Origin of the sequence: Ciceribacter sp. RN22 (assembly GCF_024054295.1) — a bacterium.
In the GTDB taxonomy this organism is placed as follows: Bacteria; Pseudomonadota; Alphaproteobacteria; order Rhizobiales; family Rhizobiaceae; genus Allorhizobium; species Allorhizobium lividum.
Window position 1 is genome coordinate 1,656,443 of sequence record NZ_JAMXLD010000001.1, and the last position, 55,838, is coordinate 1,712,280.

Genomic DNA, 55,838 nt, shown 5'->3' on the forward strand with positions numbered 1-55,838 from the left:
GCGTTGTATGGCTGCGGCGGGCGAGGGAATGTGGCAAATCGGCAACATTTTCCCTATCGTTGCGGAGACCCCGCATATCCGGGGATTTTGTCCATTTCCCGCCACAAACGGAGCGCAGCGATGCAGCGACGAATGCTTGAGTTGGGTGTTGCGTAGTTCGTCGGTTGAGTAAGACATGAGCCTTGTAGCCGCAGAAAACCTTCTGAATTCCGCAGACGCGCCGAGAAGATCGGTGTTTCGGGGTTGCGCCGCGAGTTTTTTGGCGCCTGCGACGTCCGCAGCCGCAGTCTTGCCCGAAATACAAACTACCTTGAAGAAGGTCGCCGATGACCTCTCGTTGCCTGACAAAGCAACGCATGCCGGAGGAGGCGTGACGGTGAACGGTATGTTCACCAGTGTCGCGGACAATAGTTTCACGGACATGGCAAGTCGAGCCGAACGAGGCCTCGAAGGCTGCCGTCGTCTGTGGTGATGTGGAAGAAATACGCAATCATGCAAACGCCAGACTGGAAATATCCGGGTAAGCTGCTGTTCTCCTCGCTGCTCTTCGTCCTCGCCGGGACGGCGGCGGGGCATGCCTTCGACATCAATGCTGGCGTGAGCAAGGAGTCAGGACCCTTCGACCTCTTCAAGTTCGGCTTCAAGGCCTACAAGAACGGCCAGAAGCAGGAGGCTGTCGAAGCCTACCGCTATGCCGCCGAGAAGGGTCACACCGGCTCGCGTTGGGCGCTCGCGAACATGTATGCGGATGGCGACGGCGTCGTCGAGGACGATTTCGAGGCGTTCAAGATTTACTCGGAGATCGCAAGCCAGGGTGTCGAGCCGGGTTCGGAAGATACCGGTTTCTTCGTCAACGCGCTGCTGGCGCTGGCCGGTTATTATCGCAAGGGCATTCCGGGCAGTCCCATCAAGATCGATCTCGCGCAGGCGCGTCAACTCTATTTCCAGGTCGCTTCGACCTTCGGCATTCCGGAGGCGCAGTTCCAGCTTGCCCGAATGATGCTGACGGGCGAGGGTGGCAAGGTCAGCACCCAGCAGGCCAAGAAATGGCTCAATCTGGCGCGCAAGAGCGGCCACCCCGGGGCCATGGCGGTATTCGGGAACCTGATTTTCCAGGAAGGCCAGAGTGTCCGTGGACTCGCCTTCATGACCGCCGCACTGGACAAGTGCAGCCCGTCCGAGTGTCTGTGGATGCAGGACCTGCAGGAGCAGGCTTTCTCGCTCGCCAGTGAAAACGATCGTCGCGTGGCGATCGCGCTCGCTCCGGAGATCTACCGCCAGCCCGAATGACGGCGGCCGTCAGGCAGCCTCGAAATCGAACCAGCCCGCGACGGGCACGTGATCGGAGGGCTTTTCCCACGTCCGCACGTGCTTTTCGATCTGCGCGGCCCGGAAACGGTCCGTTGCCTCCGGCGAGAGCAGAAGGTGGTCGATGCGGATGCCGTTGTTCTTCTGCCAGGCGCCGCCCTGGTAATCCCAGAAGGAATAGAGCTTCGTCTCGTCGGTTGTCGCGCGCACTGCGTCGACGAGGCCGAGATGTTCGAGCCGGCGGAACGCTTCGCGTGTCTGCGGCAGGAAGAGCGCGTCGCCCGCCCAGGCCAGCGGATCGTGGCAGTCGTAGGGCTCCGGGATGACGTTGTAGTCGCCGGCGAGGATCAGCGGTTCCTCCAGCGCGAGACGGTCTTCGGCGAACGCCTTCAGCCGCTCCATCCAGGCGAGCTTGTAGGGATACTTTACCGGATCGTCCGGTGGGTTGCCGTTCGGCAGGTAGAGCGAGCAGACGCGCAGCGCGCCACCCTTGACTGAAAACACGCCTTCGATGAAGCGCGCCTGCTCGTCCCCGTCATCGCCGGGCAGACCGCGATTGACCTCGTCCGGCTTCATCTTCGAGAGCAAGGCCACCCCGTTGAACCCCTTCTGGCCATGCGTCTCGACGTGGTAGCCGAGCGCCTCGATCTCCAGTCTCGGAAAGCCGGCGTCTTCGGACTTGATTTCCTGGAGACAGACGATGTCCGGCGCGGAGCTTTTCAGCCATTCGCAGAGATTTGCGATGCGCGCCTTCACCCCGTTGATGTTCCAAGTGGCGATCTTCATGGATTGCTTCCCTTCGTCTTCCCTTCTTCATAGACGACAGGGCGAATTTTGCCACCGGCTTTTGTGCGTTGTCGGCCGCCGCCCCTTTGACATTCGATGACAACACTCCATTCTTCCCTGGCCGGCTCATGGGGGAGGTAGAGCCGGCGGCCGCTCCTTTTGGGGCAAGCAGCGCCGGGCGACAAACGCCCGCAAGAAAAAGGGGACACTACTCATGTCAAACGTCAGTACCAAGACGCATCCGGTCGATGAGGTGCTGCCGATATCGCGGCTCGCGACACTCGGCCTGCAGCACGTTCTCGTCATGTACGCCGGTGCCATTGCCGTACCGCTGATCATCGGCCGCGCGTTGAAACTGCCGCCGGAAGACGTCGCTTTTCTGATCTCCGCAGACCTGTTCGCCTGCGGCATCGTCACGCTGATCCAGTCGTTCGGCGTCACCCAATGGTTCGGCATCCGCCTGCCGGTGATGATGGGCGTCACGTTCGCGTCCGTCGGTCCCATGGTTTCCATGGCCAATATCTCGGGCGGCGCCGATGGCGCGCGCCTCATATTCGGCTCGATCATCGGTGCCGGCATAGTCGCCATGCTGATTGCGCCGCTGGTCAGCCGCCTGCTGCGCTTCTTTCCGCCGGTCGTAACCGGTACGATCATCCTTATCATCGGCGTTTCGCTGATGCGGATCGGCATCAACTGGATCTTCGGAAATCCGTTCGGGCCGACGGCGCCGAGCATTCTCGATCCGGCCCATGCCAAATGGCTGGAGGATGTGAAGGTGCTGGCCGCGACCGGGGCAGGAGCCATCCCGGAGATACCGGTCAAGCTTGCGCTGGCCCCGAGCGTGCCGAACGCCGCCTACGCGCCGCTTTCCGGCATCGCGGTCTCGGCCGTCGTTCTCCTGTCGATCCTGCTGATTGCGCGTTTCGCCAAGGGCTTCGTCGCCAACATTTCCGTCCTCCTCGGCATCGTCATCGGCGGGATCCTTGCCGCAGCCACGGGCATGATGACTTTCGACAAGGTGGCGAATGCCGCCTGGTTCGCGCCGGTCCTGCCCTTTCATTTCGGAGTACCGATCTTCGACCCGGTCCTCATCGTCACCATGATCATCGTCATGCTTGTCGTCATGATCGAGTCGACGGGCATGTTTCTGGCCCTCGGCGAGATGACCGGCAAGCCGGTAACCCAGCCGATGCTGGCGGCGGGCCTTCGCACCGACGGCCTCGGCACGCTGATCGGCGGTATCTTCAATACCTTCCCGTATACGAGCTTCTCGCAGAATGTCGGCCTCGTTGGCGTCACCGGCGTCAAGTCGCGTTTCGTCTGCGTCGCGGGCGGGTTGATTCTGATCATCCTCGGCCTGCTTCCGAAAATGGCGGCCCTGGTGGAATCTCTGCCGACCGTCGTGCTCGGCGGCGCCGGTTTGGTGATGTTCGGCATGGTCGCCGCGACCGGGATCCGGATTCTGTCGGGCGTGGATTTTAAGACCAGCCGCAACAATCTGTTCGTCGTCGCGATATCCATCGGGTTCGGCATGATCCCGCTGGTCGCGCCGAACTTCAAGCAGTGGATGCCGCATAGCATTCATTCGCTGATCGATTCCGGCATCCTTTTGGCCTCGATCTCTGCCGTGGTGCTGAACGTCTTCTTCAACGGCACCTCTTCCGCAAGCGATGCGGAACTGCGCGAGGCTGCCCTGGCCGGCGATGGCGGTCACTGACAGGAACAAACCGGCTGGGTCCGAGCCCGGCCGGCTTTCACAGCAGTATTGGCGACATTAGACCGAAAAACTGGTCCCGCAGCCGCAACTGGCGACCGCGTTCGGATTCTTGATCTGGAAGGACTGGCCGAGCAGGTTGTCGACGAAGTCGATCTCCGATCCGCTCATGTAGACGAGCGAAACCGGATCGATGACGACCGTCGCGCCATCCTTGGTGATGACGAGGTCGTCGGACTGCGGCGCGCCTTCGAGGTCGAACTTGTAGGAGAAGCCGGAGCAGCCTCCGCCTTCGACGGAGACGCGCAGGGCGTGCTTGTCCTGCTCCGCGGCAACCACAGCCGCGATCCTCTTGGCCGCGGCGTCCGAAAGGGTGATGGTCGATTCGCTCATTTGTCCTCCTGACGGGTTCAAGGCCCGTGGAAAATCGATGGTTGATCCCGGCAGCCGGCCTGAAGCGGCCCCTGTTTGCTCGCTTTTGCCGTCAAATCGGCTCCCGGCACGCTCTCTTGCTTGCGGGATCGTCTGCTATAGGTATGAAGGCGGGCAACGGGCGTCAATGGGGACGAGACGGAACGGACAATGACGATCGACAGGGCTGCGTTGGGTTTCGGTACCGGTGAACGGGCGGTCTATGCTGCAGACCCGTGGTCGTCTCGCGGGCGCCTGTTTGCTGAAGTGAGCAGTCCGACGCGCTCAGACTTCCAGCGCGACCGCGACCGCATCGTCCACACGACGGCCTTTCGGCGGCTGAAGCACAAGACGCAGGTCTTCATCGGCACGGACAGTGATCACTACAGGACGCGGCTCACCCACACGATCGAGGTCGCCCAGATCGCCCGTGCGCTCGCCAGAGCCCTCAAGCTGGACGAAGATCTCGCCGAAGGTGTGGCGCTGGTGCACGACTTCGGCCATACACCCTTCGGCCACACGGGCGAGGACGCCCTGCACGACGTTCTGAAGCCCTACGGCGGCTTCGACCACAATGCCCAATCGCTGAGGATCGTGACGAAGCTCGAGCGTCGCTACGCCGAATTCGACGGGCTGAACCTCACCTGGGAGACGCTCGAAGGTCTGGTGAAGCACAATGGGCCGCTGTTGACGTCGACGGGCGAGGGCACGCGCGGACCTGTCCCGAAGCCGATCCGCGACTACTGTGAGCTCCACGATCTCGAACTCGACACCTATGCGAGCTTGGAGGCGCAGGTAGCGGCGATCGCCGACGACATCGCCTACAACACCCATGACATCGACGACGGCCTGCGCTCCGGCTACCTGACCTTCGAGATGCTGGAGGAGGTTCCGTTCCTCGCAGGGTTGATGGCGGAAGTGCACGGGCTCTATCCGGGACTCGAGGCGAGCCGCTTCACCCACGAGATTACCCGCCGCCAGATCACCCGCATGGTCGAGGACGTGATCTCGGTGGCGCAGGAACGTCTGCGGGAGATCACGCCCGGATGTGCGGCGGACGTCCGCCACGCCGACTGCACGATCGCCACCTTCTCCGCGGGGATGGCCGAGACCGACCGGCAGATCAAACGCCTGCTGTTCAGCCGCATCTACCGCCATCCGGAGATCATGCGGATCCGCGCCGGCGCCGCGCAGATCGTCACCGATCTCTTCCAGGCCTACATGCGAGACCCATCGCTGATGAGCAGCCACTACTGGGTCGACCACATCGCAGGCCTCGACGAACCCGCCAAGGCCCGGCACGTCGGCGACTATCTGGCGGGGATGACCGACACCTATGCGGTTAATGCCCACCGTCGTCTGTTTGACCGGACTCCCGATTTACGCTAGGCAGCGGCCAGCAAATTCCCCTGTACATAACCGGAGCTTGAGAGTTCCGGCGTGGAAAACGAAGATGAATCTTTTCGCCGACTTCGAAACAAGAATTAAGAACGCGCTCGAAACCTTGGAAATCGTGAAGGAAAAGCGTTCCGCGCTTGATTTCGGGCGAATTGTCGTCGAGCCGCCGCGCGATGCGAGCCACGGCGACGCAGCGACCAATGCCGCGATGGTGCTTTCCAAGCCGCTGGCGATGAATCCCCGCGCTCTTGCCGATGTCATCTGCGAGAAGCTGAAGGAAGACGAAGACATTTCCGACGTCTCCGTCGCTGGTCCCGGCTTCATCAATATCCGCCTGTCGACGGCGTACTGGCAGCGACTGCTCTCGGCGGTGATCGCCGAGGGGACCGACTTCGGTCGCTCCGTTCTCGGCTCCGGTCGCAAGGTGAACGTCGAATACGTCTCGGCAAATCCGACCGGTCCGATGCATGTCGGCCATTGCCGCGGCGCCGTCGTCGGCGATGCGCTCGCCAATCTCCTGCAGTTCGCGGGCTACGAGGTCGCCAAGGAATACTACATCAACGACGCAGGCGCCCAGATCGACGTCTTGGCTCGATCCGTGTTCCTGCGCTATCGCGAAGCCTTGGGCGAGGATGTCGGCGAAATCCCGGCCGGCCTCTATCCGGGCGACTACCTCGTCCCTGTCGGCAAGGCTCTGGCGGAGGAATACGGCGTCCGGCTCCACAACATGCCGGAAGAGGAATGGCTGCAGATCGTCAAGGACAAGGCGATCGACGCCATGATGGCGATGATCCGCGAGGATCTCGCCGAACTCAACGTCCACCACGACGTCTTCTTTTCCGAGCGCGCGCTGCACGCCAACGGCGCGGCGGCGATCCGCACCGCGATCAACGACCTCACCTTCAAGGGACACGTCTATCGCGGCACCCTGCCGCCGCCGAAGGGCCAGCTCCCCGAGGATTGGGAGGATCGCGAGCAGACGCTCTTCCGCTCGACCGAGGTCGGCGACGACATCGACCGGCCGTTGATGAAGTCGGACGGCAGCTATACTTACTTCGCCGCCGACGTCGCCTACTTCAAGGACAAGTTCGATCGCGGCTACGACGAGATGATCTATGTGCTCGGCGCCGACCATGGCGGCTACGTCAAGCGCCTGGAGGCGGTGGCGCGGGCGATCTCCGGCGGCAAGACGAAGCTCACAGTTCTTCTTTGCCAGCTCGTCAAGCTCTATCGCGACGGCGAGCCGGTGAAGATGTCCAAGCGGTCGGGGGATTTCGTGACGTTGCGCGACGTCGTCGACGAGGTCGGCCGCGACTCCGTCCGCTTCATGATGCTCTACCGCAAGAATAGCGAGCCGCTGGACTTCGACTTTGCCAAGGTGACGGAACAGTCGAAGGATAATCCGGTCTTCTACGTGCAGTATGCGCATGCCCGCTGCATGTCGGTCTTCCGTCAGGCGAAGGAAGCATTTCCAGACCTCGACTTCGATGGGCTCGACCTGTCGTCGGCGGTGATGGGAGTGATCGAGGATCCGACAGAGCTGCAACTGGTGGCGAAGCTTGCCGAGTATCCGCGCGTGATCGAAGCTGCGGCACAGTCGCAGGAGCCTCATCGCGTGGCGTTTTACCTTTATGATCTCGCCAGTTCCTTCCACGCGCACTGGAACAAAGGCAAGGATCAACCGGAATTACGATTTGTTAACGATAAAAACCGAGAATTGAGCATCGCCAGGCTTGGGCTGGTGCGTGCTGTCGCCTCTGTTCTGAAGTCCGGACTGACCATTACGGGCACTGATGCTCCGGTTGAAATGCGATAGTATTGTCACCATTTCCCCACAAAGCACTGGCATGGCGTGTAGTCGCGTTAGTGAGTGGAACTAGGTAATGGTACAGAAACAAGCCGCATACAACAGTCGCCTGGGCGGCGAAGACTTCGCTGACGACGATCCGTTGGCGGAGCTGGCCCGGATTGTCGGCTTCGAGCCGCCCGCCGCTCGCGACGTACTGCGTGAACCGCAGATGGTCGAAAGCCCGGTCGCTCCGGTTCTGCCAGTCGCGCAGCCGAGCAGTCTGGAAGACGAGCTGCTGCGAGAGTTCGAGAACTACGAACGTGGCCAGCCAGTCGCGGCCCCCGAGATCGAGCCCGCCTATGTCGCGCCGGAGATCGTGGAAACCGTCCCAGTCCTCGACGCGATCGATGAGCGCGAGGAGCTGGAGCTGAACACGGCCGGCGCCAACGAGGCCGTGCTGGCGGAAGCCGAAGAAACCTTCCTCAATGCCGAGCAGGCCATCGTGCCCGAAGTGGCGGAGACGATTGCCTCCGATCTTGCCGATGAACTCGAAATGGCGGTTTCCGCCGGACCTGTCGAGCCGGTTTGGCCGAGGGCTGACGCCGAGCCTCGCCTGAAGCTGCCGCTTGCCAACTTCCATGTTGCGCAACGGCCTGCCCCTCGCATGGAGCCGGCCTTCACGGCCGAGCGCGAGGAGCCGACTGCGGTAGAGGTGGAAGAGGCGCCGCGTCTCAGCCCGGTCGAAACGTCGAGCTGGATGTCCGGACCCGGATCGCAGTCGATCGAGCGCGTGACAGTCGAGGGCGAGGCCCAGCGTCCGTCCGATCCCGTCTTCGAGGTGTTTTCCGCAGGCGCAGAGAGCTACAGCACGCCTGCTGTGACAATGCCGGAGAGTACGCCGGTATCCGCAGGGCCGGCAACCAGGACTGAGCCCGACTTCTCTTTCTCCTTCGCGGACGAACTCGCCGCCGACGAGGATCGGTTCGAGCCTGCCTCCGATGCCGCAGCCGAACCGGCCGTCCCGCCTGCGGAGCCTGCTCGCGCCCAATCGGCTGCGATCGACGAGGATGCCTTCGACCCCTTCGCGGACGGCGCTTTCGAACTCGATCTCGATGACATCGAACTCGACTTCTCTGACCTAGAGATTGATCCGGAACCGGCGCAGGTCGCCAAGGCGGAAAGCCTCCGCGACGAGCCCGTGGCTGCGAAGGCGCCATCCGTGCCGGTCGAAGTCGCAAGATCTGTGGCGACTGCGGCGCCGGCTGCTGCGCCCCTGCCGGTATCAGTCGCGGCTCCTGCCTCGGCCTCGCCGGTGATCCACGAGGATGAGGACTTGCCCTTCGACCTCTCGGAAATTTCCGAGCAGGACGAAAGTCCCGAGTCGATTGCGGCCCTGGACGTGCCGGAAATCCCGGTTCACGAACCCAGGGAGCAGGTGGTTGCTCGCCAAGATTACGATCTCGACATAGACACCGAACTGGCGTCGCTTCTGAGCGACGCCGTGGTTCCCGCCGCGGCAGCCTTGGCTGCGGCACCGCCGGCTCCGGTCGCTGCTGCCCCGGCCGCGACAGCAGCTGCTCCCGCCGCGATTGCCGATGATTTCGAAGCGTTCGAAAAGGCGCTCGAACAGGACTTGAAGCGCTCCTATGAGGGCGACAAGGGTTTTGCCGGCGCGGTCAATCGCATTCCGCTTCAGCCATCCCCGGAGGAAGTCGACTACGACGAACCTCGGCCTTCCCGTGGCAGGCTTCTCGCGGCCTCTGCCGCCGGCGTTCTGGTGCTTCTGGCGGGCGGTGGCCTCTATGCCTGGATGACCGGTTCGGATTCGGTGGTTCTCGGCTCGGGCGAGCCGGTGGTGATCGCCGCCGACAAGCAGCCGGTCAAGGTCGTGCCCGAGGACAAGGGCGGCAAGACGGTGCCGAACCAGGACAAGGCGGTCTACGACCGTGTCGCCGGCGCGGCCGTCGAAGATCCCAAGCAGCCGAGCCTGATTTCATCCAGCGAGGAGCCGGTCGACGTCGTCCAGAAGACGCTGATACCCGAGACCTTGCCGCTCGAAGGCGAGAACGAGCCCGACGCTATGCCGACGCCGGTTGGCGAGACGGAGGATCCGCGACTGCTGCCGAGCGACCAGCCCGCGAACCAGCAGGCCGCAGGCAGCACCAGCGATCCCGTGACGATCGCACCGCGCAAGGTGCGCACGATGATCGTCCGTCCGGATGGAACGCTGGTGGCGCAGGAAGTCGAGCCGCCGACGACGGAAGCTGCGGCTCCGTCGGCACCGGTTGCTCCGGCGCTTGCTCCGCCGACCACGGCACCGGCAGAACAGGCATCGGCCGCGCCGGCCACGCCCACGGACGCGGCAAGCCCGCAGACGGTTGCCGAACCCGCGACGCCGACCACCGCGCAGCCGGCAAGCGCCGGCGCCACCACGCCAGCGGCCGAAACCGCGGCGGTCCCCGCCGAGCCGGCACGTGTGGAAACGGCTGCCGCTCCGGCGGTATCCGCGCCGGTGCCGACGGCACGCCCGGCCGAACAGCCGGTCAATATCGTCAGCACGGTCACCGAACGGGGCAATGTCAAGCCGGTTGAGACGGAGACGACTTCTTCCTCGGTGCCGGCCGGAAGCTATGTGATCCAGATCGCCTCGCTGCCTTCGGAAGCGGATGCGCAGAAATCCTACAAGAATCTCTCGGCGAAGTTCGGGAACGTGATCGGTGGACGCGCATACGAGATCAAGAAGGCGGAGATTGCCGGCAAGGGAACCTATTATCGGCTCCGGATCGTCGGTGGCAGCAAGGACGAAGCCGTCGCCCTTTGCGAACGCTATCGGGCAGCCGGCGGCACCTGCCTCGTCGCGAAGTAAGGTCGAAAGCTGCGAAATCCATCATGGGATGGCGGAAACCCCGTGTTTCCGCCATTTTTCCTGTGCATGACCTAGCTCGGCGCTTCGGCTTTTCACTTGCGCCTCTTATGATTCGGCCATGAGCACGATGAAAGCGATGATCCTGGGCTGCAGCGGCCTCAAGCTGACGGTCGACGAGAAGGCCTTCTACCGGGACGAACAGCCCTGGGGCTTCATCGTCTTCGCCCGCAACCTCTCTGAACCGTCGCAGATTCGTGATCTCGTCGCCGAGATGCGTGAGACCGTCGGCGGGCGCAATGCGCCCGTGCTGATCGACCAGGAGGGGGGACGCGTCCAGCGCATCCGCGAACCGATCGCGCCGCGTTATCCTTCCGCAGCCGTGCTCGGCGACATCTACCGCCGCGACCGCGGCCAGGGGCTGCGTGCCGCCTGGCTGATGTCGCGCCTCCACGCTTTCGACCTCCTGAAGCTCGGCATCAACGTCGACTGTCTCCCGGTGCTCGACGTGCCGGTCGAGGGCGCAAGCAACGTCATCGGCGATCGCGCTTACGGCACCGATCCGGTCACTGTCGGGGAAATGGGCGAGGCGGCCGCGGCAGGGCTCAAGTCCGGCGGCGTCCTGCCGGTGATGAAGCATGTTCCCGGCCATGGTCGCGGTATGGCGGACTCCCACCATGAACTGCCGGTGGTGACGACGCCTCTTTCGGAGCTGGAAGCCCATGATTTCGCGCCGTTCAAGCGGCTCCGCAACGAACTGATGGCGATGAGCGCCCATGTGGTCTACACGGCGGTCGATCCCGATCGTCCGGCCTCGACGTCGAGGAAGGTGATCGACGAGATCATCCGCGGGACGATCGGCTTCGATGGCCTGCTGATCTCCGACGACTCCTCCATGAATGCGCTGAAGGGAACGCTCGGCGAACGCGCGGCGGCGATCGTCGCAGGTGGCGGAGACATCGTGCTTCATTGCAACGGCGTCATGGAAGAGATGCGTGCGGTGGCCGCGCAGGTGCCGCCGCTTGCCGGCCGGTCCCGCGAACGGGCGGCGGCTGTCGAAGCAGCGCTGAAATCCGTGGGAGAGGCGGACGAGTTCGCACTTCGTGAAGAATTTGAGAGCCTGAGGGCGTCGGCATGAATGGCCGCCCCGGACAGGCCCCGGCCGACCGCCAGAGGACCGGAGGGCAGGGGGTGTCCGCCGCCACGCCGATGGACAAGCTTTGGCAGGAAACCGACGCCGAAAGGTTAACCGGCGAACCTGCGCTCGTCATCGACGTGCAGGGCTTCGAAGGACCGCTCGACCTGTTGCTCTATCTCGCCCGCAACCAGAAGGTCGACCTGTCGCGGATCTCCGTGCTGGCGCTCGCCGAACAATATCTGGAGTTCATCGAGACCGCCCGGCGCATCCGCATCGAGCTCGCGGCCGATTATCTGGTGATGGCGGCCTGGCTCGCCTATCTCAAATCCCGCCTCCTGATCCCGCAGCAGGCGAAGGACGACGGCCCTTCGGGCGAGGAGATGGCCGCAACCCTTGCCTTCCGCCTCAAGAGGCTGGAGGCGATGCGCGAAGCGGCGACGCGCCTCATCAACCGCAATCGCCTCGGCCGCGACGTCTATGCCCGCGGTGCGCCCGAACACGTGCCGACGCGCGTCGAATCCGCTTATGAAGCGACGCTCTACGATCTGCTGACCGCCTATGCGGCGTTGCGCCAGCGCCAGTCGATCACCCAGGTGACGATCGAACGGCGGCGCGTCTGGTCGCTCGCCGATGCCCGGGCCATATTGACGCGAATGATCGGCGAGATCGGCGACTGGACGACACTTGACCAATACCTCTTGCGCTATGCGACGACACCCGAGGAGCGGGTGACGGCGATTGCGAGCGCCTTTGCGGCCTCGCTGGAGCTCGTGCGCGAAGGGCGCCTCGAAATCCGCCAGGAGGGCGCCTTCGCGCCGATCTACATGCGCGGCGGCCCGCGGGCCGCCGAACTCGCATCCTCGGAGTGAGCGCGATGGTGGAGGTCTTGCAGGAGGAGCGGTTGGATCTCGGCGACGACGAGGAGTTCACGCCCGAACGCGACCGCGCCGAACGGGAGGCCCTGAGGATCGCCGAAGCGCTTGTCTTCGCCTCCGCAGAACCCGTCTCGGAGAAGTTTCTGGCGGAGCGTCTGCCGCGCGGCATCGACGTGACGGTGCTGATGCAGACGCTGAAGGTCGAATATGCCGGCCGTGGCGTGAACCTCGTGCAGATCGGCGACCACTGGGCTTTCCGTACCGCTGCTGACATCTCCTTCGTCATCCGCAAAGAGGAGAGCGAGGCGAAGAAACTTTCCCGCGCGGCACTCGAAGTCCTTGCAATCATCGCCTATCACCAGCCGGTGACGCGCGCCGAGATCGAGGAAATCCGTGGCGTCCAGACCTCGAAGGGGACCCTCGACGTGCTGATGGAGGCCGGCTGGGTGCGCTTCCGTGGCCGGCGGCGTTCGCCGGGGCGGCCGGTGACGCTCGGTACCACGCGTGATTTCCTCGATCATTTCGGTCTGGAAGAGCTGCGCGACCTGCCCGGTCTCGAGGAGCTGAAGGGGGCGGGCCTCCTTTCCGGTCGCATACCGGCCAACTTCAATATCGCCATTCCGACGATCGGCGACGACCTGACCGAGGACGAAGATCCGATCACCCAGCTCGATCTCGAGGAACTCGGCCTCTTGACTCCGGGTGGTGAACCGGACGAATAGGTTCATGTTTTGAACTGCAACAGGTTGCGTCCGGGTCTGCGGGTCGCCGCAAGGCCGCCGTACCCCAAGAGAGCGCAGCCGCTCGGACGGTGGAATGAATTCGAGTACGGCAATCGCACCGCGAGGAAACGCCAGGCGCACCGCCGGTGTGACCTTTGCGGCCCGCCTGAGCTTCGAGGACATCCGTCACAGCTATCACGGCAAGGAAACCATTCGTGGCGTCACGCTGACCGCCGAGGCGGGCGAGGTGCTCTGTCTGCTTGGTCCGTCCGGATCGGGCAAGACGACCTTGCTGCGGATCGCCGCAGGCATCGAGGTCCAGACCTCCGGCCGGTTGCTCCTCAACGAGCGCGAGGTGGCGGGGCCGTCCGGTTTCGTGCCGCCGGAGCAGCGCGGCATTGGTCTCATGTTCCAGGACTTCGCGCTCTTTCCCCACATGAGCGTGATCGACAACGTCCGCTTCGGCCTCACTGCGCTTCCCGCCGGCGAGGCGAGGGCCGAGGCCATGCTCGCGCTCGAGCGCGTCGGCCTCGCCCATTACGCGGACAAGTATCCGCACATCCTTTCCGGCGGGGAGCAGCAGCGCGTGGCGCTCGCCCGGGCTCTGGCGCCACGGCCGGGCGTGCTCCTGATGGACGAGCCGTTTTCCGGGCTCGATTCCCGCCTGAAGGACACGATCCGTGCCGACACGCTGGCGATCCTGCGGGAGACGAGGGCGACCGCCGTCGTTGTCACCCACGACGCCGAGGAGGCGATGCGCATGGCCGACCGGATTGCGCTTCTGCGCGACGGGAAGCTGGTCCAGGTCGGCACGTCGGACGACCTCTACCGCCGGCCGAAGGACCTGTTTGCCGCCGCCTTCTTTTCGGAGATCAACGAGTTCTCGGGCGTCGTCAGGGGCGGCGGGGTGGAAACGCCGCTCGGCGTCGCTTCTGCGGGCACGATCCCGGAGGGGCGCGAAGTGTCCGTCGCGGTGCGTCTTTCTGGCGTGCATGTGCTGCTGGAAGGCGGTCCGATCCCGGCCCGCATCGTGTCGCGCAGGTTTTTGGGCGTGGTCGAGATGCTGACGCTTGCTATTCCCGGACGGGAGCAGCCGGTACGCGCGCGCGTCCGGGCCGATCTTCTGGCACCTGACCTCAAGGACGTGACCCTCAGGGTCGACGCGCAAGACATTTTGGTGTTTGAAAAAGACGCGTAAACGTCTTACATCGATGGTACGCAAAACCGAGGGAGTTTGTAATGGGTTCTTTTAGCATGTGGCATTGGCTGATCGTTCTGGCGATCGTGCTGCTCTTGTTTGGTCGCGGCAAGATTCCGGAACTGATGGGCGATGTCGCCAAGGGCATAAAGAGCTTCAAGAAGGGCATGTCCGACGACGATACCCCGGAACCGCCGAGCAAGACCGTGGAGCACAAGGCCGACGAAACGAAGTAAGGCCGGTTCCCGGCCGGGTGCATGCGGTCCTTCCAAGGGTCGGTGGCTTCAGGAGCCTGATTTATGCTGGATATTGGCTGGACCGAACTGTTGGTCATTGCCGTGATCCTGATTGTCGTGGTCGGTCCGAAGGACCTGCCGCCGATGATCAGGGCGTTTGGGAAAATGACTGCCCGGTTGCGCAAGACCGCAGGCGAGTTCCGGGCGCAGTTCGACGAGGCATTGCGTGAGGCCGAACTCGACGAGTTGCGGCAAACGGTGAACGATGTCCGAAGCCTCAACCCGGCAAATGCGCTCCGCGATGCCGTCAACCCGCTACGGCAGGCCGGCAACGAAATCAGGAGCGAGTTGCAGAAGGCGACCACACCAGATGTGAAGCCGGCGGAAGCGTCGTCAGAGGCTACCGCAAGCGAAGGTACCGTCGCGCCTGTGGCGCCGCCAATGGCCGCGCCGTTGACCGGTGTCCCGCCGGAGCTTTCCGCACCGGTGGCTGCTGCCGCCGAACCGGAGAAGGCAAAGCCGGCCGCGAAGAGGGTCGCCAAGCCCAAGGCCGAGCAAGCGGCTGCCGCTCCTGCCGCAAAGGCGGCGCCCAAGCGGGCCGCACCGGCGAAGAAAGCCGAAACGGCGGCGAAGCCCGCCGCTCGCAAGCCGCGCACAGCCAAGAAAGAGGATAGCCAATGAGCGGCGATCTCAAGGACAAGCCGCAGCCGCTCGTCGAACACCTCATTGAACTGCGCACACGCCTGATCTGGTCGCTCGTCGCGTTCTTCGCCGCCTTCATCGGCTGCTTCGCCTTCGCCAAGGACCTCTTCAATCTTCTGGTGGTTCCTTACAAATGGGCGGTGATCTGGGCTGGCCTCGATGTCTCGAAGGCGGAGCTCATCTATACGGCGCCTCAGGAGTTCTTCTTCACGCAGGTGAAGGTCTCCATGTTCGGCGCGCTGGTCATCGCCTTTCCGGTGATCGCCGCGCAGCTCTACAAGTTCGTCGCGCCCGGTCTCTACAAGAACGAGCGTCAGGCCTTCCTGCCGTTCCTGATCGCCTCGCCGATCCTCTTTCTTGTCGGCGGCGCGCTCGTCTATTTCTTTTTCACGCCGATGGTGATGTGGTTCTTCCTTGCGATGCAGCAGGCGCCGGACCAGAACGGCATCGCGATCTCGCTGATGCCGAAGGTGTCGGAGTATCTGAGCCTCATCATGACGCTCGTCTTCTCCTTCGGACTGGTTTTCCAGCTGCCGGTGGTAACGACCCTGCTTGCCCGGGTCGGCCTGCTCGAAAGCGCATGGCTTGCCGGAAAGCGCAAGTATTTCATCGTCGTCGCCTTCGTGATCGCCGCGGTTCTGACCCCACCTGACCCGGTCTCCCAGATCGGTCTTGCACTGCCCACGATCCTTCTCTACGAGGTAGCGATCTATGCAGCGCGACTCGTGGAACGCAAGCGCGCCGCTGCGGCTTTGGTCGAGGCGGACGAATCCGCGGGCGCCGGCGAGGCTTGAGCCCGGGCCCGGGCGCGGCTGCGTTCGGCCTGCGACTGGCGGCGTCCGGCTTCGGCGTCGCACTGTTTCCGTCCGACGACCACGACAACACGATCTGGAACGACAATGCTTGATATCAAATGGATACGTGAAAACGCCGAGGCTCTCGACGTGGCGCTGGCAAAGCGCAGTGCGGAGCCGCAGGCGGCCAGCCTGATTGCGCTCGACGAGAAGCGTCGCGCGGTCATCCAGAGCCTGCAGGACATGCAGTCGCGCCGCAACGCCGCCTCCAAGGAGATCGGCGCCGCGATGGCACAGAAGAACATGGAGCTTGCAGACAAGCTGAAGGCGGAAGTGGCGCATCTGAAGGACGCCATGCCGGCTGCCGAGGAGGCGGAGCGGCAGGTTTCGGCCGAGCTCAACGACGCCCTGTCGCGCATCCCGAACATTCCGCTGGAAGACGTGCCCGTCGGCAAGGACGAACACGACAACGTGGTGAAGCGTGTCGTCGGCGAGAAGCCCGGCTGGAACCATGCCGCGAAAGAGCATTACGAGATTGGCGAAGCGCTTGGCTACATGGACTTCGAGCGCGCCGCCAAGCTGTCGGGCGCGCGCTTCACGGTTCTGACCGGCCAGCTTGCGAAGCTCGAGCGAGCGCTCGGTCAGTTCATGCTCGATCTCCACACCACCGAGCACGGCTATACGGAGGTCTCCTCGCCGCTGATGGTGCGCGACGAGGCGATGTACGGTACGGGCCAGCTTCCGAAGTTCGCCGAAGACCTTTTCAAGACCACCGACGGCCGCTGGCTGATCCCGACTGCCGAGGTTACGCTCACAAACCTGGTTTCGGGCGAAATCCTCGAGCAGGAAAAGCTGCCGCTGCGCTTCACCGCGCTCACCCCGTCCTTCCGCTCGGAGGCAGGCTCCGCCGGGCGCGACACGCGCGGCATGCTGCGCCAGCACCAGTTCTGGAAGTGCGAGCTCGTCTCGATCACCGATGCGGATAGCTCGATTGCCGAGCATGAGCGCATGACGGCGTGCGCCGAAGAGGTGCTGAAGCGGCTGGGGCTGCACTTCCGCACAATGACGCTCTGCACCGGCGACATGGGCTTCGGCGCACGCAAGACCTACGACATCGAAGTCTGGCTGCCCGGCCAGAACACCTATCGCGAAATCTCGTCCTGCTCGGTCTGCGGCGACTTCCAGGGCCGCCGGATGAACGCCCGCTACCGCGGCAAGGACGACAAGGGGACGACCTTCGTCCACACGTTGAATGGCTCCGGGGTCGCCGTCGGGCGTTGCCTGATCGCGGTGATGGAGAACTATCTGAACGAGGACGGTTCGATCACGATCCCGGATGCCCTGCTGCCCTACATGGGCGGGCTGAAGCGGATCGAGAAGGCCGCCTGACCGGAACGAGGCACGGATGCGTATTCTGCTCACCAATGACGACGGCATCCACGCCGAAGGGCTGGCGGTTCTGGAGCGTATCGCTCGCGCGCTTTCCGACGATGTCTGGATCGTCGCGCCGGAGACCGACCAGAGCGGCCTTGCGCATTCGCTGACGCTCTCCGAACCGCTGCGCCTGCGCAAGGTCTCCGAAAAGCATTACGCGCTGCGCGGCACGCCGACCGACTGCGTGATCATGGGCATCCGCGAGATACTTGATCGCAAGCCGGATCTGGTGCTCTCTGGCGTCAATGCCGGGTCGAACCTTGCCGACGATGTGACCTACTCCGGCACCGTTGCCGGGGCCATCGAGGGGACCTTGCAGGGCGTACGTTCGATCGCACTCAGCCAGAGCTACACCTATACGGCCGAAGGGCCGCGCTACATTCCCTGGGAAACCGCTGAAACGCTCGCGCCCGATCTCATTCGCAGGCTGATGACGGTGGAGATGACCGCGGACACGCTGATCAACGTCAACTTCCCGAACTGCGCGCCGAAGGATGTGCAAGGGATTGCCGTCACGTCGCAGGGAAAGCTGGATTTCGGCCTGACGGTCGAACAGCGGTCGGATGGTCGTGGCTTTCCGTATTACTGGCTGCGCTTCGGCGAGCGCCAGGGGCACTTCCGTGAAGGCACGGACATCCATGCGGTCAAGAGCAACAAGATTTCGGTCACGCCGCTCAAGCTCGACCTCACCGACTATAGTGCCCAGGATCGTCTGGCACAGGCTCTTGGATACGGGGTGAACGATTGAAGTCGGCGATGGTCGAAAAGGAAGGCTTTGCCGCGCTGGTTCTGCGCCTGCGCGCCGAAGGAATTTCCGATCTCGACCTTCTGACCGCTGTCGAACAGACCCCGCGTTCGGCGTTCGTGCCGCCGCAGTTTGCCGATCAGGCCTATTCGAGCCGCACCATTCCGATCGAGTGCGGGGCGTTCATGGAAGGGGCAGATCTCGCTTTGCGCCTCCTCGATCGTCTCAACGTGAAGCCGGGACAGCGGGTGTTGGACATCGGCACCGGTAGCGGCTTCATGGCGGCGGTGCTCGGCAGGCTCACCGAGCGTGTTGTCTCGATCGACCGCTACAAGACGTTGGTCGGCGACGCGCAACGCCGGCTCGAAAAGCTTGGTATCCGCAACGTCGTCCTGCGTCAGGCCGACGGCAGCAACGGGCTTCCGGGCGAGGGAACCTTCGATCGTATCCTTTCCACTGCAGCGTTTCCCGCCATGCCGCGCTTCTACGCGGAGCAACTGGTTTCGGGCGGCATCTTCCTGGCCCCGCTGATGGTGTCGGAGGACACCTGCATGATGGTGCGGCTCACGAAGACCGGCAGTCGCTTCGAGCGCGAGGACCTCTTCCAGGTGCCCTACCTGCCGCTCATGCCGAAGGTCGCCTCCTATCTCTGAGCGCCGCGCGCGCGCTCGACAACGTGCCGTTGCCAAATAGTTCACTGCGATTCTCGCCAGTTAACCGGGCGGTAACACTAACGCGCTTTAATCATCCCACATCCAGTTGAGTATTTTGTGGGTCGAGTTATGCGTGAGAATTCGTCGCTGAAAGCCGAACTGCCTATCGTCCGGATCGCAGGTGCGATGCTGTTGGCGAGTGTCGCTGCCGGATGCAGTTCCGACGCGACCCGCTTCAGTTCCGACGCGACCCGCTTCAGTTCCATCTTTTCCCAGGACACGATGACCACCGCGTCAATCCCGCAGAGGGGCGACGGCGGTGTCGGAATTGATAGCCATCCGACGCCGAGCGCCGACATTGCCGGCGCGCAGCCGTCCTATTCGCAGGACTACAGCACCCGTCAGCAGGCGCTGAGCCAGCCCTATCCGGCGCAGCCTGCCGCCTCCGGCTCGGTCGCCCGCATGGCAAGTTCGCCCGTCGCGGTGCAGAGAGCCGAGCTCGCGGCCCCGACGGCGGACGCCGGCCGGCAGCAGGCGATGGCGCAGCCGTTCCCCTCCGCGCAAAAGACGGCGCAGAAAGCGGTGAATGACGATCTGACCACCGGTAGTAATCCGCCGGCAGGCAACTGGGCGACGGCAAGCGAGTCCCGCGTCACCCTTCGGCCTGGGGAAACGGTCGCTACGCTCTCGAAACGCTTCGGCGTATCCGAAGCGGCGATCCTGAAGGCGAACGGCCTCAGTCAGGCCTCCGATGCTGCCCCCGGGCAGCTGATGATCATCCCTCGTCTTGGTGGCAATGCCGCTCGTGCTGCTGCGGACGTCGCCGCATTGCCGGAAAAGGGCAATATTCCGACCCGACTGCCTCAGCAGGAGCAGAAGGTCGCGGTGCTGCCGAACACGCAGGGCAACCGCGACAAATCGCAGGCCCAATCCGCAGGTGCCACCGGCAAGAGCGTCGCTGGCGCCGGCGAGGGCGGAACCTACGTCGTGAAGCCGGGCGACACGCTGACCAAGATCGCCAAGGCGACCGGCACGCCGATCGACGCCCTCAAGGCTGCGAACGGTCTCTCCTCGACCAATATCCGCATCGGCCAGGCGCTGAAGATCCCGACGGCGGGAAGCGCGCCGGCTTCGACGAAGGTCGCCGCCGCCAAGCCGTCCGATGCGACGCTGAAGACGGCCTCGATCCCGTCGACCGCTGGGAAGAAGGCGACGCCGGCCGCCTACCAGCCGCCCGCAGCCAGCCAGACGGTTGGCGACGTCGCGTCGGCGACGACCAAGGAGAACGCTCCGGAAACCACCGGCATCGGCAAATATCGCTGGCCGGTGACGGGCGCGGTCGTCGCAGGCTACGGCGCGAACGTCGAAGGCAAGCGCAATGACGGCATCGATATCTCCGTTCCCGCCGGCACGCCGGTCAAGGCCGCAGAAAACGGCGTGGTCATCTATGCCGGCAATGGCCTCAAGGAACTCGGTAACACGGTTCTCGTCCGTCACGATGACGGCACGGTTACCGTCTACGGCCATGCCGATACGTTGAAGGTCCAGCGCGGCCAGAAGGTTCAGCGCGGCCAGCAGCTTGCCACGTCCGGGATGAGCGGCAGCGCCAAGCGCCCGTTGCTCCACTTCGAGGTCCGCAAAGATGCAACCCCGGTCAACCCGATGACTTTCCTGGAATAGGTATTGCGCACCAGGAGAGCTTAGAAAAGGTCCGGCCTCCCGGACCTTTTTTCGTTTTTGTCAGCCGCGGTCCATGGTGATGCGCAGGCGCCCCGCGAGGTCCTGGATGTATTGCCAGGCCACGCGGCCGGAGCGGCCGCCGCGGGTGGTTGCCCATTCGAGCGCCTCGGCATGCAGCGTTTCGCGGTCGAGCGGCAGGCGGAAATGTTCTGCGTATCCGTCGATCATCGTCAGATAGTCGTCCTGGCTGCATTTGTGGAAGCCGAGCCAGAGGCCGAAGCGGTCGGAGAGCGAAACCTTTTCCTCAACCGCTTCCGAGGGATTGATCGCGGTCGACTGCTCGTTCTCCGTCATGTGACGCGGTAGCAGGTGGCGACGGTTGGATGTGGCGTAGAAGAGTACGTTGTCGGGGCGGCCTTCGATACCGCCATCGAGCGCCGCCTTCAGCGACTTGTAGGCGGTGTCGTCATGATCGAAGGAGAGGTCGTCGCAGAAAACGATCACCCGGTGGGGCGACGCCTTCATCATGTCGAGGAGGACGGGCAGCGAGGAAATATCCTCACGGTGCACCTCGACGAGCTTCAGCGAAATACCGGTCGTCTCCTTTACATCGGCGTGGACGGCCTTGACCAGCGACGACTTGCCCATGCCGCGCGCGCCCCAGAGCAGGACGTTGTTGGCCGGAAAACCTTCCGCGAAGCGCAGCGTGTTCTCATGCAGGATGTCGCGGACGTGATCGACGCCGCGGATCAGCGACAGTGCCACCCGGTTCGGGCGCGGGACCGGCTGAAGGTGGCTGCGCGGCGGCACCCAGACGAAGCAATCGGCGGATTCCCAGTCGTTCTCGGCAGGGGCGGGGCCTGCCAGACGTTCCACGGCGACCGTCAGCCGGCGCAGCTCGTTCAGGATCAGGCGGTTGAGTTCCTCGGCCATGAATGTTTCCTCGCGCAAGTGAAGAAGCTCTGCGGCTTTGTCCGCTTTTTCCGGGCGGTAGCATGGCCTTTTGCGGCACGAAAGGGTAAGACGCCTTGAATCGGTACGCACGGCCGCCGTTTCTGTTGCAATCGCTTGGCTCGCCACTATATTCCGGCGACCTGAAGCGGCAGCAGCGGCTGCCGGCAAGCCTTGTTGTCTAGGGAGTTCTTTTCCATGTTCATTACGCAGGCATTCGCGCAGGACGCAGCAGTCCAGGGCGCAACCGGCTTCGGCTCCGGTCTCGAAATGCTCTTCCTTTTCGCCCCGCTAATGGTCGTCTGGTACTTCTTTTTGATCCGGCCGCAGCGCCAGCAGATGAAGAAGCGCGAGGAAACCCTTTCCTCCATCCGTCGTGGCGACCAGGTCGTGCTCGGCGGCGGCATCGTCGGCAAGGTCGCCAAGGTCGTTGACGACAAGGAACTGGATGTCGAGATCGGCGACGGTGTGAAGGTCCGCGTCCTGCGCGCCTACGTCGCGGAAGTCCGCGTGAAGGGCGAGCCGGTCAAGGCCGACGCAGCATCCTGATTGTTGGTGCGGCGCCTCGAGAGGCACGGTCACCGGTTGTCATAACCTGATTTCGAGAGTTTCATGCTGTATATCTCCCGCTGGAAGACGATCCTGATCTGGCTCACCGTTGCGGTGAGCGTGGTGATCGCCATGCCCAACTTCTTCAGCAATGGGCAACTCGCGTCCTTCCCGTCGTGGCTTCCTTCGAAGAAGGTGACGCTTGGTCTCGACCTTCAGGGTGGCTCGCACATCATGCTGAAGATCGAGAAGGCCGACATCATCAAGGAACGGCTGGAGACGACTGTCGGCGATATCCGCAACAACCTGCGTGAGGCGGGCATCCGCTATACCGGTCTCTCCGGTGTCGGGCAGCAGATCCAGGTGCGCATCACCGACGCGGACAAGGTCGAGGCCGCCAAGGAGGCGCTCGCGCCGCTGACCCAGGTGGTCAGTGTCGGTGGACTGACCGGCGGCACCGTTCAGGAAATCACGATGACGGAAGGCGAGGGCGGTCTTCTGCGCTTCGATCTCACCGACGCCGGCATCAACTATCGCACCGCCTCGGCGCTCACCCAGTCGATCGAAGTTGTCCGACGTCGTGTGGACGAACTCGGAACCACCGAACCGCTGATCCAGCGCCAGGGCGAGGATCGCATCATCGTCCAGGTTCCGGGGCTCACCGATCCGCAGCGGCTCAAATCGCTTCTCAACCAGACCGCCAAGCTCACCTTCCACATGGTCGACATGAGTATGCCGGTCGAAGAGGCGATCAACGGCCGCCCGCCGGCCTCCTCCGAGGTCCTCTATTCCATGGACGATCCAGCCGTGCCTTATCTCGTAGAGAAGCGGGCACTGGTCTCCGGCGAAAACCTCGTCGACGCGCAGGCGACCTTCAACCAGCAGACCAATGAGCCGGTCGTTTCCTTCCGTTTCGACAGCAAGGGCGCGCAGCGTTTTGCGCAGGCGACGCAACAGAATGTCGGCCGTCCCTTCGCGATCGTTCTCGACGATCAGGTTATTTCCGCGCCGGTCATCCGTGAGCCGATCGTCGGTGGTTCCGGCCAGATCTCCGGCGGCTTCTCCGTCGAAGGGGCAAACGACCTCGCCGTGCTGCTGCGCGCGGGTGCGCTGCCCGCGACCCTGACGGTCGTCGAAGAACGCACCGTCGGCCCCGGCCTTGGGGCAGACTCGATCAGCGCCGGCCTGACCGCCTCGGTGATCGGTGCGATTGCGGTCGTCCTGTTCATGATCGGCTTCTACGGCACGTTCGGCGTGATGGCGAATATCGCGCTCACCGCCAACATCACGATGATCTTCGCTGCCCTGACGACCCTCGGTTCGACGCTAACGCTGCCTGGCATCGCCGGTATCGTTCTGACAATGGGGATGGCCGTCGACTCGAACGTGCTCGTCTACGAGCGCATCCGCGAAGAGGTGAAAAACGGCCGTTCGCTGGCGCAGGCGATTGACGTTGGCTTCAAGAAGGCCTTCGCAACGATCGTTGACGCCAACCTGACGACCCTCATCGCCGCTGTTGTTCTGTTCTTCCTCGGTTCCGGCCCGGTTCGCGGCTTCGCGGTCACGCTTGCCGTCGGTATCGTCACCACCGTCTTCACCGCCTTCACGATGACCCAGTGGCTGATGGCCATGTGGTTCCGCTGGCGTCGGCCGAAGCACCTGCCGAAAAGCATTCGCACGGGGATGTTCGACACGCAGAACATCCGCTTCATGGCAATCCGCAAGTTCACCTTCGCCACGGCCGGCGCGCTGATCGTGATCTCGCTTGCCGGCTTCGTTTTCGTCGGCCTCAACCTCGGCATCGACTTCAAGGGTGGATCGCTGATCGAGCTCAAGGCGCGGCAAGGGGCGGCCGACATTGGCGACATCCGCGAACGGCTGAGCGAACTGAACCTCGGGGAAATCCAGGCACAAGGGTTTGGCGATCCGTCGAGCGTACTCGTTCGTCTGCAGTCGCAGGAGGGGGGCGAAAACGCCGAACAGTCGGCGATCTCGCTCGTGCGTCAGGAGCTTCAGGACCAATACGAATTTCGCCGTGTGGAAGTGGTCGGGCCCGCCGTTTCGAGCGACCTGACGGCGAATGCCACGATCGGCGTCGGCGTGTCGCTCCTGCTCATCCTGATCTACATCTGGTTCCGCTTCGAATGGCAGTTTGCGGCAGGCGCGATCATTGCAACCCTGCACGACGTGATCCTCACCCTCGGGCTCTTCGTCTTCACCGGCATCGAATTCAACCTCACCAGTATCGCGGCGATCCTGACGATCATCGGCTACTCGCTGAACGATACGGTCGTGGTCTACGACCGCATGCGCGAGAACCTGAGGCGTTACAAGAAGATGCCGCTCGATGTCCTGATCGACGCGTCGATCAACCAGACGCTGTCGCGTACGGTTCTGACGGCGTCGACGACCTTGATCGCACTTCTGGCGCTCTACCTCTTCGGCGGCGAGGTGATTGCCTCCTTCACGCTCGCCATGCTGTTCGGCGTGCTGATCGGCACCTTCTCGTCGATCTATATGGCTGCGCCGGTGCTGATTGCCTTCAAGCTGCGTCCGGAGAGCTTCCAGCAGGAGGAAAAGGCCTCCGAAGGCGAGGCGTTGCCGTCCGGTAAGGCTGGAGCCTGATCGTCGTGGCGGAGGCGCCGGGCAACCGGGGAATAGTGATGCGCGAGGCTCATTTTCCGGGCCGTGCGCCGATCGACGCCTACGGTAACGGAGGCTTTCGCTTCGCCGACATGTCGCATCGCGGCTCGTTGCTTCTGCTGCCCTCCGGCATATATGGCTGGGAGATGGCAGAAGGCGATCCGCTTTCCGTCGACGCCTTCCGGCGTGTGCTGGAGGAGGCGAGCGGTATCGAGGTATTGCTCCTCGGAACCGGGAAGGACCTCCGTCCGATCCCTGCCGACCTCAAGGCGGCGCTCCGTGAGCGGGGTATTGCGAGCGACCCGATGGGCACGGGCGCGGCGGTTCGCACCTACAACATCATGCTTGCCGAACAGCGTGCCGTGGCAGCCGCGCTGATTGCGGTCTGAGGCGAGGTCCTTTTTGGAAAAGGCGATGCCGGACAACGAAGCCATCTGCCTTGCCGGGCTGCGTGATACCGATCGGGACCGCTACCTCGCGGCCTTGCTGTCTCCGGTCGACAAGCGCGCCGGGCTGATCGCTCTCTACGGCTTCAACGCCGAGATCGCCCGGATCCGCGATGTCGTGCGCGAGCCTTTGCCGGGCGAGGTCCGGCTGCAATACTGGCGTGATCTCGTTTCTGGCGTCGAACACGGCGAGACGGCGGCCAATCCGCTCGGAGCGCTGCTCGTCGAAACCATCCGGCGTTATGATCTTCCCGCCGAGGCGCTGCTGCGGATGCTCGACGCCCGCGTTTTCGACCTCTACGATGATCCGATGGAGAGCCGCGGCATGTTCGAGGGCTACGCCGGTGATACGGCCTCGGCCCTCATACAGCTCGCAAGCCTGATAGCCGCCCCCGACGAGGCGGCAAAATGCGCCGAACGTGCCGGCCATGCCGGCGTCGCGCAGGCGGTCGCGGGTTCGATCCTGCTTTTGCCGCGGACGCGGGCGCGCGGCCAACTCTACATTCCCCTGGAGATATTGAAGGCCGTTGGCCTGGATCGCGAGGGCTTCCTCGCGGGCGAGGATCGTACGCGGATATCCGCCGCCGTCGAAGCGTTTTCCGGACTGGGGCGCGAGCATCTCGCAAAGGCGCGTGGCGCCGGCGCACTGCCCACGACGATCATGCCGGCCTATCTGCCGGTGGCGCTGGTGGGCGACGTGCTCGATCGGGCCGTAAAGGAGCCTGCACGCGTCTTCGAGGAAGAAATACGGGCGGCGCAATGGCGACGGCAGTTGCTTCTTATGCGGGCGATGTTCCGGCGGCGGGTCTGAAGCCGGCCAAATTCGCGCAAGCCTCGGCTGCTAGAGCCATTCCGGTCGCGATGTCGCGGAGGGCGCCGGAACCGTTCGCATCATAGGCGAAGCGGACAGAGGAACGAGAGGGAGGCAGATGTGACGCTTGTCACGTGGATGGTGATCTTTGGACTGCTCGCCCTTTTCGCCATCGGCGCGACGCGTATGGCGCGTCGGTCGACGACCGAAGAGTCTCATGATACCGGGCTGGCCATCCTGCAGTTCGGCCGCGCCTTTCCCAACGAAGCTATCCGCAACCTGCGTGCGACGGCAGACGGCAAGGCCGTCTTCGTTCGTCTGCACGACAACAAGACCGGCTTCATGCGCAACATGCGCAGCCATTTTGCATGTCACCTGATCGAGCCGGGAACCGTGAGGGTGTGTGATCTCCCGAATGGCCGGGGACTGTCGATCGAGTTTCTGGATGCGCCGTTCCACAACGGCGACTTCGTTTTCACTTCGCCTGCCGAGGCGGCCGAGGTATCGCTCTGGCTGCTCGGCAACTACATCAGCGCAAGCGACCGGCCGGACGCAGACGAGCCGTTCGCCAGAGGCTGACGAAGAACCGTCCTCACGCGCCTTCGAGCCAACGCCTGCAATCGGCGAGTGCTCGAGCGGCGATCAGTTGGCGTTTCATGATCGTCTTGTCTTTGCCACGGAAACGCTTGACGCCTTCGGGCTTGGTGATCGCACCGGGTTCCAGCTCCGGAAACAGTCCGAAGTTGATGTTCATCGGCTGGAAGGACCGCTTTCCGGGTTCGTCGTCGGTGACGATATGGCCACCGGTGATGTGGTTGAGGAGCGAACCCATGGCTGTCGTGGCCGGAGGCAGGCGGACCGGCTCCCCCTTCCGTTCCGCGGCAGCGAAGCGGCCGGCAAGCAGGCCGATCGACGCGCTCTCGACGTAACCTTCGCAGCCGGTGATCTGTCCCGCGAAGCGCAGGCCTGGGCGGCTCTTGAGCTGCAGGGTATGATCGAGCAGCACGGGCGAATTGATGTAGGTGTTGCGGTGCAGACCGCCGAGGCGGGCGAATTCCGCGTTCTCGAGCCCCGGAATCATCCGGAAGATCTCCGCCTGCGCCCCGTAGCGCAGCTTCGTCTGGAAGCCGACCATGTTGTACAGCGTGCCGAGCGCATTGTCCTGGCGAAGCTGGACCACGGCGTAGGGCTTGACCGTCGGGTTGTGGGCGTTGGTGAGACCCATGGGCTTCATCGGCCCGTGCCGCAGCGTTTCGCGACCGCGCTCCGCCATGACCTCGATCGGCAGGCAGCCGTCGAAATAGGGTGTTCCTTCCCATTCCTTGAAGCCGACGGTATCGCCGGCGATCAGCGCATCGACGAAAGCGTTGTACTGCGCTTCGTCCAGCGGGCAGTTGATGTAGTCCTTGCCGGTTCCGCCGGGTCCGACCTTGTCGTAGCGCGACTGGTACCAGCAGACATTCATGTCGATCGAATCGCGATGGACGATCGGCGCGATGGCGTCGAAGAAGGCGAGCGCATCGGCACCGGTCTCGAGGCGGATCGCTTCGGCGAGCGCCGGCGAGGTGAGCGGGCCGGTCGCAACGATCGTCGAGCCCCATTCCTCCGGCGGAACCCCGGCGATCTCTTCGCGAATCACGGTGATCAACGGATGGCTTTCGATCGCGGCACTGACGGCGGCGGAAAAGCCCTCGCGGTCGACGGCGAGCGCTCCGCCGGCCGGGACCTGGTTCCGGTCGGCCGCAGCCATGATCAGCGATCCCGCGAGACGCATCTCGGCATGGATGACACCGACCGCATTGGACGTCGCGTCGTCGGACCGGAAGGAGTTCGAACAGACGAGCTCGGCAAGTCCGTCGGTCTTGTGGGCATCGGTGCCGCGCACGCCGCGCATCTCGTGGAGGATGACCGGTACACCGGCCTGCGCCGCCTGCCAGGCCGCTTCCGAGCCGGCAAGGCCGCCGCCGACGATGTGGATGGGGGAAAGGGTCTCTGTCTTCGTCATGCGGGCTGCTTATCACGCGGCGCCGGCGGTTCCAATCGCCCCGAATCAAAAACGGCACCGTGCGGTGCCGTTCGGCGTCTTCTTCATTTCATGGCGCCCCGCGGCTGCGGAGCGACCTGCATCAATGCTTAGCGAAAGGAGCGTGCCGCGATGTTGCGGATATCGTAGCGGGTGATGCCGATGTCGGAGAGCGCCTGGTTGGACAGGTTGCCGAGCTCGGAGATCGTGCGGCGGTAGCTCATCCAGTTCTTGGCATAGCGGATCGGGTTCATGGTCGTTTCCTCGAAAATCTTGGTTTCGCTGTTCTTGCGGCCTCTCCGCATCAGCGATTGAGCCTTTTATACGCCTGTAAAACAATATTTTGCAGTGCAAATAATGAGCGACTGCTATGCAAATGTGCAAAGCATGACGAAAATTTAGGCCGGGCTCAGAAAATCGGCAGCAAAGCTGGCCGGCGATGGTCACTCCGCCGACCGGTGGGCACAAAAAAAGCCTCCCGCGAGGGGAGGCCTTTCAGGTCTTCCAAATCGGAAGAGGCTGTAAAATCAGCCGGCGATGGCGTCGCGGGCAACGCGACGGATGTCTTCGCGGCCGATACCGAGGTCGCGCAGTTCGCGGTCCGACATGCGGCCGAGTTCGTTGATGGTCTGACGGTACTTGCGCCAGTTGCTGAGCGAGCGAGCAAAGTTCATGATTGGTCTCCTTGGACTTGCTGCGGCGGCCGTCCTCGGCGCCGCTTTCGATTTCATGAGCTCAATATATGTTGCGCCGCAAAATCATGTAGAGCCAAGTTTGTATGCCACCTATGCATCAAATGCATGATCTTGCCGTTAAGTGATCGTTAATTGTCTATTTTTGCATCACGGGGGAAGGGAACGTGGGCAGAAAGCACTTCGCCGAAGGGAAGCGGACAAAAAAATAACGCTCACCGGGGGAGGAGGTCCGGTGAGCGTCATTTTGGGTGACTGGCAACTGGGAGGAGGAGTGCTGCCAGTCTTATCGGTGCGACACTGGGAGGAGGAGTGTGTAGCACCGAATTTCGTCGAGATCCCTGGTCGCTGCGAGCGCCTCAGGCGCGATCTCTATGGTTCAAATATAGTACGTCGACTTCGCTTTGTGCAGTGCAATATCATCATGGAAGCCATGCAATCTTCGCATGGCCGGCGAGGGTGTTGCGAAAGACCCGCGAAAGGGCATTGTCATTTCCATTCTCGCAAATCACAGTGCCACAAAATGCGACGTGGCGGTATGCGGCAAGGCACCGCAGCTGGCCGGGGATCTCAGGGGAAGATGATGTATCGCGGAAGGCTGAAGCGCGACTTCGATCTGTGGGTCGAGAAGGGGATGGTGGCCCGTCCTGCCGCCGACGCGATGCTCGCCGAGTATGACCAGCGGCGATCGGCCTTCAGCGTCGGCGGCGTGCTGACCATGCTGGCGGCGCTGCTCATCTCGGCGTCGATCCTGTTGCTGATTGCAGCGAACTGGGAGGAGATTCCCCGCGGTGCAAAGGTAATCTCGGTTGTCGCGCTGATCTGGATCTTTCATCTGTCGGCGGGTGTGGCCTTCGCCCGCGGTGCGGATCGCCTCGGCGGGGCGGCCCTGGTGCTCGGCACGATGAGCTTCGGCGGCGCCATCGCGCTGATCGGACAGCTCTACCATCTCTCGGGCGACACGGTGGATGCCATGCTGCTCTGGTTCGCGGGTGCAGTGGCCTCGGCTGTGCTCTTCCGCTCCGAAGCCGTGACGGTCGCTGCCGGATTTCTCGCCTTCGCCGTCTCTTTTGCCATGGTCGACCAGTTCGACTGGCAGTGGGACTGGCTTTACGGCTGGTCGCCGATCGCCTGCGCCCTCGTGGTACTGGCCCTGGTCTATCGCACCGGCGCGGAGCGCGCCCGTCATTTCGCCTACCTGCTCGGTCTTGCCTGGCTCGGCTGGCTCTACGGGTTGAGCGAGGAGGTCTGGCCGGCCGTCGTCTATGCACTCGTCGGAACGCTCTCCTTCGTGGCGCTGACGGTAAAGGGCTCGCCCCTGGAGGCGATCGCCCGCCGGGCGGGGGCGGCACCGGCCTTCTATGCGTGCGCGCTGGCGGTGCTTGGCCTTCTTGCGCTTCATTTCGAATATGATGCCGGCGGCAGACTTGCGGTGCTCGCAGCAGCGACGATCGCCTTCGTACTGCTCGCCCTGGCGCTCGCCGGGCGCGACAACGGCGCGGTACGTTACCTTGCCTATACGGTCTTCGCCGGCGAGGTTCTTTATCTCTCCTTCGTGACGATCGATTCTATGCTCGGCACCTCCGGCTTCTTCCTGCTTTCCGGCTTGGTGGTGGCAGTGCTCGCCTTCGTCGTCGTCCGCATGGAAAAACTCTTTGCCCGCAGAGCCGAGGAGGCCGGACGATGAACACCGCAACCGCAGGCGGACGCTACCATCTCCTCGTCGCGGCAGGCGTATCGGTTCTTTTCACAGCCGTTCTGCTCTACATGGTTGAGCATCGGGCAGCGATCCTGCGCTCCGGCACCGAGGTCGTGCTGAAGACGGTGCCGGTCGATCCGCGTGATCTTCTGCGTGGAGACTATGTCGTGCTGTCTTACGAGGTGTCCCGGATTCCCGTCTCCCTCGTCAAGGGCGACTGGCCGGCGCCCGGAAGCTGGACGCGGATGAACGTGCGGCTGAGACCGGGGCCGGACGGCTACTGGACGGTCGCCGAGGCCGCTTTCGGCGATCTTCCGCCGGCGGAGGGCTCGGTGGTCCTGCGCACGCAGCGCTTCCGTCTTTATACGACGCCGGCCGACGACGGGGGCGAGATCTCCGTCGACTACGGCATCGAGCGCTATTACGTGCCGGAGGGCGAGGGCAGGCCGATCGAGGATGCGCGCAACGACGACGAGGTGTCCGTCGCGGCCCGTGTCGGGGCCGGCGGGCAGGCGCAGATTCGCGAACTCAGGGTGCGTGGCGTGCCTGCCTACGAGGAGCCGCTCTACTGAGCCGGGCCCGCGCCCGGCCGTCATTTTTCCTTTGCGCGGACGGAAACGGGTGATATAGAGACGCGCGCTCCGGAGGGGCCATGCGCGAAGGCAGCATGCGGTTCTTTTGGGCGCGGGTATGGTGGAATTGGTAGACACGCCAGATTTAGGTTCTGGTGCCGCAAGGCGTGGGAGTTCAAGTCTCTCTACCCGCACCAGGATCGCCGCGCGGGCTGCCGGGAGGGGCAAAACAGCCGTTCCTGTCACCCCTTGCGCCATTTTGCCTGGCAAAATGCTTGAAGATTGCGTACCAGCCACGCCCGGGAAAGAAGAATTCCGGCGTCGTGCTCAATGAAAACCACCGGCTGTCCGAGCACGGCCGCCACGACATGAAGGTAAGAACATGCAGGTTATCGAAACGCTCGCTGAAGGGCTGAAGCGCGAAATCAAGGTCGTCGTTCCGGCCAAGGACATGGAACAGCGGATGAACGAGCGCCTCGCCGAGGCCAAGGACAAGGTCCGCATCAACGGTTTCCGCCCGGGCAAGGTGCCGATGTCGCACCTGAAGAAGGTCTACGGCAAGTCGATCATGGCCGAGCTCGTCAACGAGATCATCCGCGAAAAGCCGAGCGCGATCCTTTCCGAGCGCGGCGAGAAGTCTGCGACCCAGCCCGAAGTCACGATGACCGAGGACGAGGCCGAAGCCGACAAGATCCTGAACGCAGAAGCCGATTTCGAGTTCACGCTCTCCTACGAAGTCATTCCGCCGATCGAGCTGAAGCCGGTTTCCGGCCTCAAGGTCGTGCGTGAAGTCGTCGACATCGAAGAAGGCGAAGTCGAGGACCAGATCCGCAAGATCGCCGAAAGCGCCCGCAGCTACGAAACCAAGAAGGGCAAGGCCGCCGACGGCGACCGCGTCACCATGGATTACGTCGGCAAGGTCGACGGCGTTGCCTTCGACGGCGGCACCGACACCGATGCCGAGCTGGTTCTCGGCTCGAACCGCTTCATCCCCGGCTTCGAAGACCAGCTCGTCGGCGTCAAGGCCGGCGATGAGAAGGTCATCACCGTCACTTTCCCGGAAGACTATCCGGCCAAGAACCTCGCCGGCAAGGAAGCGACCTTCGACATCACGGTCAAGGACGTTGCCGCTCCGGGTGAAGTCGAGCTCAACGACGAACTCGCCACGAAGCTCGGCATCGAATCGCTCGATCGCCTGAAGGAAGTCGTCCGCGGCCAGATCGAAAGCCAGTTCGGCTCGGTCACCCGTCAGAAGGTCAAGCGTCAGATCCTCGACCAGCTCGACGAGATGTACAAGTTCGAAACCCCCGCACGCCTCGTGGAGGCCGAGTTCGAAAACATCTGGCGCCAGATCAACACCGATCTCGCCCAGTCCGGCAAGACCTTCGAGGATGAAGACACCACCGAAGAAAAGGCCCGCGACGAATACCGCACGCTCGCCGAGCGCCGCGTCCGCCTCGGCCTCGTCCTCTCCGAAATCGGCGAAAAGGCCGGCGTCGAAGTAACCGAGGAAGAAATGCAGCGCGCTCTCTATGCTCAGCTGCAGCAGTTCCCGGGTCAGGAAAAGCAGATCCTCGACTTCTTCCGCAAGACGCCGGGCGCTTCCGCCTCGCTGCGCGCACCGATCTTCGAAGAGAAGGTTGTTGACCATCTGCTCGGCGAAATCGACGTCACCGACAAGAAGGTAAGCAAGGAAGAGCTGCTCGCCGACGACGAAGCCGAAGGCGCTGAAAAGCCGGCGAAGAAGGCGGCTCCGAAGAAGAAGGCTGCTGCCAAGGCCGAAGACGCCGCCGAAGGCGAGGAAGCCGCTCCGAAGAAGAAGGCTGCCCCGAAGAAGAAGGCTGCCGAAGGCGACGCCGAGTAATCAGATCCTGTTTCAGGATTGGCAAGGGGCTGCCCGTCGGGCGGCCCCTTTTTGCATGGTGCGGTTCAGCGATTGCGCTCCTGCGCAGCCCGCAAGTGCCGGCCGTCGTCGCAGGCAAACGGCACCGAGCCAGCCGGCTTCTGAGGGTGATGTCGACCGAGACGAGAAGAGGCCGTCCCGTTGACCGGCCGCGGACGAGGTGTCAAACATGGCGGATCGCGAGAAGAGCAGGGCGGCGCATCCGAATGACCAATCTCCTGTGGCTGCAGGCCGGAAGCTGCGGTGGCTGCACCATGTCGGTTCTCGACCATGGCGCGCGCGGCTGGGTGCGCGAGCTGCAGAATTTCGGCATCGACCTCCTCTGGCATCCCTCCCTCAGCGAGGAGAGCGGCGAGGAGGCGATCGCGATCCTCGGTGACGTTGCGGCGGGACGCATGCCGCTCGACTTTCTCTGTATCGAGGGTTCGATCCTGCGCGGCCCGAACGGCAGCGGGCTTTACAACCGGTTCGCCGGCACCGGCCGCACCATGCTCTCCTGGGTCCGGGAACTGGCGCCGCTTGCCGACTACTGCATCGCCGTCGGTACCTGCGCCTCCTATGGCGGCGTCCATGCCGCGCAACCGGATCCCGCGGAAGCATCCGGCCTGCAATACGAAGGTTCGATTTCGGGCGGTGTGCTGGGGCCCGATTTCCGTGCACGCTCGGGCCTGCCGGTGATCAATGTCGCCGGCTGTGCGCCGCATCCGGGCTGGATCATGGAGACGCTGGCGGCGCTTCAGATGGGCGATTTCGACGAAAGCGATCTCGACCGCCTCGGCCGGCCGAAGTTCTTTGCGAAGACGCTTGCCCATCACGGCTGCGAGCGCAACGAATACTACGAGTTCAAGGCAAGCGCCGAAAAGCTCTCCGATCTCGGCTGCCTGATGGAACATCTCGGCTGCAAGGCGACACAGGCCGTCGGCGACTGCAACCAACGCGCATGGAACGGTGGCGGTTCCTGTACGCATGGCGGCTTCTCGTGTGTGGCCTGTACGTCGCCGGCTTTCGAGCAGACGGAGGATTTCCTGAGAACGCCGAAGGTGGGCGGCATTCCCGTCGGCCTGCCGCTCGATATGCCGAAGGCGTGGTTCGTGGCGCTCGCCGCGCTCTCGAAGTCGGCAACACCGGACCGTGTCCGGCAGAATGCGACCTCGGACCGGGTGGTCCGCGATCCGCGACGGGCGGGTGGGCACGACGAATGACGCGTGTGATCGCCGGCCCCTTCAACCGTGTCGAGGGTGACCTCGAAGTCGCGCTCGACATCCAGGACGGCGTCATCGCCCGGGCCGAGGTGACGACGACGCTCTATCGCGGCTTCGAGCAACTACTTTCCGGGTGCCCGGGCCTCGACGCGCTGGTGATCGCGCCGCGTATCTGCGGCATCTGTTCGGTGTCGCAGTCGATTGCCGCGGCGACCGCGCTGCGCAATCTTGCCGGCGGCCTTGCCGCGCCGAATGGCTATATTGCCGCCAATATCGCCCATGCGGCGGAAAACATCGCCGATCATCTGACTCATTTCTATCTCTTCTTCATGCCGGATTTCGCTCGCGCCGAATATGCCGGACGGCCGTGGTTCGAGAACGCTGCCGGTCGCTTCAAGGCAGCGAGCGGCAGCGGCTCCGCTGCCTTCCTGCCGCGCCGCCGGCGCCTTCTCGAGGTGATGGGGATCATCGCCGGCAAGTGGCCGCATTCGCTCGCTTTCCAGCCGGGTGGCACGACGCGGGCGATCGACGTCGGCGAAAGGGTACAGCTTGCCGCCATTCTCGGCGAACTCCAGGTCTTCCTGGAGGAGACCGTGTTCGGCGACCCGCTCGACGAAATACTTGCGATGGAGACTCCGGAGGAGCTTTCGAACTATGCCGAGCGGGCGCGGGGCGATTTCCCGTTCTTCCTGACGATTGCCGCCGATCTCGGCCTCGGGAGCATGGGAAGGGGGGCGAGCCCGCTGTTGTCCTTCGGAGCTTATCACGAGGCGAACGACTCCTATTTCAAACGCGGCGTCGCATCGGCGGACGGCACGGTCGCTCAGCTGGATGTCGCGGCGATTTCCGAGGACGCGACCTGCGCATGGTTTGCGCCGACCAGTACCGATCCTGCGCTCGCTGAGACGCTGCCGTCGGCTGAAAAGGCGAATGCCTACTCCTGGGCCAAGGCGCCGCGGCTTTCCGGCAGGCCGGCCGAGGTCGGCGCAGCAGCCCGTCTTGCCGTCTCCGGCCATCCGTTGATCACCGCGCTGATTGCCGAGGGCGGCGCAACCTCTGTGCGGACGCGGATTGTCGCGCGGCTCCTCGAGGCGGCGATCCTCGTGCACGCGAGCCAGGGCTGGTGCCGGCAATTGCGGCTGAAGGAAGAGTTCTGCGCCCATTTTGCGCTGCCGGACGATGCGGCGGCGGCCGGGTTGGTCGAGGCGGCCCGCGGTGCGCTCGGCCACTGGGTCGGCCTCAGCGAAGGCCGCATCAGCCATTACCAGATCATCGCACCCACCACCTGGAACTTCTCTCCGCGCGATGCCGCCGGCGTGCCGGGACCGCTCGAAAGCGCGCTCGCCGGGCTCGACACTGGTGGGCTCGGCGCGAAGTCGGCTGCCCTCCAGCATGTCATCCGCTCCTTCGACCCCTGCATGGTCTGCACCGCCCATTGATATTCGTCAGGGCCGGTCAGTGGCTTTCCACTGTTGACAAGCCAGTGAGCACCTGTCGACGAGGGTGGACGCAAGGAGCATGTTGCTCGCGTCGGGAAAAGTAAAGAATCTCCAATGATTTCAGTTCGATGGATCAAGCTCTCTCGAAGAGCGCCGATCTGGTCTGCTTCTTGCTGCCCTCAGAGTCCGTAGCCCGCCCTTGTTCTGCAGCGGGTATGTGCTGGCAAGTGGGCTCCCAAGGCTCCAAGCCCGGCGCAGCTTCACGAAAAGGATGCGGTGCGGGTCGCAGTTCCGCGACGGGCCGCTCGGGTAGGAAGGCTGGAGGAGATCAATGGCCGCAACGGAAACCTTCTATGATGTCATACGCCGCCAGGGCATCACGCGCAGGAGCTTCACGAAGTTCTGCTCGCTGACCGCGGCAAGCCTCGGATTCGGTCCGTCGGGCGCCAGGGCGATGGAGGAGGCGCTGGAGACCAAGGAGCGTGTGCCGGTGATCTGGATGCACGGTCTGGAATGCACCTGCTGTTCGGAGAGTTTCATCCGCTCGGCCCATCCGCTCGTTAAGGACGTCGTGCTGTCGATGATCTCGCTCGACTACGACGACACGATCATGGCGGCCGCCGGCCACCAGGCCGAGGCGATCCTCGAAGAGACCAAGGAGAAGTACAAGGGCAAGTATATCCTCGCCGTCGAGGGCAATCCTCCGCTCAACGAGGACGGAATGTTCTGCATCGACGGCGGCAAGCCCTTCGTCGAGAAACTGAAGTGGATGGCCGAGGATGCGATGGCGATCATCGCCTGGGGCGCCTGCGCCTCGTGGGGATGCGTGCAGGCGGCCAAGCCCAACCCGACGCAGGCGACCCCGATCGACAAGGTCATCCGTGACAAGCCGATTATCAAGGTGCCGGGCTGTCCTCCCATCGCCGAGGTGATGACCGGCGTCGTCACCTTCATCACCACCTTCGGCAAGCTTCCGGAACTCGACCGGCAGGGCCGTCCGAAGATGTTCTACTCGCAGCGCATCCACGACAAGTGCTACCGCCGTCCGCATTTCGACGCCGGCCAGTTCGTCGAGGAGTGGGACGATGAGGGCGCGCGCAAGGGCTACTGTCTCTACAAGATGGGTTGCAAGGGCCCGACGACCTACAACGCCTGCTCGACGGTGCGCTGGAACAACGGTGTCTCCTTCCCGATCCAGTCCGGCCACGGCTGCATCGGCTGCTCGGAAGAGGGCTTCTGGGACAAGGGCAGCTTCTACGACCGCCTGACCACGATCAACCAGTTCGGCGTCGAAGCCAATGCCGACCAGATCGGCAAGACGGCGGCCGGCGTCGTCGGTGTGGCGATCGCCGCCCATGCCGGCATCACCGCGGTCAAGCGGGTCACCGCCAAGAACCGCGAAAAGACCGACGCATAACGGGGAGGGGTATCATCCATGACAATCCAGACGCCAAACGGTTTCACGCTCGACAATTCCGGAAAGCGCATCGTCGTCGACCCGGTCACCCGCATCGAAGGTCACATGCGTGTGGAGGTGAACGTCGACGAAAACAACGTCATCCGCAACGCCGTCTCGACCGGGACGATGTGGCGCGGCATCGAGGTGATCCTCAGGAATCGCGATCCGCGCGACGCCTGGGCCTTCACCGAACGGATCTGCGGCGTGTGCACCGGCACCCATGCGCTCACCTCGGTGCGCGCGGTGGAGAACGCGCTCGGCATCAGCATTCCGGAGAATGCCAACTCGATCCGCAATCTCATGCAGCTGGCGCTGCAGGTGCATGACCACATCGTGCACTTCTACCACCTGCATGCACTCGACTGGGTCGACGTCGTCTCGGCGCTCTCTGCCGACCCGAAGGCGACATCGGCGCTTGCGCAGTCCGTCTCCGACTGGCCGCTTTCTTCGCCCGGCTACTTCAAGGATATTCAGGGGCGGCTCAAGAAGTTCGTCGAATCCGGTCAGCTCGGCCCGTTCAAGAACGGCTATTGGGGCAATGCCTCCTACAAGCTGCCGCCGGAAGCGAACCTGATGGCGGTCGCCCACTATCTGGAGGCGCTCGACTTCCAGAAGGAGATCGTCAAGATCCATACGATCTTCGGCGGCAAGAACCCGCATCCGAACTGGCTGGTGGGCGGCGTGCCGTGCCCGATCAACGTCGACGGCACCGGTGCCGTGGGCGCGATCAACATGGAGCGGCTGAACTACGTCACCTCGATCATCGACCAGCTCATCGAGTTCAACGACAAGGTCTATATCCCCGACATCATGGCGATCGGCTCCTTCTACAAGGACTGGCTCTATGGCGGCGGGCTTTCGGGCAAGAACGTGCTCGCCTATGGCGACGTGCCGGAACATGCCAACGATTACAGCGAGGCGAGCCTGAAACTGCCGCGTGGCGCGATCATCAACGGCAATCTTGCGGAAGTTTTCCCGGTCGATCACGCCGATCCGGAGCAGATCCAGGAATATGTCACGCACTCCTGGTACAAGTATCCGGACGAAAGCAAGGGGCTTCACCCCTGGGATGGGGTTACCGAGCCGCATTACGAGCTCGGCCCGAATGCCAAGGGCACCAAGACCAACATTGAGGAGCTCGACGAGGCCGGCAAATACTCCTGGATCAAGGCCCCGCGCTGGCGCGGCAATGCCATGGAAGTCGGCCCGCTCGCGCGCTGGATCGTCGGCTACGCCCAGAACAAGGCGGAGTTCAAGGATCCCGTCGACAAGGTGCTGACGGATCTGGGCCTGCCGACCTCGGCGCTCTTCTCGACGCTCGGCCGGACAGCGGCGCGCGCGCTCGAATCGCAATGGGCGGGATACCAGATGCGCCACTTCCACAACAAGCTGATCGCCAATATCAAGAACGGCGACAGCGCCACCGCCTTCGTCGACAAGTGGAAGCCGGAAACCTGGCCTTCGGAAGTGAAGGGCGTCGGTTTCACCGAGGCTCCGCGCGGCGCACTCGCGCACTGGATCAAGATCAAGGACGGCAAGATCGAGAACTACCAGTGCGTCGTGCCGACCACCTGGAACGGCAGTCCGCGCGACCCGCAGGGCAATATCGGTGCGTTCGAAGCCTCGCTGATGGATACGCCGATGTCCGATCCCGCCCAGCCGCTGGAAATCCTGAGGACCATCCATTCCTTCGATCCGTGCCTTGCATGCTCCACGCATGTGATGAGCCCGGACGGTCAGGAAATGGCGAAGGTCCAGGTGCGTTGAGGGGGATCGGCAATGACCATGCAAGAATCCCTCACCGCCTCGGACTCCCACGGCGAGACCGCCGTGGAGCGCCAGAGCGTCTATGTCTATGAAGCGCCGGTGCGCATCTGGCACTGGGTCAACGCCTTCGCGATCTTCACGCTGGCGCTGACGGGCTATTTCATCGGTTCACCTCTCCCGGCGGTGCCGGGGGAGGCGAGTGCGAACTTCCTGATGGGCTATATCCGCTTTACCCATTTCGCTGCCGGACAGGTGCTCGCCGTGTTCCTGCTCCTCAGGATCTATTGGGCCTTCGTCGGCAACGTGCATGCCCGCCAGATCTTCTACGTGCCCTTCTGGAAGGGGCAGTACTGGAAGGAATGGTGGCACGAGGTGAAGTGGTACACGTTCCTCACCTCCAAACCGAAGAAGTATGTCGGCCATAATCCGCTGGCGCAGTTCACGATGTTTCTCGTCTTCACCCTGCCGCTCGTCTTCATGGTGGTGACCGGGTTCGCCCTCTACAGCGAAGGCGCCGGGCGTGACAGCTGGGAATATGCGCTCTTCGGCTGGGTATTCTCGATCTTCCCGAACAGCCAGGATCTGCACACCTGGCACCACCTCGGCATGTGGGTGATCCTGCTCTTCGTGATGGTCCATATCTACGTGGCCGTCCGCGAGGACATCATGAGCCGCCAGAGCATCATCTCCTCGATGATTTCCGGCGAGCGGATGTTCAAGGACAGGGAGGACTGAATGGCGGAGGCGGTCGCGACAGCCGCGCCGAGGGTCCTCGTCCTCGGGATCGGCAACATCCTGTGGGCCGACGAGGGCTTCGGCGTCCGGGCGGTGGAGGCCTTTCACAGGGCCTTCGAGGTGCCGGAGAACGTCACCGTGCTCGATGGTGGCACGCAGGGACTCTATCTCGTCCAGTTCGTCAACGAGCACGACAGGCTGATCGTCTTCGACGCGATCGATTACGGGCTGGAACCGTCGACGCTGAAGCTGGTGGAGGATGACGAGGTGCCGAAATTCACCGGCGCAAAGAAGATGAGCCTGCACCAGACCGGCTTTCAGGAGGTCCTGAGCGCCGCCGATCTGATGGGGCGGTATCCCGAACGGCTCGCCCTGATCGGCTGCCAGCCCGTCGATCTCGAAGACTGGGGCGGTCCACTGACCGCACCTGTCGCGGCGGTGATACCCGCGGCCGTCGAACTGGCGGTCGACATTCTCGGACGCTGGGGGGTCGCGGTCACGCGGCGTCCCGAGGGAGCGACGGTGCCGCCGCTCCTGGAAAACGACATCGATTTCGAAAGCTACGAGCGGCGCACCGCGCGCGTCGCCGGCGCCAACCTCTAGGGGAACGACAATGAAGAGACTTCGTACACTCGCTCTGTTCGTGCTGGCGGCGCTTCCTGCGACCGCCGAGGCGCATACCGGCGTCGGCCTCCACAGCCACGGCTTCGAAGCCGGCTTCTCTCATCCCTTCACCGGGCTCGACCACATGCTTGCGATGGTCGGCGTCGGCCTCTGGGCCGCGAGTCTGGGCGGGCGGGCGCGATACCTCGTTCCGCTCTCCTTCATGGGTGTGATGGTCGCTGGCGGGCTCCTCGGCATCGCCGGCATTGCCTTGCCGATGGTGGAAACGCTGATTGCTGCATCGGTGGCGGCGATCGGTCTTGTCGTCCTCCTGAATGTCCGGGTGCCGACGCCGCTCGCCTCGGCCTTCGTCGGCGCCTGTGCGCTGTTCCACGGCCACGCCCACGGGGCGGAACTGCCTGCCATGGCAAACCAGTGGGGCTATGTCGCGGGATTCGTGCTCGCGACCGGTCTTCTCCATGCCGCGGGCCTCGGCCTCGGCATGGCGCGCTTCGGTAACGCCGAGGGACTTTTGCGCCGGGCGGCCGGCGGCCTCGTCGCCGTCGCGGGGCTTGCGTTGTTCGCCGGCTGATCGGTCCGCCATAAAGTCGATCCGGGGGCTGGGGGTTTCCGGGTCGAGAAAAAGGAAGCAGGAGAAGGCAGATGTGCATCGGAATACCCATGCGGGTCGTCGAGGCGGGCGAGTTCGAGGCGATCTGCGAACGCCACGGCGAACGGCATCGCGTCTCGCTGATGCTCGTCGGCGCCCAGGAGCCCGGCACCCATCTGCTGACCCATCTCGGTTCGGCAATCCGGGTGCTCGGAGCGGAGGAGGCGAGTGCGATCGACAACGCGCTCACCGGCCTCTCTGAAGCGGTCGACGGGCGTCCCTTCGAGGCGCTCTTCGAAGACCTGATTTCGCGCGAACCGGAACTGCCCGAACACCTGCGGTGACACTTCGTCGGGAAGTGGAAAGTAAAATGACAAGGGCGGAAGCATAGTTTCCGCCCTTGTTCGTTCCGGCGTATGCCAAAGTGGAAAAATCGCTTTCAATTCAATGGAAGGCGGCTTTTCGGTCAACTGGCACGTGCTTTGCTGAGTGTTATGGGAGACCTTCGGTCGCGCTGTTCATGGGAGGAGTGAATGCCGTCATTTCTGGTCCGCGCCTTGAGCGAGCGGATGAAATTGCCCGTCGTCGACGAGACGTCGATCGATGCCTTCCTTGCGCAGGAGGCGTCGGAGCCGGAGCATAGCCTGTTGTTTTTCACCGGCGATCCGGCACAGCGCAGCGAGAGCAACGATGTCGCGGTGGTCATGCCGGAGATCCTGCAGAGCTTCCAGGGCCGGCTCAAGGGCGCGGTGGTCGCCCGGGACGCCGAGGAGAAGCTGAAGGCGCGCTTCCACGTCGTAATGATGCCGAGCCTGGTGGTCACACGTCGTGACGAGGTGCTCGGCGTGTTGCCGCGTATCCGCGACTGGTCGGAATACATGGAGGAAATCGGCCGCTGGCTGCAGCCCGGCACGCCGGCCCTCCCGCCTTCCGCGGGGCCGAAGGTGGAAATCAACTATTCAGGCAAGGGAGCAAGCGCATGAAGGCCGGGTTTTGGGTCGCCCCCGAGGGCGAGGATGCGGCGATGACCGTCATGCCGATCGACGCGGAGCCGCCAACCGCCACCCGCAGGCTGAACTATCTCGCGACCGCGAGTGCGGAGGAGATGATCCGCCGTTGCCGCAGGACCGCGGAGCTGCTGCCGAAGATCGCCGATGCGCTGGCGGCGAAGAAGGCGGATGAGCCTGGAACGCTCTTCGACATCACCGATTTCCCGGAGGACGACCGCGAGCTCATCTCGCAGACGCTCGGCGAAGGTGAGGTCGCGGGCGTCGTCGCGCTGCAGAACGGCGTTCTCGCGCAGATCCAGGAAGCCGTGATGGCGGGCGTCTGGCGCATCCGTTTCACGAGCGCTGACGGAGTTCTGCTCGCCGACTACATCGAGGTCGCCGCGATTCCAGCGGCCGTCCGCGAGGCGACGTCCGCTCTGCCGGCGACCTTTGCCGTCGGCGAGCCGCCGGCCGGCGCCATGAACGTCATGCCGGTGCTGCACGAGATCGGCGAGCGCGTCGCGGGCCATCGCGAGGGCGACACCTCCCATACGATCACCTTCTCGCTGTTGCCGATGAGCCCGGACGACATGGGTTTCCTGCAGGAGACGCTCGGTCCCGGCCCGGTGCAACTGACTTCCCGCGGCTACGGCACCTGCCGCATCCTTGCGACCGGTGTCCGTCATGTGTGGTCGGTGCAGTTCTACAACGCCATGGACACGATCATCCTCGACACGCTGGAGATCGGCGGGACGCCGTCCGTCGCGATTGCGGCGGAGGAGGATTTTCGCGACTCGGAAAGCCGCCTGCGGGAGATCGAGGAGGCCTATTTCAAATGAGCGGCTTCGAGAATTTCGGCAAGCGCAAGACGGTGGACGCTGCCGACCGCATGGAATGCGGCATCTGCTGGCATGTCTACGATCCGGCCGAAGGCGATCCTGTCTGGCAGATCGATATCGGCACGGCCTTTGCCGACCTGCCGCCGGACTGGCGCTGCCCGAACTGCGATGCCCCGCAGGAGAAGTTCATGAGGCTCGGCGATGGAGGCTGAAGCGGACCGGCAGACGGCAGAGATGCAGGCGGCCGAGCTCGCGCGCCGGCTGGAGGCACGCTATCGCGTCATCGCCGACACGGCGATGGCCGACGTGCCGATCTGCAATGCCGCGCTCGAAGTCGCAAGCTGCGGTTTCCGCCCCTGGGGCGGCCGCGCCTTCGGTGTCGTCGTGACGCCCTGGTTCATGAACCTGCTCGCCGTCGATCTGCCCGGGGTGGAAAGCCCGCCGGCAGCAAACGGCACGACCGTGCGCGCCTTCCTTCCCGCGGGCGAGGTGGAACTGATCGCCGGCGAGCTGGAGGGTATCGGCCGGGTCGACGCCTGTTCGCTCTTCTCGCCGGTCCTCGAATTTTCCTCGATGGAAGTGGCAATCGAGACCGCCATCGAGGCCGCCAACGCTTTCTTCGATCCCGAGGCGCTGACCGAGCCGCCACCGCCCGCACCGGCCGTCAATCGGCGTGATCTTTTGCGGGGGCGCTTCGGTTCCCGGGAGGAGGCGCAGCCATGACGTTTGCGCTCGGTGCCGGTTCGATCAGGATCGACGTGACGGTATCGCGCGGGCAGGTCTGCGCGGTCGCGCTTTCCGCCGATCGTCCGCAGGGACTGGCGCAGATGTTCGTCGGCCGAAATCCGCAGGAAGCGCCGCAGCTCGCCGGCCGGCTCTTCTCACTCTGCGGCTTTGCCCAGTCAACGGCATCGACGCTCGCCGTCGCCGCGGCGAAAGGCGAGCCGGTGCCGGACGGTGGTAGGCGGCGGGATCTCGCCATGGGCGTGCTCGCCGAGCGGGTGTTCGAGACGCTGCGGGCCCTCGTCATGCAATGGCCGACGAATGCCGGCGCCCGTTTTGCCGCACAGGCAGCGCCCGCGCTGCGCAAGGCGCTTGCCGCGTCGCAGTCGATCATCGCCGGTGCGGCACGGGGCGCCGAGATGGCCGCATCCGTGACGACGCTCGAAGACGCCGCCGCCGCTCTGGGCGCGGCGAAGACGGAAACACCATCTGCCGACACCCTGTGTGGCGCGATCCTCGCCGAACTGCAGGGGGCCGATAGTTTCCCGCACCGGGCTCCGGACGGTCTCTCGCCGGACGAGGACCCCGCGGTCGTGGACTTGATGCGTCGGGAGGCCGGCTTCTGCACGCGGCCGCATCTCGCCGGACGGGTGGTCGAAACCGGCGCCTATGCGCGGCTCGGCGATGTCCTGCCCGCGCATGGTCCGTATCTTGCTGCCCGGTTCTCCGCTCGTCTTGAGGACGTCCGCGAGAGCCTCGACGCGTTGCGGGCGCTTGCGGAAGGAAAGACAGGGGATCTTGCGGGCTTGATGCGCTCGGGAGAATTGTCCAACAATGCCGGCTTCGGCGCCGTGGAGTGCGCGCGGGGGAGGCTTTATCACGAGGCGGAGATCGGCGCGGACGGCAGGCTTTCGGCTTATCGCATGCTCGCTCCGACGGAGTGGAATTTTCACCCCGCCGGGCCCTTCGTCGAGACGTTACTGTCGAGCCGTATCGGGGAGGGCGAGACAGCGCGCACGAGAGTGTCGCAGCTGGCGGCGCTCTTCGATCCGTGCGTGGCGTTCGAAATCAGGCTGAAGGACGCAGTGCATGCATGAGATGTCGCTGATGGAAAGCGTGGTGGAGATCGCCTGCGAAACGGCAGAAAAGGCCGGCGCCGTCGGGGTGAAAGTGATCCGCCTCGACGTCGGCGTGCTGAGCCACGTCGACCCCGACGCACTTCTCTTCTGCTACGAAGCGATCCGCCGAGGCAGCCTCGCCGAAGAGGCGGAGCTTCGCATCAACCGGGTGGCGGGCGAGGGTTGGTGCCTCGACTGCGGCAAGACGGTGCCTCTTGCGGAACGCTTCGGGGCCTGTCCGGAATGCGGGCAGTATCATGTGCAGATGACGGCTGGCGACGAATTGAAGATCAGGGATTTGGAGGTGATCTGATGTGCACGGTATGCGGTTGCGGGACGGAGCCCGTTGTCGAAAAAGGTCACGCCCATGCTCACGGGCACGGACACGGACATCATCACGACGATCATCATCATGACCATGATGACCATCACGCGCACGCGCATCCGCATGGCGATGGGCATTCCCACGACCATGAGCACCAGCATGAGCACGGCGACGAAGGTGTCATCCATTATGGCCAGGGTATTGCCGGCGTCCATGTCCCGGGCATGAGCCAGGAGCGGATCATCCAGGTCGAGCGAGACATCCTGTCGAAGAACGACGGCTTCGCCGCGGAAAACCGGGCCTATTTCGCTGCCAACGGCATCTTCGCCTTGAACTTCGTGTCGAGCCCCGGCTCCGGCAAGACGAGCCTTTTGGTGCGCACGATCAGCGACCTCAGGGAACGGTTGGCGATCGGTGTCGTCGAAGGCGACCAGCAGACCTCCAATGATGCCGCCCGCATCCGCGAGACTGGCGCGCCGGCGATCCAGGTCAATACCGGCAAGGGCTGTCACCTCGACGCGCACATGGTCGGCCATGCCGTCGAGGAACTCGCGCCGGCGAAGAACAGCGTGCTCTTCATCGAGAATGTCGGGAATCTCGTCTGTCCCGCCGCCTTCGATCTCGGCGAGGCGCACAAGGTGGTGCTGCTCTCGGTCACGGAAGGCGAGGATAAGCCGCTCAAATATCCCGACATGTTCGCTGCCGCCGACCTGATGATCCTGAACAAGGCCGACCTGCTGCCGCACGTCGATTTCGATGTCGGCGCCTGCATCGCGAATGCGCTCCGGGTCAATCCGAGGCTGCAGACGCTGGTTGTCTCGGCAAGGACCGGCGAGGGCATGCCGGCCTTCTATTCGTGGCTCGAGGCGAACGCCGCCATGGCCGTCACCCGGGCACTGGCGAAGGCAGGCTGAGCATGCTGCAGCGGAACCCGGCCCCCTCCCGCTCGATGCCGCCGCGCAGGCTCCGCCTGCGGGTGCGCGGCGTCGTGCAGGGCGTTGGCTTCCGCCCCTTCGCCTTCGGGCTCGCCCGTCGTTACGGGCTTTCGGGGTTCGTGCTGAACGACAGCGAAGGCGTCCTGATCGAGGTCGAGGGCGGGCCGGTCGAGGACTTTCGTGCGGCTCTGCGTGCGGAGGCACCGGCGCTCGCCCGCATCGATGCGGTGGAGGCCGAGGAGCGACCGCTCGGTCATGACGCGGACTTCGTGATCGCGGAAAGCCGAGGTGGCAAGGCAGCGACGCGGATCGGCGCCGATGCCGCAACCTGTCCGGAGTGCCTGCGGGAGCTGCGCGATCCGGAAAGCCGCTTTTTCGGCTACGCTTTCGTCAACTGCACCCATTGCGGCCCGCGCTACACCATCACCCGGGCGCTACCCTATGACCGGGCGCAGACATCGATGGCGGGCTTTTCCATGTGTCCGGCCTGCGCGTCGGATTACCGCGATCCGGAAAACCGGCGCTTTCATGCCGAGCCTGTCGCCTGTCCGGCCTGCGGGCCGCGCCTCAGCCACCGGATCGAAGACATCGCCGCAGCGCTCCTCGGCGGCAGGATCGTCGCGCTGAAGGGGATCGGCGGCTTCCACCTGATGTGCGACGCGCAAAACGCCGACGCGATCGCCGAACTGCGGCGACGAAAGGCGCGCGACGAAAAGCCCTTCGCGGTGATGGTCGGCGATATCGCGACGGCGCGCCACTTCGCCGATCCGAGCGCCGCGGAGGAGGGCCTGTTGTCGAGTGCTGCCCGCCCCGTGGTGCTCGTCGAGGGGCGGGGCAGGCTGCCGGCGGGGATTGCGCCCGGCCTTTCCCGTATCGGTGTCATGCTCGCCTATGCGCCGGTCCATCACCTGCTGTTTGATGAACTGGTGCGGCGATCACCGACAACCCAGGTCGCACTGGTCGCGACCAGCGCCAATCCGGGTGGCGAGCCGCTTGCGGCCACCAACGAGGACGCGGAGCGCCGGCTCGCGACGATCGCCGACCTCATCGTCACCCATGACCGCGACATCCTCGTCAGGGCGGACGATTCGGTGATGCAGGTCGTTGCCGGTGTCCCGGCCTTCCTGCGGCGCGCCCGCGGCTTCGTGCCGGAACCGGTCAACCTCGGGTCCGACGGACCATCGGTGATCGCGCTCGGTGCGGACCTCAAGAACACCGTCTGCCTGACCCGCGGCCGCGAGGCCTTCGTCTCCCAGCATGTGGGAGGGCTCGACAATGCCGAGACGCTGCGTTTTCAGCGCGAGACGGTCGAACATCTCTGCCGCATTCTGGCGATCCGCCCGGACTATGCCGCCTGCGACCTGCATCCGGATTTCCGGTCGGTCCGGCTCGCCGAAGATATCGGCCTGCCGCTGGTGCGCGTGCAGCACCATGTCGCCCATGTCGCGGCGGTCGCCGCCGAACACAGGCTGGAGGGCGCATTGCTCGGGCTTGCCCTCGACGGTCACGGCTACGGCGCCGATGGCGGCATCTGGGGCGGCGAACTTTTGATGCTCGACGGCTGCCGCTGGCGGCGCCTCGGTCATCTGGCGACGCTGTCGCTTGCGGGCGGCGATCGGGCCGCGCGCGAACCCTGGCGGATGGGCGTCGGCGCGCTGGTCGCGGCCGGACGCGGCGATCTCGCCCGCGAAATCTTTGCCGGGGTTCCGGAGGCCGCGCGGCTCGTGGCCCTGCTGGAAGGTGGCATGCGGGTCGCCGAAACCTCAAGCCTCGGCCGGCTCTTCGATGCGGCGGCGGCGATCGCCGGGGCTCGCATGGTCCAGACCTTCGAAGGGCAGGCTGCGATGGAGTTCGAGGCTCTCGCCAACGAGGTGGAAGCGGATACCGAGGGCTACCGGATCGAGAACGGCGTCGTGGATTTTCGGCCGCTGCTGGTGCGGATGGCCGAGCAGGGGCTCAAGGGCGCGGCCGCTTCCAGCCTCTTCCATGCAACGCTCATCGCCGGCCTTGCCGAATGGACGCTCGCCACCGCAAGGACAGAGAGGCTCGACCGCGTCGTGCTCTCCGGCGGCTGCCTCGCCAACCGCAGGCTTGCAGAGGGCCTTCGCGCAAGGCTCTCGGCCGCCGGCATCGAAACCTGCCTGCCGCAGGCGGTGCCCGCCGGCGACGGCGGCCTGTCGCTCGGCCAGGCGGCCTTTGCGCGGCATGTCATCGCGAACGACAGAACACAAGTGGAGGAGCCGTAGGCATGTGTCTTGCTATACCCGTTCAGGTGAAGGAGGTGCTTCCCGGCGAGATGGCCAAGGTGACGTTGGACGGCGTCTCTAAGGTCATTTCGATCGCCCTCGTCGATGACGTGAAGCCCGGAGACTATCTCGTTTTGCATGTCGGCTACGCGCTCGCGAAGATCGAGCCGGAGGAGGCGGTACGGACGCTGGAACTGCTCCGGCAGGCGGCAGAGGGGGCGGCGGCATGAAATACATCGACGAATACCGTGACGGCAGATTGGCCAAGGACATTGCCCGGCAGATCGCCACGCGCGCTCGGCCGGATCGGACCTATCATTTCATGGAATTCTGCGGCGGTCACACCCATGCGATCTCGCGCTACGGCCTCGAGGACCTGCTGCCCGCAAATGTCCGGATGATCCACGGGCCCGGCTGTCCCGTCTGCGTTCTGCCGATCGGCCGCGTGGACGCGGCGATCGCGCTTGCCATGCGCCCCGAGATCACGCTCTGCACCTATGGCGACCTGATGCGGGTACCCGGCTCGAACGGGTCGAGCCTCCTGAAAGCCAAGGCAGCCGGCGCCGATATCCGAATGGTCTATTCGACGCTCGATGCGATACGGATCGCCGAGGAAGAGACCGACCGCGAGGTCGTGTTCTTCGCCATCGGCTTCGAAACCACGACGCCGCCGACCGCGCTCGCGCTGCGCTTCGCGATCGAAAAGAAGATTGAGAACTTTTCGATCTTCTGCAATCACGTGCTGACGCCTTCGGCGATCCAGAAAATCCTGGAGAGCCCGCAGGTCGGCCTCTCTGACGCAGTCAGGATCGAGGGTTTCATCGGCCCGGCCCACGTCTCGACCGTGATCGGTACCGAACCCTACCGCCGTTTCGCCGATGAGTTCGGCAAGCCGATCGTGGTGGCGGGCTTCGAGCCGCTTGATGTGATCCAGGCGATCCTGATGCTGGTCGACCAGGTGAATGACGGCCGCCACGAGGTGGAGAACCAGTATATCCGCGCCGTCACGACCGGCGGCAACGAGAAGGCGCAGGCCGAAGTGAGCAAGTATTTCGAACTGCGTGACAGCTTCGAATGGCGCGGGCTTGGTGAGTTGCCGCTGAGCGCGCTGGCGCTCCGGCCGCAATATGCGAAATATGACGCCGAAAAACGCTTCCAGATGGCCACGCCGGACGCGAAGGACAACCCGGCCTGCGAATGCGGCGCGATCCTGCGCGGCGTCAAGCGTCCCGCCGACTGCAAGCTCTTCGGCACCGTCTGCACGCCCGACACGCCGATGGGTTCCTGCATGGTCTCGTCTGAAGGCGCGTGCGCCGCTCACTGGACCTATGGTCGCTTTCGGGAAAAGGCGAAGGAAGCGAATGCGGGGAGGGCGGTCGCGTGAACATGGTGCTGAAAGCCTACAAGCGCAAACTCGACATTCGCAACGGCCTCGTCGATCTTTCCCACGGCGCCGGCGGCCGGGCGATGGGGCAGTTGATCGAGGGGATATTTCACAAGGCCTTCGACAATGACTGGCTGCGCGCCGGCAACGACCAGTCGGCTTTCGCGGTGCCCGGTGGGCGGATGGTGATGACCACGGACGGCTATGTCGTCTCGCCGCTCTTCTTCCCCGGAGGCAATATCGGCTCGCTGGCCGTCCATGGCACCATCAACGATGTCGCCATGGCCGGTGCTGTGCCACTCTATCTTTCGGCGAGCTTCATCATCGAGGAAGGCTTTCCGCTCGCCGACCTGGCGCGGATCGCAGAGACCATGGGAGAAGCCTCGCGCGAGGCCGGCGTGCCGATCATCACCGGTGACACCAAGGTCGTCGAGCGCGGCAAGGCGGACGGCGTCTTCATCTCGACCGGCGGTGTCGGTGTCGTACCGTCTGGACTCGACCTGCGGTCGGACGCGGCCCGGCCGGGGGATGCGGTGATCGTCTCGGGCTCGATCGGCGAACACGGCGTGGCAGTGATGTCGAAGCGCGAAAACCTCGAATTCGAGGTCGACATCATCTCCGATACGGCGGCGCTGCACGGGTTGACCGCCGCCATGGTCGGGGCCGGCGGGGCGCATCTCCGGTTGATGCGCGACCCGACCCGCGGAGGTCTGGCGGCGACGCTGAACGAGATCGCCAACCAGTCGAAGGTTGGTTTCCGGATTGATGAGGACGGCATTCCGATGCGGCCGGAGGTGGCCGCGGCCTGCGAATTCCTCGGGCTCGATCCGCTGAACGTCGCCAACGAGGGCAAGCTGGTGGCGGTCGTCGCACCCGAAGGAGCGGAGGCGATCCTCGCGGCGATGCGAAACCACCCGCTCGGCCGCGACGCGGCGATCATCGGCCACGCGGTTGCCGACGAGCACTGCTTCGTACAGATGGAGACCTCCTTCGGTGGCGGCCGGATCGTCGACTGGCTGTCCGGTGAGCAACTGCCGCGCATCTGCTGACCGACCATGCGCACCCGTTTGTTGTGTCAGAGTTTCAATTTATTGTTGCATCGTCTTCATGTAGAGCTTCGGGAGGAGGGACGCGTCGTCTCTGTCGAACTTGACATCCACGACGACCTGACGCGGGAGATGGTGGACCTTTTTGCCCCGGACGTGATCGTCGCGCCGTTCCTGAAACGGGCGATCCCAGCGGATGTCTCGTCGAGGGTTCTGTGCCTCGCCGTCTATCCGGGTATCGAAGCAAGGCTCGCTGTGGACGAGGAGAAAAAGCCGCTCTCGGCCTACCGGACCGAAGAGCTTGCCCGCATGCGGCGCAATTTCTACGGCTTCGATCGGAGCTATCATGTGGCGCGGTTCAATTTTATCCATAAGATAGCGAAGTCGAGAACGCCGGCGACGCTGGCCGTTCACCGCGCCGGCAACGGCGACAGACAGGGGGACGCAGGGTGCAGGCCTTGATCAATACCCACACGACCGTTCTGGTCGTCGACGACGAGGTACGCTCGCTTGAGGCGATCCAGCGCATCCTGAGCGATGAGTTCGAGGTCATCTGTGCCCGCAACGCCGAGGAGGCGGAGGCCGTCCTCAACGGCGAACTGGTGCAGATCATCCTCTGCGACCAGCGGATGCCGGGCGAATCCGGGGTTTCATTCCTGCGCCGCGCCCGCGAACTCTGGCCGGACACGATCCGCATCATCATCTCCGGCTACACAGCCTCGGAAGACATCATCGACGGCGTCAACAAGGCCGGCATCTATCGCTACATCACCAAGCCGTGGAACCCGGACGAATTGCTCACCTGCCTGCGTGAGAGCGCCAGCCTCTGGCGGCTGCAGCATGCGGCCGGCGAGGTGAATGTCGAGGTGAAGCCGGTGAGCGACCGTCTGGAGAAGGTCGTCACCGACAAGCGCCGGAACGCCCAGAAGAGTTTCGGCTTCGACCGGATCGTCCATACGCCGGAAAGCCCGCTCGTGCATTCGATCCGGCTCGCCCGTCAGGCGGCGCAGTACGACATCTCGGTGCTGATCACCGGCGCCTCAGGCACGGGGAAGGAACTGCTCGCACGCGCCATCCATCGGGAATCGGCGCGTTCGGACCAGTCCTTCGTCGTCGAGAACTGTGGTGCGTTGCCGGATGACCTGCTCGAAAGCGAGCTCTTCGGCTGCAAGAAGGGCGCCTATACGGGTGCCTACCAGGATCGCGTCGGTCTCTTCGAACTCGCCGACAACGGCACGATCTTCCTGGACGAGGTTGGAGAGACGTCGCCCGCCTTCCAGGTCAAGCTCCTGCGCGTGCTGCAGGAGGGGGAAATCCGCCCGCTCGGCGCGCAGCGGCCGCGCAAGGTCAATGTTCGGGTGATCGCCGCGACCAACCGCGACCTTCTTGCCGAGGTCGCCGTCGGACGCTTCCGCCGCGACCTCTATTATCGTCTGGCTGCCTTCCCGATCCACATGCCGGCGCTGAAGGAGCGCGCCGAAGACATTCCGGTGATCGCCGCGCGGATGCTGATGCAGATCAACCAGTCCTTCAACCGCCAGGTTCCGGGCTTCCACCCGCGCACGCTCGATCTCATGAACGCCTATCACTGGCCGGGCAACGTTCGGGAGCTGCACAACGAGATCCAGCGGATGGTGGTGCTGTCCGACGAGAATGCACCGCTGGAACCCTCGCTGCTGTCGCCGGAGATCCTGGGCACGCTCGCCTCGAAACCGAACGGTGCGAGCCACTGCTCGGCGCAGCAGTTGAAGGACATCGTCGCGGAGGTCGAGAGGGCGGCGATCCAGGCGAGCCTCGAGCGCAACCAGGGCAATATCAGCCGCACGGCCGACGAATTGGGCTTGTCGCGGGTCGGTTTGAGAAGCAAACTCGAACGATACGATCTGCGACGTGGCCAGGATGACGATGACGCCGACTGAGGCAATGCTCGGACATCAAAACGGAACGGTCTCCGCTCAGGGCGCGATGGAGCTCGATCGCGCGAGCGAGGCCATGTGGGTGGACGTCATCCGCCGCATGGACGAGGTCTATTCCGAGCTCCTGCGCAACGAGGCCGACCTCGAGCGCAAGAATGCCGAACTCGAGGAAGCGCAGACCTTCATTTCGAGCGTCATCGCCTCTGTGTCCGATGTCCTGATCGCCTGCAGTGCCGACGGCCGCATCAAGAAGGTCAATCCCGCCTTTCTGAAGTTGACCGGCCTCGAGGAAAAGGCTGTGCTCGGAAGCCGGATCTTCGGCTATCTCGCCGAACGTGACAGGCCGCAGGCGGAAAGGCTGATCGCCGCCGGCCATCAGGGCAACGTCATGGAGGGTGATCTGCATCTGATCGCCGCCGACGGGCACGAGGAGTGCCTCGCGATCCGTTGTGCCGCGCTGTTCGACGCCGGTCGCCGCCGCATCGGCGCCGTCCTCACCGGGCGTCCGATCAGCGAGCTCAAGCAGGCCTACGAGGCGCTGCATCGCGCCCACATGAACCTGCAGCAGGCGCAGCGCCGGCTGATCGAACAGGAGAAGATGGCAAGCCTCGGCCGCCTCGTCGCGGGCGTTGCTCACGAGCTGAACAATCCGATCAGCTTCGTCTACGGCAACATCTATACGCTCGACCGGTACCGCAAGAACCTGATCTTCTACCTCGACGCCATTCATCGCGGCGAAGCGCCGGAACGGCTCGCCGAGCTGCGCAAGGACCTGAAGATCGATGCGATCACCGCCGATGTCGGTTCGCTGCTCGAAGGGACGCTCGAAGGCGCGAACCGGGTGAGCGACATCGTCAAGAACCTGCGGCGGCTCTCCTTCAGCAAGGCCGGTGAGCGGCAGGCGGTCGACGTCGGCCGGCTCCTGCGCAATTCCGCCCACCTTGCCGCCAGGGCGAAGAATTCGCAGGCTGAAATCGTCATCGACAGCGATCCGGATCTCGTCATCGAGTGCCACGAGGGGCAACTGCACCAGGTGATCGTCAACCTGATAGACAATGCGCTCCATGCCGTCGAGGGGCGAGAGGGCCCGCGCGTGCATCTCACTGCGCGGAGACTGGATCAGGCGATCGAGATCACCGTGGCGGACAACGGCCCCGGGATCGCCGAGGAGGACATGGGCAAGATCTTCGAACCCTTCTTCACGACCAAGGCGGTTGGCGAGGGCACCGGGCTCGGGCTCTGGATCAGCTTCACGATCATCGAGGATTTCGGGGGCACCATCACCGCCGGGCGCTCGAAGGACGGTGGCGCCGAGTTCAGGATCGTCCTGCCGGCCGCCGACGGGCGCTTGTAGGAGAAGGGGCGGCGTCGCCCTCAGATCAGCCGGAGGCCCCGGAAGCTCGCGTGACCCTGCCGGCCGATGATGATGTGGTCATGCACGGTGATGCCGAGCGGCTTTGCGGTATCGATGATGGTCCGCGTCATGTCGATATCGGCCCGTGACGGCGTCGGGTCGCCGGACGGATGGTTGTGGACGAGGATGATCGCCGTCGCGGAGAGTTCGAGCGCGCGTTTCACCACCTCGCGGGGATAGACGGGTGTGTGGTCGATCGTGCCGCGCCCCTGCACCTCATCGGCGATCAGCGCGTTGCGCTTGTCGAGGAAGAGGATGCGGAATTGCTCGGTGGTCTCGTAGGCCATCGCCGCGTGGCAATAGTCGATCACCGACGACCAGGAGGACAGCACGTGCCGCTCCTTGAGTTCGCTCTTCAGCATCCGCTGGGCCGTGGTCGCGATGAGCTTCAGGTCGAGTGCCACCGTCTCACCGATCCCTTTCACCTCCTGCAGCAGGGCAGGAGGTGCGCCGAGCACACCTGCGAGCGTGCCGAAGCGGCCGATCAACGCCTTGGCGATCGGCTTGGTATCGCGGCGCGGAATGAGTCGGAAAAGCAGAAGTTCGAGGAGTTCGTAGTCCGCGAGCGCCGCCTCGCCGCTTTCCCGGAAACGCGTCCTCAGCCTGTCGCGATGGCCGATATAGTGCGCCTCTTCCTGAGCCGCCGCGGACGATTTCTGAAGTGGCCGAGGTTTCGCCGGCTGTTCGGCGAAGAAGCTTCGTTCGTCGACGGGGGCAGCATACTCCTCCGCCTCTTCCCGGTCCGGCGCGACGATATCGTCGTCTTCATCGTCAGCCGGGAAAAGGGACGGAGGCTTGCCCATCGTCAGCCTCGAAGCGGCGGCAGTCCGGGACGGTCGAGACCGGCGGGCGAAAGCGTGAAGATTTCACAGCCCGTCGCCGTCACGCCGACGGCGTGCTCGTATTGCGCGGTCAGTGAACGGTCGCGGGTGACCGCCGTCCAGCCGTCCGAGAGTACCTTCACGTGCGGGCGGCCGAGATTGATCATCGGCTCGATGGTGAAGATCATCCCTTCGCGCAGCTCAGGTCCCTCGTCGGCCCGGCCGTAGTGCAGGATGTTCGGGGAATCGTGGAACAGCCTGCCGATGCCGTGGCCGCAGAAGTCGCGCACGACCGAACAGCGTTCGGCTTCCGCGTAGGTCTGGATTGCCTCGCCAATGGCACCGGTGCGGGCGCCGGGACGCACGGCTGCAATCCCGCGCATCAGGCATTCATAGGTGACTTCGAGCAGGCGCTCCGCGGCCCGCTTGATCTCGCCGACCGGATACATGCGGCTCGAATCGCCATGCCAGCCGTCGAGAACATAGGTCACGTCGATGTTGACGATATCGCCCTCGCGCAACGGCTTGTCGTTGGGAATGCCGTGGCAGACGACATGATTGATCGAGGTGCAGCTGGATTTCGTGTAGCCGCGATAGTTGAGCGTCGCCGGGAGCGCACCGTTGTCCATGCCGAACTCGAAGACGAAGCGGTCAATCGCCTCCGTTGTCACTCCGGGCTTGACCATGGAGGCGAGTTCGTCAAGGCAGCGCGCCGTCAGTTGCGACGCCTTGCGCATGCCGTCGAAGGCCTCGGGACCGTAAAGCCGGATCGCTCCCGTGTTCTTGAGCGGAGCCGTTGCCGCATCGATGTAATTTACCATTCATCCGCTTTCAGGTTGGATGCATTCCGATTATCAGACCGTACATAATGCAGCAGGGGCGGTTTCGTCCATTGCGATGAGTTGAATCGGCGCGATTTCCGCAGCACTCACCCGGCATTTGACGGCATAGGCCTCGACGCCGCGCCGTTTTGCCTCGGCAAAGGCGCGGGCATAGGCGGGGTCGAGATCGCCCGAAAGGCGGAAGCGGTCGCAGTCCTCGCGCTGGATGAGATAGAGCATGACGGCGCGATGGCCGGCATCCACCATTGCCGTGAGTTCTTCGAGATGTCTGGCGCCGCGCGCCGTCACGGTGTCCGGAAATTCGGCAAGCCGCCTTTCGCGAATGAAATGCACGTTCTTTACCTCGACATAGGCGTCCGGCCGTCCGGTTGAGGAAAGAAGGAAGTCGATGCGGGAGTTCCGGCCATAGCGCTGTTCGCGCCGCACCGTCTCGTAGCCCGAGAGGTCGTCAACGAGGCCCATCCGGATCGCTTCTTCTCCGAGGCGGTTGGCAAGCGCGGCGTGGACGCCGACGACGGTATCGTCAGCCTCGATCAGTTCGAAGGCGTAGCGGTGCTTGCGTGCCGAGCCGGCATGATCGGAGAGCCAGATGCGCGAACCTGCGTCCGTAAGTCCCAACATCGAGCCTGTGTTCGGGCAGAAGCCGGTGATCCCGGTGCCGTCCTCAAGCCGCGCGTCGAACAGGAAGCG

55 protein-coding genes and 1 tRNA gene (1 of these 56 cut by a window edge) are annotated in these 55,838 nt (G+C 64.1%); 47 read left to right on the forward strand and 9 right to left on the reverse strand.

Features of this window, described 5'->3' with window-relative positions:
• Positions 1-492 precede the first annotated feature (492 nt).
• Entirely contained in the window at positions 493-1,290 is a 798-nt protein-coding gene (exoR, locus tag NHF53_RS08210; RefSeq protein WP_114363069.1) for an exopolysaccharide production regulator ExoR, read from the forward strand.
• A gap of 9 nt (positions 1,291-1,299) precedes the next feature.
• Here the strand turns inward: exoR and xth are convergent, their stop codons facing one another.
• On the reverse strand, positions 1,300-2,094 hold the full coding sequence (gene xth, locus NHF53_RS08215) for an exodeoxyribonuclease III (protein WP_252833782.1): 795 nt from the start codon (positions 2,092-2,094) through the stop codon (positions 1,300-1,302).
• Between the two features lie 214 nt (positions 2,095-2,308).
• Here xth and NHF53_RS08220 point away from each other — a divergent pair, with 214 nt between their 5' ends.
• Entirely contained in the window at positions 2,309-3,811 is a 1,503-nt protein-coding gene (locus NHF53_RS08220) for a nucleobase:cation symporter-2 family protein (protein WP_252833783.1), read from the forward strand.
• A gap of 57 nt (positions 3,812-3,868) precedes the next feature.
• On the opposite strand, the gene erpA is transcribed toward NHF53_RS08220, so the two are convergent.
• On the reverse strand, positions 3,869-4,201 hold the full coding sequence (gene erpA / locus NHF53_RS08225) for an iron-sulfur cluster insertion protein ErpA (RefSeq protein WP_252833784.1): 333 nt from the start codon (positions 4,199-4,201) through the stop codon (positions 3,869-3,871).
• Between the two features lie 189 nt (positions 4,202-4,390).
• Here erpA and NHF53_RS08230 point away from each other — a divergent pair, with 189 nt between their 5' ends.
• From NHF53_RS08230 to NHF53_RS08295, 14 genes are all read left to right on the forward strand, one after another.
• Positions 4,391-5,608: a deoxyguanosinetriphosphate triphosphohydrolase gene (locus tag NHF53_RS08230; protein ID WP_252833785.1), complete on the forward strand. Its 1,218-nt coding sequence runs from the start codon at positions 4,391-4,393 to the stop codon at positions 5,606-5,608.
• A 64-nt stretch (positions 5,609-5,672) separates the two neighbouring features.
• Entirely contained in the window at positions 5,673-7,433 is a 1,761-nt protein-coding gene (argS, locus tag NHF53_RS08235; protein ID WP_252833786.1) for an arginine--tRNA ligase, read from the forward strand.
• 67 nt (positions 7,434-7,500) lie between these two features.
• Entirely contained in the window at positions 7,501-10,272 is a 2,772-nt protein-coding gene (locus tag NHF53_RS08240) for an SPOR domain-containing protein (RefSeq protein ID WP_252833787.1), read from the forward strand.
• Between the two features lie 118 nt (positions 10,273-10,390).
• The gene (gene nagZ / locus NHF53_RS08245) at positions 10,391-11,407 is read left to right on the forward strand and encodes a beta-N-acetylhexosaminidase (protein WP_252833788.1); all 1,017 of its coding nucleotides are present in this window, start codon (positions 10,391-10,393) and stop codon (positions 11,405-11,407) included.
• The gene (locus NHF53_RS08250) at positions 11,404-12,276 is read left to right on the forward strand and encodes a ScpA family protein (RefSeq protein ID WP_114363077.1); all 873 of its coding nucleotides are present in this window, start codon (positions 11,404-11,406) and stop codon (positions 12,274-12,276) included. Before nagZ ends, NHF53_RS08250 begins: the two co-directional genes overlap by 4 nt.
• A gap of 8 nt (positions 12,277-12,284) precedes the next feature.
• Entirely contained in the window at positions 12,285-13,004 is a 720-nt protein-coding gene (gene scpB, locus NHF53_RS08255) for an SMC-Scp complex subunit ScpB (RefSeq protein ID WP_114363295.1), read from the forward strand.
• 94 nt (positions 13,005-13,098) lie between these two features.
• Complete coding sequence (locus NHF53_RS08260) at positions 13,099-14,202, forward strand: ABC transporter ATP-binding protein (protein WP_252833789.1); 1,104 nt, start codon at positions 13,099-13,101, stop codon at positions 14,200-14,202.
• Between the two features lie 41 nt (positions 14,203-14,243).
• Positions 14,244-14,438 carry a twin-arginine translocase TatA/TatE family subunit gene (locus tag NHF53_RS08265; RefSeq protein ID WP_112688429.1) on the forward strand — a complete coding sequence of 65 codons (195 nt, stop codon included), beginning with the start codon at positions 14,244-14,246 and terminating at the stop codon, positions 14,436-14,438.
• 63 nt (positions 14,439-14,501) lie between these two features.
• Entirely contained in the window at positions 14,502-15,119 is a 618-nt protein-coding gene (gene tatB, locus NHF53_RS08270; protein ID WP_252833790.1) for a Sec-independent protein translocase protein TatB, read from the forward strand.
• Positions 15,116-15,934 carry a twin-arginine translocase subunit TatC gene (gene tatC / locus NHF53_RS08275; protein ID WP_252833791.1) on the forward strand — a complete coding sequence of 273 codons (819 nt, stop codon included), beginning with the start codon at positions 15,116-15,118 and terminating at the stop codon, positions 15,932-15,934. Before tatB ends, tatC begins: the two co-directional genes overlap by 4 nt.
• 105 nt (positions 15,935-16,039) lie before the next feature.
• The gene (gene serS / locus NHF53_RS08280; protein ID WP_252833792.1) at positions 16,040-17,323 is read left to right on the forward strand and encodes a serine--tRNA ligase; all 1,284 of its coding nucleotides are present in this window, start codon (positions 16,040-16,042) and stop codon (positions 17,321-17,323) included.
• A 16-nt stretch (positions 17,324-17,339) separates the two neighbouring features.
• Positions 17,340-18,116, forward strand: coding sequence for a 5'/3'-nucleotidase SurE (gene surE / locus NHF53_RS08285; protein ID WP_252833793.1), 777 nt, complete (start codon positions 17,340-17,342; stop codon positions 18,114-18,116).
• Positions 18,117-18,124: 8 nt separating this feature from the next.
• Entirely contained in the window at positions 18,125-18,766 is a 642-nt protein-coding gene (locus tag NHF53_RS08290) for a protein-L-isoaspartate(D-aspartate) O-methyltransferase (protein ID WP_374591049.1), read from the forward strand.
• Between the two features lie 129 nt (positions 18,767-18,895).
• Positions 18,896-20,446, forward strand: a complete 1,551-nt coding sequence (locus tag NHF53_RS08295; protein WP_252833795.1) for a LysM peptidoglycan-binding domain-containing M23 family metallopeptidase — start codon at positions 18,896-18,898, stop codon at positions 20,444-20,446.
• A gap of 60 nt (positions 20,447-20,506) precedes the next feature.
• Here the strand turns inward: NHF53_RS08295 and NHF53_RS08300 are convergent, their stop codons facing one another.
• Entirely contained in the window at positions 20,507-21,379 is an 873-nt protein-coding gene (locus NHF53_RS08300) for an ATP-binding protein (protein WP_252833796.1), read from the reverse strand.
• Between the two features lie 216 nt (positions 21,380-21,595).
• Here NHF53_RS08300 and yajC point away from each other — a divergent pair, with 216 nt between their 5' ends.
• From yajC to NHF53_RS08325, 5 genes are all read left to right on the forward strand, one after another.
• Entirely contained in the window at positions 21,596-21,946 is a 351-nt protein-coding gene (yajC, locus tag NHF53_RS08305; RefSeq protein ID WP_252833797.1) for a preprotein translocase subunit YajC, read from the forward strand.
• A 63-nt stretch (positions 21,947-22,009) separates the two neighbouring features.
• On the forward strand, positions 22,010-24,571 hold the full coding sequence (secDF, locus tag NHF53_RS08310) for a protein translocase subunit SecDF (protein ID WP_252833798.1): 2,562 nt from the start codon (positions 22,010-22,012) through the stop codon (positions 24,569-24,571).
• A 38-nt stretch (positions 24,572-24,609) separates the two neighbouring features.
• The gene (locus tag NHF53_RS08315) at positions 24,610-24,978 is read left to right on the forward strand and encodes an Mth938-like domain-containing protein (protein WP_114363087.1); all 369 of its coding nucleotides are present in this window, start codon (positions 24,610-24,612) and stop codon (positions 24,976-24,978) included.
• Positions 24,979-25,003: 25 nt separating this feature from the next.
• Positions 25,004-25,846: a phytoene/squalene synthase family protein gene (locus tag NHF53_RS08320; RefSeq protein ID WP_252833799.1), complete on the forward strand. Its 843-nt coding sequence runs from the start codon at positions 25,004-25,006 to the stop codon at positions 25,844-25,846.
• Between the two features lie 120 nt (positions 25,847-25,966).
• The gene (locus NHF53_RS08325; protein ID WP_252833800.1) at positions 25,967-26,425 is read left to right on the forward strand and encodes a hypothetical protein; all 459 of its coding nucleotides are present in this window, start codon (positions 25,967-25,969) and stop codon (positions 26,423-26,425) included.
• Between the two features lie 13 nt (positions 26,426-26,438).
• On the opposite strand, the gene trmFO is transcribed toward NHF53_RS08325, so the two are convergent.
• The 3 genes from trmFO to NHF53_RS08345 form a co-directional block, all read right to left on the reverse strand.
• Positions 26,439-27,851, reverse strand: a complete 1,413-nt coding sequence (gene trmFO, locus NHF53_RS08330) for a methylenetetrahydrofolate--tRNA-(uracil(54)-C(5))-methyltransferase (FADH(2)-oxidizing) TrmFO (protein ID WP_252833801.1) — start codon at positions 27,849-27,851, stop codon at positions 26,439-26,441.
• Positions 27,852-27,979: 128 nt separating this feature from the next.
• A complete protein-coding gene (locus NHF53_RS08335) occupies positions 27,980-28,123 on the reverse strand; it encodes a DUF1127 domain-containing protein (RefSeq protein WP_112688511.1) in 144 nt (47 codons plus the stop codon).
• A 273-nt stretch (positions 28,124-28,396) separates the two neighbouring features.
• Positions 28,397-28,543, reverse strand: coding sequence for a DUF1127 domain-containing protein (locus NHF53_RS08345; RefSeq protein ID WP_112688403.1), 147 nt, complete (start codon positions 28,541-28,543; stop codon positions 28,397-28,399).
• 601 nt (positions 28,544-29,144) lie between these two features.
• Between NHF53_RS08345 and NHF53_RS08350 the strand changes: the two genes are divergently transcribed.
• The 26 genes from NHF53_RS08350 (at position 29,145) to NHF53_RS08475 (ending at position 53,425) form a co-directional block, all read left to right on the forward strand.
• Positions 29,145-30,248, forward strand: coding sequence for a DUF2157 domain-containing protein (locus tag NHF53_RS08350; RefSeq protein WP_252833802.1), 1,104 nt, complete (start codon positions 29,145-29,147; stop codon positions 30,246-30,248).
• Positions 30,245-30,832, forward strand: a complete 588-nt coding sequence (locus NHF53_RS08355; RefSeq protein WP_252833803.1) for a GDYXXLXY domain-containing protein — start codon at positions 30,245-30,247, stop codon at positions 30,830-30,832. Before NHF53_RS08350 ends, NHF53_RS08355 begins: the two co-directional genes overlap by 4 nt.
• A 112-nt stretch (positions 30,833-30,944) precedes the next feature.
• Positions 30,945-31,029: transfer RNA gene (locus tag NHF53_RS08360), tRNA-Leu, on the forward strand.
• Positions 31,030-31,214: 185 nt separating this feature from the next.
• Positions 31,215-32,696, forward strand: coding sequence for a trigger factor (gene tig, locus NHF53_RS08365; protein WP_252833804.1), 1,482 nt, complete (start codon positions 31,215-31,217; stop codon positions 32,694-32,696).
• A 245-nt stretch (positions 32,697-32,941) separates the two neighbouring features.
• The gene (locus tag NHF53_RS08370; RefSeq protein ID WP_252833805.1) at positions 32,942-33,937 is read left to right on the forward strand and encodes a HupU protein; all 996 of its coding nucleotides are present in this window, start codon (positions 32,942-32,944) and stop codon (positions 33,935-33,937) included.
• Positions 33,934-35,376, forward strand: coding sequence for a nickel-dependent hydrogenase large subunit (locus NHF53_RS08375; protein WP_252833806.1), 1,443 nt, complete (start codon positions 33,934-33,936; stop codon positions 35,374-35,376). The genes NHF53_RS08370 and NHF53_RS08375 overlap by 4 nt, the downstream gene beginning before the upstream one ends.
• 331 nt (positions 35,377-35,707) lie before the next feature.
• Positions 35,708-36,793, forward strand: coding sequence for a hydrogenase small subunit (locus NHF53_RS08380; protein ID WP_114363096.1), 1,086 nt, complete (start codon positions 35,708-35,710; stop codon positions 36,791-36,793).
• 18 nt (positions 36,794-36,811) lie between these two features.
• The gene (locus tag NHF53_RS08385; RefSeq protein ID WP_252833807.1) at positions 36,812-38,602 is read left to right on the forward strand and encodes a nickel-dependent hydrogenase large subunit; all 1,791 of its coding nucleotides are present in this window, start codon (positions 36,812-36,814) and stop codon (positions 38,600-38,602) included.
• 12 nt (positions 38,603-38,614) lie between these two features.
• Positions 38,615-39,337, forward strand: coding sequence for a Ni/Fe-hydrogenase, b-type cytochrome subunit (gene cybH / locus NHF53_RS08390; RefSeq protein ID WP_252833808.1), 723 nt, complete (start codon positions 38,615-38,617; stop codon positions 39,335-39,337).
• Positions 39,338-39,940, forward strand: a complete 603-nt coding sequence (locus NHF53_RS08395) for a HyaD/HybD family hydrogenase maturation endopeptidase (protein WP_252833809.1) — start codon at positions 39,338-39,340, stop codon at positions 39,938-39,940.
• Positions 39,941-39,950: 10 nt separating this feature from the next.
• On the forward strand, positions 39,951-40,532 hold the full coding sequence (locus NHF53_RS08400; protein ID WP_252833810.1) for a HupE/UreJ family protein: 582 nt from the start codon (positions 39,951-39,953) through the stop codon (positions 40,530-40,532).
• A gap of 71 nt (positions 40,533-40,603) precedes the next feature.
• Positions 40,604-40,894 (forward strand): HypC/HybG/HupF family hydrogenase formation chaperone, encoded by a 291-nt coding sequence (gene hypC / locus NHF53_RS08405; RefSeq protein WP_252833811.1) that lies wholly within the window; start codon positions 40,604-40,606, stop codon positions 40,892-40,894.
• 189 nt (positions 40,895-41,083) lie between these two features.
• Positions 41,084-41,533 carry a hydrogenase accessory protein gene (locus NHF53_RS08410; protein ID WP_252833812.1) on the forward strand — a complete coding sequence of 150 codons (450 nt, stop codon included), beginning with the start codon at positions 41,084-41,086 and terminating at the stop codon, positions 41,531-41,533.
• Complete coding sequence (locus tag NHF53_RS08415) at positions 41,530-42,378, forward strand: hydrogenase expression/formation protein (protein WP_252833813.1); 849 nt, start codon at positions 41,530-41,532, stop codon at positions 42,376-42,378. Before NHF53_RS08410 ends, NHF53_RS08415 begins: the two co-directional genes overlap by 4 nt.
• Positions 42,375-42,590, forward strand: a complete 216-nt coding sequence (locus NHF53_RS08420) for a rubredoxin (protein ID WP_252833814.1) — start codon at positions 42,375-42,377, stop codon at positions 42,588-42,590. Before NHF53_RS08415 ends, NHF53_RS08420 begins: the two co-directional genes overlap by 4 nt.
• Complete coding sequence (gene hybE / locus NHF53_RS08425) at positions 42,580-43,101, forward strand: [NiFe]-hydrogenase assembly chaperone HybE (protein ID WP_252833815.1); 522 nt, start codon at positions 42,580-42,582, stop codon at positions 43,099-43,101. Before NHF53_RS08420 ends, hybE begins: the two co-directional genes overlap by 11 nt.
• Entirely contained in the window at positions 43,098-44,198 is a 1,101-nt protein-coding gene (locus NHF53_RS08430) for a nickel-dependent hydrogenase large subunit (RefSeq protein WP_252833816.1), read from the forward strand. The genes hybE and NHF53_RS08430 overlap by 4 nt, the downstream gene beginning before the upstream one ends.
• A complete protein-coding gene (gene hypA / locus NHF53_RS08435) occupies positions 44,191-44,532 on the forward strand; it encodes a hydrogenase maturation nickel metallochaperone HypA (RefSeq protein WP_252833817.1) in 342 nt (113 codons plus the stop codon). The genes NHF53_RS08430 and hypA overlap by 8 nt, the downstream gene beginning before the upstream one ends.
• Entirely contained in the window at positions 44,532-45,458 is a 927-nt protein-coding gene (gene hypB, locus NHF53_RS08440; RefSeq protein WP_252833818.1) for a hydrogenase nickel incorporation protein HypB, read from the forward strand. The genes hypA and hypB overlap by 1 nt, the downstream gene beginning before the upstream one ends.
• 2 nt (positions 45,459-45,460) lie before the next feature.
• Positions 45,461-47,725 carry a carbamoyltransferase HypF gene (gene hypF / locus NHF53_RS08445; RefSeq protein WP_252833819.1) on the forward strand — a complete coding sequence of 755 codons (2,265 nt, stop codon included), beginning with the start codon at positions 45,461-45,463 and terminating at the stop codon, positions 47,723-47,725.
• Between the two features lie 2 nt (positions 47,726-47,727).
• Complete coding sequence (locus NHF53_RS08450) at positions 47,728-47,955, forward strand: HypC/HybG/HupF family hydrogenase formation chaperone (protein ID WP_252833820.1); 228 nt, start codon at positions 47,728-47,730, stop codon at positions 47,953-47,955.
• Entirely contained in the window at positions 47,952-49,109 is a 1,158-nt protein-coding gene (gene hypD / locus NHF53_RS08455; RefSeq protein ID WP_252833821.1) for a hydrogenase formation protein HypD, read from the forward strand. Before NHF53_RS08450 ends, hypD begins: the two co-directional genes overlap by 4 nt.
• The gene (hypE, locus tag NHF53_RS08460) at positions 49,106-50,158 is read left to right on the forward strand and encodes a hydrogenase expression/formation protein HypE (RefSeq protein WP_308218639.1); all 1,053 of its coding nucleotides are present in this window, start codon (positions 49,106-49,108) and stop codon (positions 50,156-50,158) included. Before hypD ends, hypE begins: the two co-directional genes overlap by 4 nt.
• A 6-nt stretch (positions 50,159-50,164) precedes the next feature.
• A complete protein-coding gene (locus NHF53_RS08465) occupies positions 50,165-50,617 on the forward strand; it encodes a hypothetical protein (protein ID WP_252833822.1) in 453 nt (150 codons plus the stop codon).
• Complete coding sequence (locus NHF53_RS08470) at positions 50,617-52,074, forward strand: sigma-54 dependent transcriptional regulator (RefSeq protein ID WP_252834941.1); 1,458 nt, start codon at positions 50,617-50,619, stop codon at positions 52,072-52,074. Before NHF53_RS08465 ends, NHF53_RS08470 begins: the two co-directional genes overlap by 1 nt.
• 4 nt (positions 52,075-52,078) lie before the next feature.
• Entirely contained in the window at positions 52,079-53,425 is a 1,347-nt protein-coding gene (locus NHF53_RS08475; RefSeq protein WP_252833823.1) for an ATP-binding protein, read from the forward strand.
• A gap of 20 nt (positions 53,426-53,445) precedes the next feature.
• Here NHF53_RS08475 and radC read toward each other — a convergent pair whose 3' ends face one another.
• The 3 genes in view from radC to sfsA are tightly spaced (at most 50 nt apart) and all read right to left on the reverse strand, a layout consistent with a single transcriptional unit that may run on beyond the window.
• A complete protein-coding gene (gene radC / locus NHF53_RS08480; RefSeq protein ID WP_374591169.1) occupies positions 53,446-54,240 on the reverse strand; it encodes a DNA repair protein RadC in 795 nt (264 codons plus the stop codon).
• A gap of 50 nt (positions 54,241-54,290) precedes the next feature.
• Positions 54,291-55,127: a type I methionyl aminopeptidase gene (gene map, locus NHF53_RS08485; RefSeq protein ID WP_252833825.1), complete on the reverse strand. Its 837-nt coding sequence runs from the start codon at positions 55,125-55,127 to the stop codon at positions 54,291-54,293.
• 33 nt (positions 55,128-55,160) lie between these two features.
• A protein-coding gene (gene sfsA / locus NHF53_RS08490; protein ID WP_252833826.1) for a DNA/RNA nuclease SfsA crosses the window boundary here: on the reverse strand, positions 55,161-55,838 show its 3' portion. The gene runs 51 nt beyond the window's last position; 678 of the gene's 729 nt are visible here — the last part of the coding sequence; its start codon lies off the right edge, out of view; it ends in the stop codon at positions 55,161-55,163.

What these genes read in the sequence shown, in the direction of transcription:
- serS (WP_252833792.1), top strand. Translation starts at nt 16,040, where the DNA reads ATGCTTGATATCAAATGGATACGTGAAAACGCCGAGGCTCTCGACGTG.
- NHF53_RS08395 (WP_252833809.1), top strand. Translation starts at nt 39,338, where the DNA reads ATGGCGGAGGCGGTCGCGACAGCCGCGCCGAGGGTCCTCGTCCTCGGG.
- NHF53_RS08400 (WP_252833810.1), top strand. Translation starts at nt 39,951, where the DNA reads ATGAAGAGACTTCGTACACTCGCTCTGTTCGTGCTGGCGGCGCTTCCT.
- NHF53_RS08375 (WP_252833806.1), top strand. Translation starts at nt 33,934, where the DNA reads ATGACGCGTGTGATCGCCGGCCCCTTCAACCGTGTCGAGGGTGACCTC.
- NHF53_RS08475 (WP_252833823.1), top strand. Translation starts at nt 52,079, where the DNA reads ATGCTCGGACATCAAAACGGAACGGTCTCCGCTCAGGGCGCGATGGAG.
- NHF53_RS08230 (WP_252833785.1), top strand. Translation starts at nt 4,391, where the DNA reads ATGACGATCGACAGGGCTGCGTTGGGTTTCGGTACCGGTGAACGGGCG.
- argS (WP_252833786.1), top strand. Translation starts at nt 5,673, where the DNA reads ATGAATCTTTTCGCCGACTTCGAAACAAGAATTAAGAACGCGCTCGAA.
- NHF53_RS08380 (WP_114363096.1), top strand. Translation starts at nt 35,708, where the DNA reads ATGGCCGCAACGGAAACCTTCTATGATGTCATACGCCGCCAGGGCATC.
- NHF53_RS08345 (WP_112688403.1), bottom strand. Translation starts at nt 28,543, where the DNA reads ATGAACTTTGCTCGCTCGCTCAGCAACTGGCGCAAGTACCGTCAGACC.
- trmFO (WP_252833801.1), bottom strand. Translation starts at nt 27,851, where the DNA reads ATGACGAAGACAGAGACCCTTTCCCCCATCCACATCGTCGGCGGCGGC.
- map (WP_252833825.1), bottom strand. Translation starts at nt 55,127, where the DNA reads ATGGTAAATTACATCGATGCGGCAACGGCTCCGCTCAAGAACACGGGA.
- NHF53_RS08290 (WP_374591049.1), top strand. Translation starts at nt 18,125, where the DNA reads ATGGTCGAAAAGGAAGGCTTTGCCGCGCTGGTTCTGCGCCTGCGCGCC.
- NHF53_RS08300 (WP_252833796.1), bottom strand. Translation starts at nt 21,379, where the DNA reads ATGGCCGAGGAACTCAACCGCCTGATCCTGAACGAGCTGCGCCGGCTG.
- NHF53_RS08295 (WP_252833795.1), top strand. Translation starts at nt 18,896, where the DNA reads ATGCGTGAGAATTCGTCGCTGAAAGCCGAACTGCCTATCGTCCGGATC.
- yajC (WP_252833797.1), top strand. Translation starts at nt 21,596, where the DNA reads ATGTTCATTACGCAGGCATTCGCGCAGGACGCAGCAGTCCAGGGCGCA.
- hypA (WP_252833817.1), top strand. Translation starts at nt 44,191, where the DNA reads ATGCATGAGATGTCGCTGATGGAAAGCGTGGTGGAGATCGCCTGCGAA.
- NHF53_RS08265 (WP_112688429.1), top strand. Translation starts at nt 14,244, where the DNA reads ATGGGTTCTTTTAGCATGTGGCATTGGCTGATCGTTCTGGCGATCGTG.
- NHF53_RS08430 (WP_252833816.1), top strand. Translation starts at nt 43,098, where the DNA reads ATGACGTTTGCGCTCGGTGCCGGTTCGATCAGGATCGACGTGACGGTA.
- exoR (WP_114363069.1), top strand. Translation starts at nt 493, where the DNA reads ATGCAAACGCCAGACTGGAAATATCCGGGTAAGCTGCTGTTCTCCTCG.
- hybE (WP_252833815.1), top strand. Translation starts at nt 42,580, where the DNA reads ATGGAGGCTGAAGCGGACCGGCAGACGGCAGAGATGCAGGCGGCCGAG.
- cybH (WP_252833808.1), top strand. Translation starts at nt 38,615, where the DNA reads ATGACCATGCAAGAATCCCTCACCGCCTCGGACTCCCACGGCGAGACC.
- tig (WP_252833804.1), top strand. Translation starts at nt 31,215, where the DNA reads ATGCAGGTTATCGAAACGCTCGCTGAAGGGCTGAAGCGCGAAATCAAG.
- erpA (WP_252833784.1), bottom strand. Translation starts at nt 4,201, where the DNA reads ATGAGCGAATCGACCATCACCCTTTCGGACGCCGCGGCCAAGAGGATC.
- NHF53_RS08415 (WP_252833813.1), top strand. Translation starts at nt 41,530, where the DNA reads ATGAAGGCCGGGTTTTGGGTCGCCCCCGAGGGCGAGGATGCGGCGATG.
- NHF53_RS08370 (WP_252833805.1), top strand. Translation starts at nt 32,942, where the DNA reads ATGACCAATCTCCTGTGGCTGCAGGCCGGAAGCTGCGGTGGCTGCACC.
- xth (WP_252833782.1), bottom strand. Translation starts at nt 2,094, where the DNA reads ATGAAGATCGCCACTTGGAACATCAACGGGGTGAAGGCGCGCATCGCA.
- NHF53_RS08220 (WP_252833783.1), top strand. Translation starts at nt 2,309, where the DNA reads ATGTCAAACGTCAGTACCAAGACGCATCCGGTCGATGAGGTGCTGCCG.
- hypD (WP_252833821.1), top strand. Translation starts at nt 47,952, where the DNA reads ATGAAATACATCGACGAATACCGTGACGGCAGATTGGCCAAGGACATT.
- NHF53_RS08335 (WP_112688511.1), bottom strand. Translation starts at nt 28,123, where the DNA reads ATGAACCCGATCCGCTATGCCAAGAACTGGATGAGCTACCGCCGCACG.
- NHF53_RS08420 (WP_252833814.1), top strand. Translation starts at nt 42,375, where the DNA reads ATGAGCGGCTTCGAGAATTTCGGCAAGCGCAAGACGGTGGACGCTGCC.
- hypC (WP_252833811.1), top strand. Translation starts at nt 40,604, where the DNA reads ATGTGCATCGGAATACCCATGCGGGTCGTCGAGGCGGGCGAGTTCGAG.
- NHF53_RS08260 (WP_252833789.1), top strand. Translation starts at nt 13,099, where the DNA reads ATGAATTCGAGTACGGCAATCGCACCGCGAGGAAACGCCAGGCGCACC.
- tatC (WP_252833791.1), top strand. Translation starts at nt 15,116, where the DNA reads ATGAGCGGCGATCTCAAGGACAAGCCGCAGCCGCTCGTCGAACACCTC.
- hypB (WP_252833818.1), top strand. Translation starts at nt 44,532, where the DNA reads ATGTGCACGGTATGCGGTTGCGGGACGGAGCCCGTTGTCGAAAAAGGT.
- NHF53_RS08320 (WP_252833799.1), top strand. Translation starts at nt 25,004, where the DNA reads ATGCCGGACAACGAAGCCATCTGCCTTGCCGGGCTGCGTGATACCGAT.
- NHF53_RS08385 (WP_252833807.1), top strand. Translation starts at nt 36,812, where the DNA reads ATGACAATCCAGACGCCAAACGGTTTCACGCTCGACAATTCCGGAAAG.
- hypF (WP_252833819.1), top strand. Translation starts at nt 45,461, where the DNA reads ATGCTGCAGCGGAACCCGGCCCCCTCCCGCTCGATGCCGCCGCGCAGG.
- NHF53_RS08250 (WP_114363077.1), top strand. Translation starts at nt 11,404, where the DNA reads ATGAATGGCCGCCCCGGACAGGCCCCGGCCGACCGCCAGAGGACCGGA.
- NHF53_RS08410 (WP_252833812.1), top strand. Translation starts at nt 41,084, where the DNA reads ATGCCGTCATTTCTGGTCCGCGCCTTGAGCGAGCGGATGAAATTGCCC.
- nagZ (WP_252833788.1), top strand. Translation starts at nt 10,391, where the DNA reads ATGAGCACGATGAAAGCGATGATCCTGGGCTGCAGCGGCCTCAAGCTG.
- NHF53_RS08450 (WP_252833820.1), top strand. Translation starts at nt 47,728, where the DNA reads ATGTGTCTTGCTATACCCGTTCAGGTGAAGGAGGTGCTTCCCGGCGAG.
- NHF53_RS08315 (WP_114363087.1), top strand. Translation starts at nt 24,610, where the DNA reads ATGCGCGAGGCTCATTTTCCGGGCCGTGCGCCGATCGACGCCTACGGT.
- NHF53_RS08355 (WP_252833803.1), top strand. Translation starts at nt 30,245, where the DNA reads ATGAACACCGCAACCGCAGGCGGACGCTACCATCTCCTCGTCGCGGCA.
- NHF53_RS08465 (WP_252833822.1), top strand. Translation starts at nt 50,165, where the DNA reads ATGCGCACCCGTTTGTTGTGTCAGAGTTTCAATTTATTGTTGCATCGT.
- secDF (WP_252833798.1), top strand. Translation starts at nt 22,010, where the DNA reads ATGCTGTATATCTCCCGCTGGAAGACGATCCTGATCTGGCTCACCGTT.
- NHF53_RS08240 (WP_252833787.1), top strand. Translation starts at nt 7,501, where the DNA reads ATGGTACAGAAACAAGCCGCATACAACAGTCGCCTGGGCGGCGAAGAC.
- tatB (WP_252833790.1), top strand. Translation starts at nt 14,502, where the DNA reads ATGCTGGATATTGGCTGGACCGAACTGTTGGTCATTGCCGTGATCCTG.
- surE (WP_252833793.1), top strand. Translation starts at nt 17,340, where the DNA reads ATGCGTATTCTGCTCACCAATGACGACGGCATCCACGCCGAAGGGCTG.
- NHF53_RS08350 (WP_252833802.1), top strand. Translation starts at nt 29,145, where the DNA reads ATGTATCGCGGAAGGCTGAAGCGCGACTTCGATCTGTGGGTCGAGAAG.